This is a genomic window from Sphingomonas sp. SP5 (genome assembly GCF_058313455.1).
This window is the reverse complement of the sequence record NZ_JBZFLF010000003.1, coordinates 161,205-216,630: the sequence shown is the minus strand read 5'-3', so window position 1 is coordinate 216,630 and position 55,426 is coordinate 161,205. Positions and strand designations below refer to the sequence as shown.

Annotated in this window: 56 protein-coding genes and 3 tRNA genes (2 of these 59 only partly in view); 27 read left to right on the top strand and 32 right to left on the bottom strand. The window is 66.1% G+C overall.

All coding sequences use genetic code 11. From position 1 onward, the window contains the following. Nucleotides 1-1,032, top strand: partial view of a TSUP family transporter gene (locus AC4GY7_RS08645; protein WP_491112994.1) — the 3' portion only. 33 nt of this gene lie to the left of the window's left edge; the window shows 1,032 of its 1,065 coding nt (coding positions 34-1,065); its start codon lies off the left edge, out of view; it ends in the stop codon at nt 1,030-1,032. A gap of 8 nt (nt 1,033-1,040) precedes the next feature. Here AC4GY7_RS08645 and AC4GY7_RS08640 read toward each other — a convergent pair whose 3' ends face one another. The 5 genes from AC4GY7_RS08640 to AC4GY7_RS08620 are packed head-to-tail and all read right to left on the bottom strand — an operon-like array spanning nt 1,041 to nt 9,182. Next, a complete protein-coding gene (locus AC4GY7_RS08640) occupies nt 1,041-2,303 on the bottom strand; it encodes a TolC family protein (protein ID WP_491112993.1) in 1,263 nt (420 codons plus the stop codon). Then, entirely contained in the window at nt 2,296-4,719 is a 2,424-nt protein-coding gene (locus tag AC4GY7_RS08635; protein ID WP_491112992.1) for an ABC transporter permease, read from the bottom strand. The genes AC4GY7_RS08640 and AC4GY7_RS08635 overlap by 8 nt, the downstream gene beginning before the upstream one ends. 36 nt (nt 4,720-4,755) lie before the next feature. Then, entirely contained in the window at nt 4,756-7,176 is a 2,421-nt protein-coding gene (locus tag AC4GY7_RS08630; RefSeq protein ID WP_491112991.1) for an ABC transporter permease, read from the bottom strand. Between the two features lie 9 nt (nt 7,177-7,185). Continuing rightward, nucleotides 7,186-7,881, bottom strand: a complete 696-nt coding sequence (locus AC4GY7_RS08625; protein WP_491112989.1) for an ABC transporter ATP-binding protein — start codon at nt 7,879-7,881, stop codon at nt 7,186-7,188. Between the two features lie 14 nt (nt 7,882-7,895). Further along, nucleotides 7,896-9,182, bottom strand: coding sequence for an efflux RND transporter periplasmic adaptor subunit (locus tag AC4GY7_RS08620; protein ID WP_491112988.1), 1,287 nt, complete (start codon nt 9,180-9,182; stop codon nt 7,896-7,898). 42 nt (nt 9,183-9,224) lie between these two features. Here AC4GY7_RS08620 and AC4GY7_RS08615 point away from each other — a divergent pair, with 42 nt between their 5' ends. The 5 genes from AC4GY7_RS08615 (at nt 9,225) to AC4GY7_RS08595 (ending at nt 14,210) form a co-directional block, all read left to right on the top strand. Next, on the top strand, nt 9,225-10,532 hold the full coding sequence (locus AC4GY7_RS08615; RefSeq protein WP_491112987.1) for a sigma-54-dependent transcriptional regulator: 1,308 nt from the start codon (nt 9,225-9,227) through the stop codon (nt 10,530-10,532). Beyond that, a complete protein-coding gene (locus tag AC4GY7_RS08610; protein ID WP_491112986.1) occupies nt 10,522-11,718 on the top strand; it encodes a sensor histidine kinase in 1,197 nt (398 codons plus the stop codon). Before AC4GY7_RS08615 ends, AC4GY7_RS08610 begins: the two co-directional genes overlap by 11 nt. Nucleotides 11,719-11,934: 216 nt before the next feature. Then, entirely contained in the window at nt 11,935-13,653 is a 1,719-nt protein-coding gene (gene rpsA / locus AC4GY7_RS08605; protein ID WP_443583823.1) for a 30S ribosomal protein S1, read from the top strand. A gap of 131 nt (nt 13,654-13,784) precedes the next feature. Beyond that, complete coding sequence (locus tag AC4GY7_RS08600; protein WP_443583824.1) at nt 13,785-14,066, top strand: integration host factor subunit beta; 282 nt, start codon at nt 13,785-13,787, stop codon at nt 14,064-14,066. A 60-nt stretch (nt 14,067-14,126) separates the two neighbouring features. After that, nucleotides 14,127-14,210: transfer RNA gene (locus AC4GY7_RS08595), tRNA-Leu, on the top strand. 62 nt (nt 14,211-14,272) lie between these two features. Here AC4GY7_RS08595 and AC4GY7_RS08590 read toward each other — a convergent pair. Next, nucleotides 14,273-15,442, bottom strand: a complete 1,170-nt coding sequence (locus AC4GY7_RS08590) for a tyrosine-type recombinase/integrase (RefSeq protein ID WP_491112985.1) — start codon at nt 15,440-15,442, stop codon at nt 14,273-14,275. Nucleotides 15,443-15,989: 547 nt separating this feature from the next. Here AC4GY7_RS08590 and AC4GY7_RS08585 point away from each other — a divergent pair. After that, a complete protein-coding gene (locus tag AC4GY7_RS08585) occupies nt 15,990-16,136 on the top strand; it encodes a helix-turn-helix transcriptional regulator (protein WP_491113712.1) in 147 nt (48 codons plus the stop codon). Between the two features lie 279 nt (nt 16,137-16,415). Continuing rightward, a complete protein-coding gene (locus AC4GY7_RS08580; protein WP_491112983.1) occupies nt 16,416-17,870 on the top strand; it encodes a hypothetical protein in 1,455 nt (484 codons plus the stop codon). Nucleotides 17,871-18,282: 412 nt separating this feature from the next. Here AC4GY7_RS08580 and AC4GY7_RS08575 read toward each other — a convergent pair. Beyond that, nucleotides 18,283-18,357 (bottom strand) — tRNA-Pro (locus tag AC4GY7_RS08575). A 106-nt stretch (nt 18,358-18,463) separates the two neighbouring features. Here AC4GY7_RS08575 and AC4GY7_RS08570 point away from each other — a divergent pair. After that, complete coding sequence (locus tag AC4GY7_RS08570) at nt 18,464-18,679, top strand: hypothetical protein (protein ID WP_491112982.1); 216 nt, start codon at nt 18,464-18,466, stop codon at nt 18,677-18,679. Nucleotides 18,680-19,648: 969 nt separating this feature from the next. Beyond that, nucleotides 19,649-20,221 (top strand): hypothetical protein, encoded by a 573-nt coding sequence (locus AC4GY7_RS08565; protein WP_491112981.1) that lies wholly within the window; start codon nt 19,649-19,651, stop codon nt 20,219-20,221. A 56-nt stretch (nt 20,222-20,277) separates the two neighbouring features. Here the strand turns inward: AC4GY7_RS08565 and AC4GY7_RS08560 are convergent, their stop codons facing one another. Further along, nucleotides 20,278-20,856: a recombinase family protein gene (locus AC4GY7_RS08560; protein ID WP_491112980.1), complete on the bottom strand. Its 579-nt coding sequence runs from the start codon at nt 20,854-20,856 to the stop codon at nt 20,278-20,280. A 230-nt stretch (nt 20,857-21,086) separates the two neighbouring features. Here AC4GY7_RS08560 and AC4GY7_RS08555 point away from each other — a divergent pair, with 230 nt between their 5' ends. The 5 genes from AC4GY7_RS08555 to AC4GY7_RS08535 all read left to right on the top strand — a co-directional run bounded on the left by AC4GY7_RS08555 (nt 21,087) and on the right by AC4GY7_RS08535 (nt 27,043). Then, the gene (locus AC4GY7_RS08555) at nt 21,087-22,652 is read left to right on the top strand and encodes a DUF3696 domain-containing protein (RefSeq protein WP_491112979.1); all 1,566 of its coding nucleotides are present in this window, start codon (nt 21,087-21,089) and stop codon (nt 22,650-22,652) included. Nucleotides 22,653-22,875: 223 nt separating this feature from the next. Continuing rightward, nucleotides 22,876-23,784, top strand: coding sequence for a hypothetical protein (locus tag AC4GY7_RS08550; protein WP_491112978.1), 909 nt, complete (start codon nt 22,876-22,878; stop codon nt 23,782-23,784). 1,250 nt (nt 23,785-25,034) lie between these two features. Then, nucleotides 25,035-25,116: transfer RNA gene (locus tag AC4GY7_RS08545), tRNA-Leu, on the top strand. A 59-nt stretch (nt 25,117-25,175) separates the two neighbouring features. Then, nucleotides 25,176-26,597 carry an ABC transporter substrate-binding protein gene (locus AC4GY7_RS08540; protein WP_491112977.1) on the top strand — a complete coding sequence of 474 codons (1,422 nt, stop codon included), beginning with the start codon at nt 25,176-25,178 and terminating at the stop codon, nt 26,595-26,597. Between the two features lie 41 nt (nt 26,598-26,638). Continuing rightward, nucleotides 26,639-27,043: a DUF4112 domain-containing protein gene (locus AC4GY7_RS08535; protein WP_491113710.1), complete on the top strand. Its 405-nt coding sequence runs from the start codon at nt 26,639-26,641 to the stop codon at nt 27,041-27,043. A 6-nt stretch (nt 27,044-27,049) separates the two neighbouring features. Here the strand turns inward: AC4GY7_RS08535 and AC4GY7_RS08530 are convergent, their stop codons facing one another. From AC4GY7_RS08530 to nadC, 3 genes are read right to left on the bottom strand one after another with little or no spacing between them, the layout of a single operon-like run. Further along, nucleotides 27,050-27,769, bottom strand: a complete 720-nt coding sequence (locus tag AC4GY7_RS08530; protein WP_491112976.1) for a ribonuclease T2 family protein — start codon at nt 27,767-27,769, stop codon at nt 27,050-27,052. Next, complete coding sequence (locus AC4GY7_RS08525) at nt 27,766-28,212, bottom strand: hypothetical protein (protein WP_443583827.1); 447 nt, start codon at nt 28,210-28,212, stop codon at nt 27,766-27,768. Before AC4GY7_RS08525 ends, AC4GY7_RS08530 begins: the two co-directional genes overlap by 4 nt. 52 nt (nt 28,213-28,264) lie before the next feature. Then, entirely contained in the window at nt 28,265-29,113 is an 849-nt protein-coding gene (gene nadC, locus AC4GY7_RS08520) for a carboxylating nicotinate-nucleotide diphosphorylase (RefSeq protein WP_491112975.1), read from the bottom strand. 77 nt (nt 29,114-29,190) lie between these two features. Between nadC and AC4GY7_RS08515 the strand changes: the two genes are divergently transcribed. After that, entirely contained in the window at nt 29,191-29,340 is a 150-nt protein-coding gene (locus AC4GY7_RS08515) for a hypothetical protein (protein WP_443583829.1), read from the top strand. A gap of 18 nt (nt 29,341-29,358) precedes the next feature. On the opposite strand, the gene nadA is transcribed toward AC4GY7_RS08515, so the two are convergent. The 8 genes from nadA to AC4GY7_RS08475 form a co-directional block, all read right to left on the bottom strand. Then, nucleotides 29,359-30,366: a quinolinate synthase NadA gene (gene nadA / locus AC4GY7_RS08510; protein WP_491112974.1), complete on the bottom strand. Its 1,008-nt coding sequence runs from the start codon at nt 30,364-30,366 to the stop codon at nt 29,359-29,361. Between the two features lie 31 nt (nt 30,367-30,397). After that, complete coding sequence (locus AC4GY7_RS08505; protein WP_491112973.1) at nt 30,398-31,147, bottom strand: DUF4230 domain-containing protein; 750 nt, start codon at nt 31,145-31,147, stop codon at nt 30,398-30,400. Next, a complete protein-coding gene (locus tag AC4GY7_RS08500) occupies nt 31,129-31,986 on the bottom strand; it encodes an MBL fold metallo-hydrolase (protein ID WP_491112972.1) in 858 nt (285 codons plus the stop codon). The genes AC4GY7_RS08505 and AC4GY7_RS08500 overlap by 19 nt, the downstream gene beginning before the upstream one ends. A gap of 84 nt (nt 31,987-32,070) precedes the next feature. Next, nucleotides 32,071-33,663 carry a M56 family metallopeptidase gene (locus AC4GY7_RS08495; protein ID WP_491112971.1) on the bottom strand — a complete coding sequence of 531 codons (1,593 nt, stop codon included), beginning with the start codon at nt 33,661-33,663 and terminating at the stop codon, nt 32,071-32,073. Next, complete coding sequence (locus AC4GY7_RS08490) at nt 33,660-34,028, bottom strand: BlaI/MecI/CopY family transcriptional regulator (RefSeq protein WP_443583834.1); 369 nt, start codon at nt 34,026-34,028, stop codon at nt 33,660-33,662. The genes AC4GY7_RS08495 and AC4GY7_RS08490 overlap by 4 nt, the downstream gene beginning before the upstream one ends. 321 nt (nt 34,029-34,349) lie before the next feature. Continuing rightward, the gene (gene grxD / locus AC4GY7_RS08485) at nt 34,350-34,676 is read right to left on the bottom strand and encodes a Grx4 family monothiol glutaredoxin (protein WP_443583836.1); all 327 of its coding nucleotides are present in this window, start codon (nt 34,674-34,676) and stop codon (nt 34,350-34,352) included. A gap of 11 nt (nt 34,677-34,687) precedes the next feature. Further along, nucleotides 34,688-34,918 carry a BolA/IbaG family iron-sulfur metabolism protein gene (locus AC4GY7_RS08480; RefSeq protein ID WP_443583837.1) on the bottom strand — a complete coding sequence of 77 codons (231 nt, stop codon included), beginning with the start codon at nt 34,916-34,918 and terminating at the stop codon, nt 34,688-34,690. 4 nt (nt 34,919-34,922) lie between these two features. Then, nucleotides 34,923-35,252 carry a DUF1476 domain-containing protein gene (locus tag AC4GY7_RS08475; RefSeq protein WP_491112970.1) on the bottom strand — a complete coding sequence of 110 codons (330 nt, stop codon included), beginning with the start codon at nt 35,250-35,252 and terminating at the stop codon, nt 34,923-34,925. Nucleotides 35,253-35,375: 123 nt separating this feature from the next. Here AC4GY7_RS08475 and AC4GY7_RS08470 point away from each other — a divergent pair, with 123 nt between their 5' ends. Further along, nucleotides 35,376-35,576: a hypothetical protein gene (locus tag AC4GY7_RS08470; RefSeq protein WP_491112969.1), complete on the top strand. Its 201-nt coding sequence runs from the start codon at nt 35,376-35,378 to the stop codon at nt 35,574-35,576. Here the strand turns inward: AC4GY7_RS08470 and AC4GY7_RS08465 are convergent. From AC4GY7_RS08465 to AC4GY7_RS08415, 11 genes are all read right to left on the bottom strand, one after another. Further along, nucleotides 35,563-36,567, bottom strand: a complete 1,005-nt coding sequence (locus AC4GY7_RS08465) for an NADPH:quinone oxidoreductase family protein (RefSeq protein WP_491112968.1) — start codon at nt 36,565-36,567, stop codon at nt 35,563-35,565. The genes AC4GY7_RS08470 and AC4GY7_RS08465 overlap by 14 nt on opposite strands. Continuing rightward, on the bottom strand, nt 36,530-37,159 hold the full coding sequence (leuD, locus tag AC4GY7_RS08460) for a 3-isopropylmalate dehydratase small subunit (protein WP_443583840.1): 630 nt from the start codon (nt 37,157-37,159) through the stop codon (nt 36,530-36,532). The genes AC4GY7_RS08465 and leuD overlap by 38 nt, the downstream gene beginning before the upstream one ends. A gap of 111 nt (nt 37,160-37,270) precedes the next feature. Further along, nucleotides 37,271-38,710 carry a 3-isopropylmalate dehydratase large subunit gene (leuC, locus tag AC4GY7_RS08455; protein ID WP_491112967.1) on the bottom strand — a complete coding sequence of 480 codons (1,440 nt, stop codon included), beginning with the start codon at nt 38,708-38,710 and terminating at the stop codon, nt 37,271-37,273. An 81-nt stretch (nt 38,711-38,791) separates the two neighbouring features. After that, the gene (locus AC4GY7_RS08450; RefSeq protein ID WP_491112966.1) at nt 38,792-39,433 is read right to left on the bottom strand and encodes a CoA transferase subunit B; all 642 of its coding nucleotides are present in this window, start codon (nt 39,431-39,433) and stop codon (nt 38,792-38,794) included. A 1-nt stretch (nt 39,434) separates the two neighbouring features. Continuing rightward, on the bottom strand, nt 39,435-39,755 hold the full coding sequence (locus tag AC4GY7_RS08445; RefSeq protein WP_491112965.1) for a DUF5076 domain-containing protein: 321 nt from the start codon (nt 39,753-39,755) through the stop codon (nt 39,435-39,437). Next, nucleotides 39,752-40,723, bottom strand: coding sequence for an HAD family acid phosphatase (locus AC4GY7_RS08440; RefSeq protein ID WP_491112964.1), 972 nt, complete (start codon nt 40,721-40,723; stop codon nt 39,752-39,754). The genes AC4GY7_RS08445 and AC4GY7_RS08440 overlap by 4 nt, the downstream gene beginning before the upstream one ends. Continuing rightward, complete coding sequence (locus tag AC4GY7_RS08435) at nt 40,720-41,427, bottom strand: CoA transferase subunit A (RefSeq protein ID WP_491112963.1); 708 nt, start codon at nt 41,425-41,427, stop codon at nt 40,720-40,722. Before AC4GY7_RS08435 ends, AC4GY7_RS08440 begins: the two co-directional genes overlap by 4 nt. A 135-nt stretch (nt 41,428-41,562) precedes the next feature. After that, entirely contained in the window at nt 41,563-44,220 is a 2,658-nt protein-coding gene (gene ppdK / locus AC4GY7_RS08430) for a pyruvate, phosphate dikinase (RefSeq protein WP_491112962.1), read from the bottom strand. A gap of 103 nt (nt 44,221-44,323) precedes the next feature. After that, complete coding sequence (gene glyS / locus AC4GY7_RS08425) at nt 44,324-46,687, bottom strand: glycine--tRNA ligase subunit beta (RefSeq protein ID WP_491112961.1); 2,364 nt, start codon at nt 46,685-46,687, stop codon at nt 44,324-44,326. Nucleotides 46,688-46,694: 7 nt separating this feature from the next. After that, entirely contained in the window at nt 46,695-47,087 is a 393-nt protein-coding gene (locus AC4GY7_RS08420; RefSeq protein WP_491113708.1) for an endonuclease domain-containing protein, read from the bottom strand. 77 nt (nt 47,088-47,164) lie between these two features. Beyond that, a complete protein-coding gene (locus tag AC4GY7_RS08415) occupies nt 47,165-48,034 on the bottom strand; it encodes a glycine--tRNA ligase subunit alpha (protein WP_443583848.1) in 870 nt (289 codons plus the stop codon). A 94-nt stretch (nt 48,035-48,128) separates the two neighbouring features. Here AC4GY7_RS08415 and AC4GY7_RS08410 point away from each other — a divergent pair, with 94 nt between their 5' ends. From AC4GY7_RS08410 to AC4GY7_RS08370, 9 genes are all read left to right on the top strand, one after another. After that, nucleotides 48,129-49,052: a TraB/GumN family protein gene (locus tag AC4GY7_RS08410; RefSeq protein WP_491112960.1), complete on the top strand. Its 924-nt coding sequence runs from the start codon at nt 48,129-48,131 to the stop codon at nt 49,050-49,052. 253 nt (nt 49,053-49,305) lie between these two features. Then, nucleotides 49,306-49,953 carry a 50S ribosomal protein L25/general stress protein Ctc gene (locus AC4GY7_RS08405; protein WP_491112959.1) on the top strand — a complete coding sequence of 216 codons (648 nt, stop codon included), beginning with the start codon at nt 49,306-49,308 and terminating at the stop codon, nt 49,951-49,953. A 198-nt stretch (nt 49,954-50,151) separates the two neighbouring features. Further along, a complete protein-coding gene (gene pth, locus AC4GY7_RS08400; RefSeq protein WP_443583851.1) occupies nt 50,152-50,721 on the top strand; it encodes an aminoacyl-tRNA hydrolase in 570 nt (189 codons plus the stop codon). Further along, the gene (locus AC4GY7_RS08395) at nt 50,718-51,320 is read left to right on the top strand and encodes a TIGR02466 family protein (RefSeq protein WP_491112958.1); all 603 of its coding nucleotides are present in this window, start codon (nt 50,718-50,720) and stop codon (nt 51,318-51,320) included. The genes pth and AC4GY7_RS08395 overlap by 4 nt, the downstream gene beginning before the upstream one ends. Nucleotides 51,321-51,382: 62 nt before the next feature. After that, on the top strand, nt 51,383-51,697 hold the full coding sequence (locus tag AC4GY7_RS08390) for a 5'-nucleotidase (RefSeq protein ID WP_443583853.1): 315 nt from the start codon (nt 51,383-51,385) through the stop codon (nt 51,695-51,697). Nucleotides 51,698-52,126: 429 nt separating this feature from the next. Further along, nucleotides 52,127-52,279, top strand: a complete 153-nt coding sequence (locus AC4GY7_RS08385) for a hypothetical protein (protein WP_491112957.1) — start codon at nt 52,127-52,129, stop codon at nt 52,277-52,279. A gap of 84 nt (nt 52,280-52,363) precedes the next feature. After that, complete coding sequence (locus AC4GY7_RS08380; protein ID WP_443583855.1) at nt 52,364-52,669, top strand: glycine zipper 2TM domain-containing protein; 306 nt, start codon at nt 52,364-52,366, stop codon at nt 52,667-52,669. Nucleotides 52,670-52,761: 92 nt separating this feature from the next. Next, entirely contained in the window at nt 52,762-53,187 is a 426-nt protein-coding gene (locus AC4GY7_RS08375) for an OsmC family protein (RefSeq protein WP_443583856.1), read from the top strand. Nucleotides 53,188-53,291: 104 nt separating this feature from the next. Beyond that, complete coding sequence (locus tag AC4GY7_RS08370; RefSeq protein WP_491112956.1) at nt 53,292-53,882, top strand: glycine zipper 2TM domain-containing protein; 591 nt, start codon at nt 53,292-53,294, stop codon at nt 53,880-53,882. Between the two features lie 46 nt (nt 53,883-53,928). On the opposite strand, the gene AC4GY7_RS08365 is transcribed toward AC4GY7_RS08370, so the two are convergent. Continuing rightward, nucleotides 53,929-54,162: a hypothetical protein gene (locus AC4GY7_RS08365; RefSeq protein ID WP_491112955.1), complete on the bottom strand. Its 234-nt coding sequence runs from the start codon at nt 54,160-54,162 to the stop codon at nt 53,929-53,931. 122 nt (nt 54,163-54,284) lie between these two features. Between AC4GY7_RS08365 and AC4GY7_RS08360 the strand changes: the two genes are divergently transcribed. Continuing rightward, on the top strand, nt 54,285-55,004 hold the full coding sequence (locus tag AC4GY7_RS08360; RefSeq protein WP_491112954.1) for a hypothetical protein: 720 nt from the start codon (nt 54,285-54,287) through the stop codon (nt 55,002-55,004). 6 nt (nt 55,005-55,010) lie between these two features. Here AC4GY7_RS08360 and AC4GY7_RS08355 read toward each other — a convergent pair whose 3' ends face one another. Further along, nucleotides 55,011-55,426: the 3' portion of a patatin-like phospholipase family protein gene (locus tag AC4GY7_RS08355; RefSeq protein WP_491112953.1), read on the bottom strand. The gene runs 583 nt beyond the window's last position; 416 of the gene's 999 nt are visible here — the last part of the coding sequence; its start codon lies off the right edge, out of view; its stop codon occupies nt 55,011-55,013.

Below are 55,426 nucleotides of genomic sequence, written 5' to 3'. Positions count from 1 at the left end.
CTCGCCTTCATCGTCAGCGCCGTGGCGGGTGGCGGCGCCGGGCTGGTGCTGGTGCCGCTGTTGCGCCTGATCCTGCCCGTCGCCTCGATCCCCGGCGCGCTGTCGATCGGCACCGCGGCGAGTTCGCTCTCACGCATCTGGCTGTTCCGCCCGCACATCCGCTGGGATGTCGTGCGGCGCTTCGTCCCTGCCGCGCTGCCGGCCGCGGCGCTCGGCGCGTGGCTGCTGACGCAGTTCGAGGCGGTGTACGTCGAATTCCTGCTCGGCTGCTTCCTGCTGCTCAACCTGCCCGCGCTGTTCCGGCGCAAGCCGGCACCGGATACGGAGGCGCCGCTGCCGCTCGCGCGCCTGCCGCTGCTCGGCGCCGCCGCCGGCCTGCTGTCGGGGTTCACCGGCGCGGTCGGTGTCGTCTTCAACCGTGCCTATTACCGGATGGGGCTGAGCAAGGACGAGATCGTCGCCACCCGCGCCACCAACGAGGTGTTGCTGCACCTGTTGAAGATCGCGCTCTACGCTGCCTTCGGCCTGTTGCCGCGTTCGGCGCTGATCGCCGGCGGGCTGGTCGCCGCCGCCGCCGTGCTTGCCTCGCTTGCGTCGCGGCGTGTCCTGTCGCTGGTGCGCGAGAGCCTGTTCCGCCGCGCGGGACTGGTGGCGATGGTGGCGTCGGGCATGGCGATGTTCAGCCTGTCGGGCAGCCAGATCATGGCGATCCATCGCGCCTGGATCACCTATGTCGCACCCGGCGACGAGAGGGAAATACAACTCTACTGGGGCGGCACCCGCCGCGCTGCGATCGAGCGGGAGGATGACGGGCGCCTCGTCGTCGAACGGGTGCTGGCGCCGGCGCAGCTTCCCCCCGCCGTCCGTGCGGCGCTGCCGACGATCGCTGCCGGAGGCGCGATCGTGATGATCGAGGAAGTGCGCGGCAACGGCCTGTATTACGAGGTTTACCGTCGCCACGACGGGGTGGTCGGCAAGCTGGAAATCTCCCCCCAGGGCACGCCACGCAACCGTGCGCTGCCGGGCCACTGATCCGCCCGTCACCGAAAGGCATCGGGCTGCATCCGGCCGACCGCGCGCAGCAAGGCGGCCTGCGCCGTCAGCATGTCGGCCTGCGCCCGCGCGACGTCGAGCTGCGCGGCGCGGAAGCTCTGGTCGGCGACGAGGATGTCGATCGTCGAGCGCAGGCCAAAGCCATATTCCGCCCGCACGCCCTTCAGCGCGAGGTCGGCGGCGGCCAACCCTTCAGTACCGGCACGCAGCCGCGCCTGCGCGGCGGTGAGGTCCGCCCATGCCGCATCGGTGCCGCGCACCGCCTCGCGCGCCGCGGCATCGGCCTGGTACCGACCGGCACGCCACGTCGCCTCCGCCTGGCGGACGCGCGAGCCGACGAGGCCGCCGGTCAGCAGCGGGATGCGCACGGTCGCGCCGACGCTGGCCGCGCTGTCGAAGCCGCGCCAGTCGCCGCCGGCGCTTCGCCATCCGCGGCCATAGCCGCCCGCCAGATCGAGGCCCGGCATCCGCTCGGCGCGCGCCTGATCGATCCTGGCGGCGGACGCATCGACGATGCGTCGTTGGGCGAGCAGCAGCGGATTGGCGCATTCCGCCGCGGTTCGCGCATCGGCGAGCGTAAGGGGTAGCAGCGGCGATGGTGCGATGTCGGCCGACAAGGCGCCGGCATCGCGGCCGACCACCGCGCGATAGGCCGCCTGCGTCGCGGTGAGCGCGCTTTCCGCGTCGGCAAGATTGGCGACGACGCTGGCCCGCTGCGCCTGGAGCTGCGCGACGTCGGTGCGCGTCGCCTGGCCGAGCCCGAAGCGCGACTGCGCCTCCGCCACCTGCCGGTCGAGCCGCTCGATCCCGACGCGCGCCACCTCCACCGCCTGCTGATTGTAGAGGAGGGCGGCGTAAGCGACCACCACGCGCTGGAGCACCGCGGCCTCCGCATCGCGCACGATCTCCGCGCCCGATGCGACATCGGCGTCGGCCGCCCGCACCGACGATGCGACCCGCCCGCCGGTCCAGATCGGCAGCGTCGCCACCACGCCGGTGCTGCCCGACCGGCCGTAACCGAGTTCGTCGTAGCCGGCATTGCCGCTCGCCGCGGCAGTCAGTCGCCCGGCCGAGCGCGCCTGTCGCGGCGTTTCGGCCAACGCCTCCTGCCGGGCGCGGGCGGCGGCGAGTTCGGGATTGCCGGCCCAGGCGGCGGCGATCGCCTCCGGCAGCGTCTCGGCATAGCCGGGCGCCGCGACGACAAGCGCCGCCGCGACCAGCAGCGTCGCGCAGATACGCCGCTCAATCATGGCGCAGCGCCCAGGCGGGGGTGGCGCGGCTGGCGCGGAGCGACTGGCCGAGCACCGTCAGCACCGCGATCGCGGTGGCCAGCAGGCTGGCGGCAAGGAAGTAGAGCGGCGACAGCGCCACCGCATCCGCAAACCCGGCGAGCCAGCTACGCAACGCGATAAACGCGATCGGCCAGGCGATGAGGTTGGCGAGCAGCACCGGACGCAGGAACTGGCCGACCAGCAGCCGGACGATATCGGCGGACGACGCGCCCAGCGTCTTGCGGATGCCGATCTCCTTCACCCGCCGCGCCGTGTTGAACGAGGCGAGCCCCCACAAGCCGACACAGCCGATCAGCACGGCCAGCACGGCGCCGGTGCCGAACAGGCGCGTCGCCCGGTCGTCGGCCTTGTAGAATTCGGCAAGCCGCTGATCGGCGGTCTTCGCTTGGAACGGCACCTGCGGGACCATCCGCTGCCACACGCCGCGCACCGCCGCCGTGACGGCTTGCGGATCGCCGCGGAAGCGCAGGGTGGCCATCGCCGTGTCCAGCGTCTCCGGCCGGCTCTGGTACATGTAATAGGTCGGCGCATTGGAATCGCGCGGCGAGGCGAAGCGCAGGTCGTCGATGACGCCGATGACGGTGCGGGGGCGGTTGCCGCCGACCGTCTTGCCGATCGCCTCCTCCGGCGAGCCCAGGCGAAGCGAGGACAGCGCGCGGCGGTTGACGACGATGTTGATGCCCTTCGCCGGATCCCGCGTCTGGGTGTCGTCGGCGCCATGCGCGCTGTCGAACAGCCGGCCCGCGATCAGCCGCGCGCGATAGGTATCGAAGAAGCGGGGTCCGACGACCTCCCAGCGCAGCGACGGGCCGCTGCCCGGCACGCCCGGCAACGGCACGTTATTGGCATTGTCCTCGCCACTGCCGCCCGCCACGCCGTTCGACAGCGTCACGTCGACGACCTGCGGCAGCGCGGCGATGGCGTTGACGACCGAGCGTTTCTGCGCCGGGGGCACCCGGCCGTCGGCGATGGAACCGAGGATCAGCAGCCCGTCGCGCTGGAAGCCGAGATCGGTCTGCCGGACGTGCCGCGTCTGCGCGACCAGTACGATCGTGCCGATGGTGAAGGCGATGGCCAGGCCGAACTGCAGGACGACGAGCGCTTCGCGCGTGCGGGCGCCCGATCGCCCCCCGCCCGGCGTGCGCGCCGATGCGAGCACGGCGGCGGCGGGGAAGCGCGACAGCAGCACCGCCGGATAGGATCCCGCGACGATGCCGACCAGCAGCACCAGCAGCGCGAGCGCCGGCACGACCACCGCATAGGGCAGCGTCAACGACAGGCCACCCGCCGCATTGACCAGCGGCAGCCCCAGTTCGGCGAGGATCAGCCCGACCAGCGCGGCGGCGGTGACGGTCAGCATCGCTTCGCCGAGGAACTGGCGCACCAGTGAAAGCCGGTCGGCGCCCAGCACCTTGCGCATCGCGACCTCGCGGGCACGCAGACCCGCCCGCGCCGTGGCGAGGTTCACATAGTTCACGATCGCGATCAGCAGCGTCAGCACGCCGACCAAGCCGAGCGTCACCACCGTCGTCTTACGGCTGCCGCTCTCCTGCCCCTGCGGTTCGAGGTGGAGGCGGGCGACGGGGAGCAGGCGCAACTGCTGCACCGCCCACGGCCGCTCGCCCGGTGCGGCGAGTTCGCCGCCGTGCCGGTTGACGAATGCCTGCATCTTTTCGCCGAAGGCACGTGCCGCCGCGGGCGTTTCGAAGCGCAGGAAGGTCTGGAGCGAGGTGCTGCCCCAGTGGAACCAGTTCGTCGAAGGCGGGGTGCGCGGCAGCGGGATCAGGATGGAGAAATCGAGTTCGCTGTCCTTGGGCAGATCGCGAAACACGCCGGCGACGCGGTAGCTGCCCGGCGCATCCATCGCCACCGTCAGCGGCTGACCGATCGGGTTGGCAGTGCCGAAATATTTGGCTGCAACACTTTGGCTGATGAGCACGCCCCCCGGCCGGGCGAGGCCGCTCGGCCCGTCGCCACGCACCATCGGCAGATCGAAGACCTGGAAGAAGGCGGGGTCGACCTGCACCACCCCCTCCTGCGTGGCGCGGCCGTCCTGCAGCACGCTGCCGTTGCCGCCGCGGATCCGCGTACCGACCAAACCGGGGAAGTCGGCCTGCATCTGATCGAGCAGACCGCCCATCGTATAGGGATAGGCGCCGTTCGCCGGGCTTTCCGGCATGCTCCACACCGTCTGCACGGCATAGATGCGGTCGTGGCGGGGCAGCCACGTGTCGTACCCCGTCTCGAAGCGCACGTAGAGGCCGAGTACGAGACAGACGGCGATGCCGACCGCCAGCCCGCCGATGTTGAGCGCCGCATAGAGTTTATGGCGGGTGAGCGAGCGATATAGCGAAAGCAGCGCGAAGCGGTTCATGGGACGATCCCGTTCAGGAGGAGGCGGGCGGGGCGGTCAGTCATGGCGCAGCGCCCAGGCAGGCGCCGCACGGCTGGCGCGGAGCGCCTGGGCAAGGACGGTCAGCAGGGCGATGGCGAGCGCGAGCAGGCTGGCGGCCAGAAAATAGAGCGGCGACAGCGCGATCCGGTCGCCGAACCCGGCCAGCCATGTCCGCATCGCTACCCAGGCGAGCGGCCAGGCGAACAGGTTGGCGATCAGCACCGGGCGCAGGAACTGGCCGACCAGCAGCCTCACGATATCGGCGGACGAGGCGCCCAGCGTCTTGCGGATGCCGATCTCCTTCACCCGCCGCTGGCTGTTGAACGCGGCCAGTCCCCACAATCCGACGCAGCCGATCAGCACGGCCAGTCCCGCCCCGATCGCGAACAGGCGCGTGGCGCGATCGTCATCCTCGTAGAAATGGGCCAATCGCCGGTCGGCGGTGTCCGCGATGAACGGCACATCGGGCGCCAGCCGCCGCCACGTATCGCGCACCCGGTCGAGCATCACGCGCGGATCGCCGGTGAAGCGGATCGCGGCCACGGGCGCGGGCGGCATGTCGCGGTAATATTGGTAATAGGTCGCCCGTTGCGGCGTGCGCGGCGATGCGAAGCGCACCGGGTCGATCACCCCGATGATGGTGCTCGGCATGACACCGCCGACCGTCCTGCCGATCGCATCGGCCGGCGAGCGGAAACCGAACGCCCGCACGGCGGTGCGGTCGATGACGATGTTGCGGCCCTGCTTCCACCGGGTCCAGTCGCTCGCATCGTCGGCGCCGTGCCTGTCGTCGAACAGGCGGCCGGCGAGCAGACGCGGGCCGTATGCGGCGAAGAAATCCGGTCCCACGGTAACGGCCATGATCGTCAGCCCCGGCCCGCCGGGCCGCTCGATCAAATCGATGTTGCCGATGCCGTCACCACCGGGGCTGACGCTGCCCGCCCCCGCCGCGACGACGCCAGGCAGGCGACGGAACGCGGCGATGATCGGTCGCGACTGCGGCGGAAAGATCCGCCTGTCGGCCAGCGATGGCACCACGATCAGCCCGTCGCGGCGGAAGCCCAGATCGGATCGGCGGACGTGAAAGGCCTGCGCCGCGAGGACGATCGTGCCGATGATGAAGGCGACCGCAAGGGCGAACTGCACCACGACCAGCGCCTCGCGCGCCCGCGTGCCCGTCCGGCCGCCGCCGGGTGCCCGTGCCGAGGCGAGTACGGCGGCGGCCGGATAGCGGGACAACAGCAGGGCGGGATAGGCGCCTGCCATCACGCCGATCACCAGGGTCACCGCCACCAGCACCGGAACGACGAGTCCGTAGGGCAGCGCAAGCGACAAGCCCGCCGCCGCGTTGACGAGCGGCAGGCCGAGTTCGGCCAGGATCAGCCCGACCAGCGCGGCGATCGCCACGGTCAGGATCGCTTCGCCCAGGAACTGCCGGATCAGCATCGCCCGATCCGCGCCCAGAACCTTGCGGATCGCCACTTCGCGTGCCCGCAGCCCGGCACGCGCAGTAGCAAGGTTCACGTAGTTCACCGCAGCGATCAACAGGGTCAGCACGCCGACGATGCCCAGCGCCGCGATCATCAGCGGACGGCCGCTGTTCTCGCCGCCGAAGGGTTGCAGGTGAACGCGGGTGACCGGCAGCAACGACAGCGAGATGACCTTGTCCGGCGCCGGCCCCAGATCCTGTCCCGCGTGTCGCCGGATGAACGCCGGCATCTGCGCGGTGAAGCGCGCCGCGGCGGCGGGCGTGGGGAAGCGCAGCACCGTGGTGACCGCGGCGGTGCCCCATCTGTACCACGCCCATTCGGCGGGCGGCGGCGTGCGCGGGATCGGGATCAGGATGGTGGCGGACAGGTCGGTATCGGCCGGCAGGTCCTCGAACACGCCAGCGACCCGATACGGGCGCGGATCATCGACCGCGATCGTCAGCGTCCGGCCGATCGGGTCCGCCGCGCCGAAGAGCGTGCGCGCCGCCGACCGGCTGACGAGCGCCGCCGCGGGATCGGCGAGTGCGGCCGCCCCGTCGCCACGCACCATCGGCAAGGCGAAGACCGAGAAGAACGACGGATCGACCTGCGCCACATCCATCCGCAGCGCCTCGCCGGCGCGCAGCACGCTGCCGCCGTCCTTGCCGCCGCGGATGCGCGTCCCGACCAGGCCGGGGAAGTCCCCGCGCATCTGCTCCAGCATGCCGGCCATCGTCTGCGGATAGGCGCCGTTGAACGGGCTGCCGGGGAGGTGCAATTCGCTTTGGACGAGGTACAGCTCGCGATGGTGAGGGAGCCAGCGTTCGAATCCCAGCTCGAATCGCACGTAGAGGCCCAGCACCAGGCACACCGCAATGCCTACGGCCAGCCCGCCGATGTTGAGCGCGGCATAGCCCTTGTGCCGGGTCAGCGCGCGATGCAGCGTCGTCGGGACATGGCCGTTCATCGCGCCGCCTCAGATCGCGCGCATCGCGGAGGCGACGATGCGGCCGTCGAGCATGTCGATCCGCCGCTTCGCCATGTCGGCATGGCTCGGCGAGTGGGTGACCATCACGATCGTCGCCCCTTCCGCATTGAGGCTGGCGAGGATGTTCATCACCTGCTCGCCGTTAGCGGTGTCGAGGTTGCCGGTCGGCTCGTCGGCGAGGATCAGCTGCGGATCGCCGACGATCGCGCGGGCGATGGCGGCGCGCTGTTGCTGGCCGCCGGACAGCTGGTGCGGGAAGTGGCGGGCGCGGTGGGCGATCGCGACCTTGTCCATCGCCGCCGCCACCCGCGCCCGGCGACCGGCCTGCCCCGCCCCTGTCGCCGTGTCCTTGCGATAGGCGAGGCCGAGCGCGACATTCTCCTCGATCGTCAGCTCGTCGATCAGGTTGAAGCTCTGGAAGACGAAGCCGAGCGTCGCGCCACGGAATTTCGCCAGCTCCTTCTCGCTCAAGGCGGCAAGGTCGCGCTCGCCGAACAGATATCGGCCCGCGGTCGGCCGGTCGACGGTGCCCAGCGTGTTGAGCAGCGTCGACTTGCCGCAGCCCGACGGCCCCATGATGGCGAGGAATTCGCCGTCGGCGACCTCCAGGTCGATGTCGCGCAGCGCGGTGGTTTCGACCTCGTCGGACACATAGCGGCGCTGGATGTTTTCGAGACGGATCATGTCGGCTCTCCCGGCTAGCGGATGTTGAGGATGTCGCCCTTCACGGACGCGGTGTTGCTGGTGACGATGCGGACGCCGGGCTTCAGGCCGGACAGGATCTCGACCTGCTCGGGATTGCGGCGGCCGGTCTTCACCGCCCGGCGCCGGGCATGCGCGCCGTCGGCGTCGAGCACGAAGGCCGAGGTGCCGCCCCCCGACTCAAGCCAGCCGCCGACCGGCGCGACCAGCGCGACCGCGGCGCTGCCGAGCGTGATCCGGATATCGAGCGTCTGGCCGCGGTTGAGCCCCCGGGGTCCGGCGCCGTCGAAGGTCAGTTCGACGCGGAAGCGCCCGTCCTTCACCGCCGGCAGCACCTTGGATACGGTGAGCGCCGCGCCGTCCAGCGTGCGGGCGCGCTGCCCCACGGCGACGCGGCCGAGGTAATATTCGTCGACGTCGGCCTCCAGCTTCCACGATCCTTCGCTGTCGACCTGCCCCGCCGGGTCGCCGGGCTTCAGCGTCTGCCCCGGTTGCAGCGTGAAGTTGGTGAGGCGCCCGGCCGCCGGCGCGCGGATCGTCAGCGCCTCCAGCCCGCCGCGTACCGCCGCGAGGTTGCCGGACAGGCGCTGCTGCGTGTCGGCGAGGCGGGCGCTTTGCGTGGCAGTGATCCGCGCCTCCGCCGCGCGGCCGGTGCGCAGCTGTGCCAGCCGCTTTTCCTGATAGGCGGCCTCTTCCTGGAAGCTGCGCACGCCGGCATCCGACAGGAAGCCCTGATCGTGCAACTGCTGGCGGACGGCGAGATCGCGCCGCGCCTTGATGAGGTCGTATTCCGCCTGCGCGACCTGGGCGGCGCGATCGAGGCTGTTGCGCTCGATCCCCAGCCCTTCGCCCGCGACGCTGCCGAGCTGCCCGGCGATCTGCGCCTCGCGGGTGAGCACGTCCAGGCGCAGTTCCGGGTTGGCGAGCGTGGCGAGCGGCTGCCCCGCGGTGACGGTTGCGCCGTCCTGCACCAGCAGCCGCTCGACCTGGCCGCCGGACAGCACGCCGACCAAGGTGGTCACCCGCGGCGCCACCGTCGCGCGCACCGGCAGATAATCGTCGAACCGGGCGCGCGTCACCTCCCCCGTCTCGATGTCGGCGGCGGCGATGTCGGTGGATCCGCTCGCCGGCAGCACCCGCCACACCGCCAGCGCGATCAGCAGAACGGCGACGCCGATCAGGGCCGGGCGCCCCCGCCACCACGGCCGGCGAGGGCGCGCGACGCGCCGGTCCATCGCCGCTCCGGGAGAGGTGCTTGCGCCGTGATCGGGTTCGGTCATCATGGGCGCAGTGTCGCTCACCACCCACGAAAAGCCTAAAGTGCTATGGATAAACGGTTTTTGCAGAAGGCGGACGATCCTGTCCGTCCACGGTCGGACGGACCGTCCACGAATGGACGGCCGGCGGGGTCGTCAAGCGCGCTGTCGATCCTGCTGATCGACGACAATCCGCATGTCGCCGAATCGCTCGGGCTGGCGGTACGGCTCGCCGGTCACGCGCTGGAACGCGCCGCCGATCCGGAGGAGGCGTTGTCGCGGCTTGCGGTCGGGCGGTACGATGCGATCCTGCTCGACATGAACTATGCCGCGGGGCGGACCGGCGGCGAAGAAGGCATGGCGCTGCTCGGCCGCATCCTCGCCGACGATCCGGGCGCCAGGGTGGTGGTCATCACCGCGCACAGCGGCATCCGCATCGCGGTGGAGGCGATGCGCGCCGGCGCGCGCGATTTCGTGATGAAGCCGTGGCGCAACGCCGATCTGCTCGCCCGGCTGGAACGCGCGGCGGCTCCGGCGACGGCCGCATCGATGCCGTCGCCGGTCGATCCTCGGCCGCAGGTGGATGCGCTGCGGCTGATCGGCGACAGCGACGGGATCGTCCGCGCCCGCGACCTGATCCGCCGCGTCGGGCCGACGCTGGCCGGCGTGCTCGTCACCGGCGCATCGGGCACCGGCCGCACGCTGGTCGCGGCCGCGATCCACGCCGCCTCGCCTCATGCGGCGCAGCCGATGATCCGCGTCGACCTGCGCGATGCCCCGGCGTGGCAGCGCCTGGACGATGCATCCGGCACGCTGCTGCTGCGCCATCTCTCCGCCCTCGACGCGGTGGAGCAAGCGCGCCTGCTCGACCGTCTACCCGACGCGGCGCGGATCATCGCCATCGCCGATGACGCAGCGGCGATCCACCCGGCGCTAGCCCGACGCGTCGCCGCCGTGGAGATCGCCCTGCCCCCGCTCGCCGCCCGCGGGGACGATGCGCTGCTGCTCGCCCGCCATTTCGTCCGGATTGCGGCGGAGCGGCACGGGCGCCCGGTGCCGCAGCTGACCCCGGCGGCCGAGGCCGCCGTGCTGCGTGCGCCATGGCCGGACGAAGTGCGCGGGCTGGCGGCCGCGGTGGAGCGCGCCGTCCTGCTCGGCGACGGCGGGGTGATCGATACCGCCCTGCTGCTGCCGCCGGCGCCCGCCCCGGCCGTCCCCGCCGCTACCGCCCCGTCGCGCTTCGACCTGGAGGAGAATGAGCGCGCGGTCATCGCCGCGGCGCTGCGCCAACACCATCACAACGTCACCCACGCGGCGAACGCGCTGGGCCTCAGCCGCGGGGCCTTATACCGCCGCATGGAGCGCTATGGCTTCTGATCGGCCGCTCGCGTGGCGCGCGGCCGGCAGCGTGCTGGCGACCGAAGGCCTGCTTGCCGCCAGCGGCGCGGCATGCGTGCTCGCCTGGCAGATGCACTGGTGGGCGACGCTGTTCGGCGCATCGCTGTGCCTGTCCGGGATCGCCGGCTCGCACGGCTGGCAGGCGCTGCATCGCCGCGCCCGCGCCAAGGACGCGACCGCCGGCCGCGCCGATGCCGAACCTGCACCCTTGCGCCCCCTGCTCGATCAGGTGCCGCTGCCGCTGGTCCGCGTCGATGCGGCCGGCGCGCATGCGATCAACCGCGCGGCACGGATCGTGTTCGACACGGACGACCGCATCCTGCCCGCCGTGCCGGCGCTGCTCGACCGGAGCGCCGACCGGCTAAGCCACGAGGGGCGGCACTGGCGGATCGACGCGGTCGAGATCGGCGCCGGCGAACGCCAGCTCGTCCTGATCGACGTCGAGGCGGAGGCGCAGGCCGCCGACATGCGCGCGGGCAACGAGATGATCGACATCCTCGGCCACGAACTGCTCAATGGCCTGTCGCCCGTCGTCTCGCTGGCCGACAGCGCAGTCACCGCCGCCGCCCGCGGCGATGCCATGCTGCCCGATATCCTCGCCACGCTGGCGCGGCGCGTCGAGGGACTGGAAGGCTTCACCCGCGCCTATCGCCTGCTGTCACGCCTGCCCGACCCGCTGCCGGCACCGGTGGCGCTGGGCGATCTGGCGGAGGATCTGCGCCGGCTGTTCGCCAGCCGCTTCGGGACGTCGGTCGCGCTGGCGCTCGATCTGCCCGCCGATGCCATCGCGCATGTCGACCGCGACCAGCTGACGCAGGCGATCTGGGCGCTGCTGCAGAATGGCGCGGAGGCGGCGCTCGCCGCGCCGGGACCGCCGCGGATCACGCTGGCCTTTGCGATCGGCACCGGGCGCCTGACGGTATCCGTCGCGGACAGCGGCGCAGGCATCGCCCCCGCCGACCGTTCGCGCATCTTCCGCCCGTTCTTCACCACCAAGCCGTCGGGATCGGGGATCGGCCTCAGCCTGGCGCAGCGCATCGCCCGTGCGCATGGCGGCGACCTTTGGCTGCTGCCGGTCGCCACCACCACCTTCGAACTGCGCACCTGCGCGGGCGGCGGCGGAGCAAAGCCTTGCGACCTTGCCAAAACGGCCGGTTTCGCCTAAGGGCCGCCGGTCCGACGAGCAGGAGCTCGCGGAGGACGGCGCAGATCGGCCCAGCCGCTCAGCGCCCTTTTCGCATCCGCGCATCGTATCTCCTCCGCCCGATCCTGCCCGCTGGATGCCGCGACCGGCATGGGGCCGCCGTGGCGTTTTCAGCCAAGACCAGCGGAGCCAACCGCTTGGCCGGAAACAGATAAAACTCGAGGACACTCTAACCCTATGGCTACCCAAGCCCTTCCCAGCCGCGACGATTTCGCGGCGATGCTCGATGACATGTTCGGCGGTGCCGACAGCTTCGAGGGCCGCGTGGTGCACGGCACCGTCACCGCGATCGAGAACGACCTCGCCGTCATCGACGTCGGCCTGAAGTCCGAAGGCCGCGTGCCGCTGCGCGAATTCGCCGCACCGGGCCAGAAGGCCGACCTGAAGGTCGGTGACGAAGTCGAAGTGTACGTCGACCGCGTCGAGAACATGCATGGCGAAGCGATGCTCAGCCGCGACCGCGCCCGCCGCGAAGCCGCCTGGGACAAGCTGGAGCTGGAATTCAGCAAGACCGCCCGCGTCGAGGGCGTGATCTTCGGCCGCGTCAAGGGCGGCTTCACCGTCGACCTGTCGGGCGCCGTGGCGTTCCTGCCGGGTTCGCAGGTCGATATCCGTCCGGTGCGCGACGTCACGCCACTGATGGACATCCCGCAGCCGTTCCAGATCCTGAAGATGGACCGCAAGCGCGGCAACATCGTCGTGTCGCGTCGCGCCGTGCTGGAGGAAACCCGCGCCGAGCAGCGTTCGGGCCTGATCCAGAGCCTGGCCGAGGGCCAGATCATCGATGGCGTCGTCAAGAACATCACCGATTACGGTGCGTTCGTCGACCTGGGCGGCATCGACGGCCTGCTGCACGTCACCGACCTCAGCTACAAGCGCGTCAACCACCCGTCGGAAATGATCGCGATCGGCGACACCGTGAAGGTGCAGATCATCCGCATCAACAAGGACACGCAGCGCATCAGCCTCGGCATGAAGCAGCTCGAGTCCGATCCGTGGGATGGCGCATCGGCCAAGTATCCGGTCGGCGCGAAGCTGTCGGGCCGCGTCACGAACATCACCGAATATGGTGCGTTCGTCGAACTGGAAGCGGGCATCGAAGGCCTGGTCCACGTCAGTGAAATGTCCTGGACCAAGAAGAACGTCCATCCGGGCAAGATCGTCTCGACCTCGCAGGAAGTCGATGTGGTGGTGCTCGAGGTCGACGAGGACAAGCGTCGCATCAGCCTCGGCCTCAAGCAGGCGCAGAACAATCCGTGGGAAGCGTTCGCCGCCGCCCATCCGATCGGTTCGACCGTCGAGGGCGAAGTCAAGAACGCGACCGAGTTCGGCCTGTTCATCGGCCTGGACAACGACGTCGACGGCATGGTCCACATGTCGGACATCGCCTGGGGCGTGTCGGGTGAGGATGCCCTCAACCTGCACCGCAAGGGCGAGACCGTGCAGGCGGTCGTGCTCGACATCGACGCCGAGAAGGAGCGCATCAGCCTCGGCATGAAGCAGCTCGAGCGTGGCGGCCCGTCGGTCGGCGGCGCGAGCGCATCGGGCGATCGCCTGAACAAGAACGCGATCGTCACCGTGACCGTGCTCGAAGTCCGCGATGCGGGCCTCGAAGTGCAGCAGGGCGACGATGGCGCGACCGGCTTCATCAAGCGCACCGATCTTGGCCGCGACCGCGACGAGCAGCGTCCGGAGCGTTTCCAGGTCGGCCAGAAGTTCGACGCGATGGTCACCGGTTTCGACCGGTCCAAGAAGCCGACCTTCTCGGTCAAGGCGATGCAAATCGCCGAAGAGAAGCAGGCGGTGGCCCAGTACGGTTCGTCCGACTCGGGCGCGACGCTCGGCAACATCCTGGGCGAGGCGCTGAAGGCCCGCTCGGACGCCGAAAAGAAGTAAAGGAGAACGGGCCGGAGCATTGCTGCTCCGGCCCTTCTTTTTTTGTCAAGTACGTACGATCCGGCTCTATACGCGTCCTGAATTGATCTTTATCAAGCGCCCCACGAACGAGCGCGGGTAGGGACCTTGCGATGATCCGATCTGAATTAGTGCAGAAGCTTTGTAATCATAACCCGAGCCTCGCGACGCATGATGTCGAGGCGATCGTGACGACGTTCTTCGACGAGATTACCCGGCGACTGGCATCCAATGGCCGTGTCGAACTGCGCGGCTTCGGCGCCTTTTCTACCCGCGAGCGCGACGCCCGCACCGGCCGCAACCCGCGCACCGGCGAAATCGTCGCCGTGAACGCCAAGCGCGTTCCGTATTTCAAGCCCGGCAAGGAAATGCGCGCACGGCTCAACGTCGCCTGACCATTGCCGTCGATGGCGGCTTGACGCCCGCCCCTCGCTGCGCTTGTCGTGCGCGCGTGTGCGGACGTGGCGAAACCGGTAGACGCAGCCGACTTAAAATCGGCTTCCCCTGGAGTGCGGGTTCGAGTCCCGCCGTCCGCACCACGGTTAAGCTGCTGAAAATGCTTGTTTCTTCAAATATGGGAGGGGAGCGCTTCTGTCCCCCCTCACGCGGCGTGTAGTTTCGGTGCAATCACATCGGCGAATGAGTTGTCGATCACCGCAATCGCTTTGTCGATGTGATCCCCGTGGATGTGGACATAACGCAGCACCATGGCGAGCGTCTTGTGACCGCTGATTCGCTGGATCGTTGGCAAGTCGACTCCTGCCCGGACCAACCGAGTGATAGCGGTATGACGCATCACATGCGGCGTGACCTCGCTTGGGTTTAGCCCAGCGCGCATCACTGCACGTAGGAACGGTTTGGCCATGCTGATCCGATGGGGATGCTTCCCCGCCTTGTTCCGCGACGGGAAGAGCCACGTTGCGCCATCGCCGTGCATCTCCCGCTGGTCGCGAATCAGCGAAGCCAACGCGGGGGTAATCGGCTGCTCACGCTCACCAGCCTTCGCCTGCGGAATAAAAATTCGCCGCGAATCGAGGTCCACGTCTTGGAACCGCGTTCGTACAATCTCGCCATGCCGCATGGCCGTGTTGAGCCCGAATGCGACAAAGAGCCAAGTCCGGGGGTCTTGATCCGCAACCGCTGCTTCCATCAATTTGACCACTGCCTGCTCGGATAACACGACGATCCGTTTCCGTGGTTCGGGCCCCTTCTCTAGGTCCGGAATATCGTCCGCTTTGATCCATCCCCATTTCGCGAAGCGCCGGAATATGTGGGACAGGGTCGCCAATTCCCGATTGACGGTTGCCTGTTTGAGCCCGGTTTCTAACCGCCGCCGTACATAATCTTGCACATGGCTTGCAGTGATCCTGTCGGCGCGCATTGGCCCAAAGAAGGGCATCAGAAGCTGCTCGACGTGCTGCCGCTTGGCTTTAATGTTTCGGCCACCGTGCAGGCTAAGCCGAGCGATGTACTCAGGTGCTAATTCCGCAAACGTAGGGTGGCTTTTGCGCCCCTTGGGCAGGTCCAACCGCCCTTCCCTCGCTTTCGTGCGTAGGACTTCTATAGCCCGCTCTGCCTGCTCGCGCGTGACCCCTTCACTAGATCGTCCAACGGCCCGGTGAATGCGCTGCCCATCGACCATCACGTTGACGCTGTAGGCAGTGTCTCCGTTGGCAAGACGCTTCGCGGTTATGCCGTGTTCGAAGAGGGTCTGCCCGACTTCAAGCGCCTTGATGGCGGGCCTTGTAAGCTTAGAAAATCGAATCGTCATGCAACTTCGATAAACTCAGTCTTACGTCAGAGTCAAACCCAGCTGACTTTAAGGCATATAAAGTAATCGTAAAGAAGATAATCTAGACATATTGACTAGGTTAAATGCCTTAAGTTTGATTTCTCTTGCGAGATATATCGAAGGGCATTACGTGGCCGCCATCTTGATGTGGGGATACCCAATGCCGTCCAGAAGTAATGTAAGGATTACCGTGCACCCCGACGGGCGAGTGTCGCGTAGCGATGCCGCTGCGTACCTAGGCCTGTCAGCAAAGACGCTCTCCGAGCGACAGCGGAAGGGGCTTCCGCCCAACAGCGTAAAAGTCGGTGGACGCAGGTTTTACTTTTTGCAGGAATTGGATCGATTCATCGGGAGCGGAGCGTGATAGCATGGATCAAAGCTAGCATAAAATTTCTACATCTATTTTTATCCAATGTGACGATGATTCCTATTGTCTAACAGCGGCTTACATCATGCAGTTTGACGACATTTTAGACTTATACGTTCCTTGGAGGATGAGGCTTAGTTGTATAAATGACTTTTTTTTATTCTGACTTACCACAACTCTATTTATGCCGCCATGGATCGTGGGGATTTCCCGCGCCCTATCCAGATTGGCCGTAGGGCAGTTGGCTGGAAATCTGTTGACGTATGCAAATGGCTTGCCGAACGCCCAGCGTCTTTCGGATGGTAGTTCTTTTATGTTAACGTAGCGCCTTTATTCGTTTCACTTTCGTAAACATACTTAAACAAGTAGAGTCATGTCATCCCATCGCCATGCCTTTTCTGCTTTAAGATGCTTACGTAAACAAAGATATACACCCTGCGTCTTTATTCCAGCAGGAAAACTGCCAATAATAACTTGAGAGACCCCATCGAGGGGGAGCCCCCACCTATGCCATTATAGTATCGATTTGAGAATGGCGTATTCACTGCCCTTCTCAAAGCGACGCGACTTGCCTTGGATGATGCAATGAAAAGCGAAGCGCACAAGAACCTCAAACTGCGGGTGGACGCCCTGCTGAAATCGCATAGCGTGATTTCGTCGAACGCCGGTGGTCATACTGATGGCAGGACTGGTAATGAAAAGCCGAAGCTTGATCTAATGATTGACCAAACCGGTATTTTCATGATGTTAATGCATGAGCCTCATTCTGATGAAGCGAAAGCATTTGTGGATAAGCTTATTGCTGGCATGGAGCAGTCACGGCGTGGGGCGAAGGGTCCGGCGCGAAAGGCAGTCAGCCTTATCGCCGCCGACCTGATGCGGGCTGCCAGCGAAGGCCCGCATGTCTATCTCTATAGGCCCGTTGGGGCGACGACCTTTGCGGACTGCCTCGTTGGCCGTGGCCCTTTCGTAAAGGCGCACAAGGCCCTTGCGGAGCAGGGTATGCTGTCCGTCGAGCCAGGGGCCATCGATTTCGGTCCATGGTTCAAAGGCCGGGCCACCCGCTTTCACCCGACGCCATCACTGATTAATCTGGCGAGGACCTACGGGATCAACGCCGCCGATTATGGGCGACACTTCCGCCCCGTATCTGCAAGGCCCGAGGTCCGCCATCCTATCAAACTCCGTGCATCGTCCGAACGGGAGTACGAATTTTTCGGACGTAAGATTTCCGGCAAGCCTATGAAGGTCGATTATGCCGATCCTACAGTGATCGAACTTGCTCGTCAGGTAGAGGAAATCAATACGGCTATCGGTAATACCTCGATCGGTGCGCCACACATCGGCTTCCAGCGCATCTTCAATCAGGGTGACCTTGCGGGGGTTCACTACAACAGGGGTGGACGGCTGTACTCCATCGGCGGCGGCTATCAGCAGCTTAGCGGCGATGAACGTTCACGGATGACCATCGACGGCAAACCCGTCGTAGAGTGGGATATCTCGTCTAGCCACCTGACGATCGCCATGATGATGCTGGGGTTGCCTATGGCTGCTACTGGCGACCTGTACGCCGTAGAGGGCATCCCGCGCCCTATCGTAAAGCTTTTCGTCAACGCCTCGTTGGGCAAAGGTGAACCCCTCACCAAATGGCCAAGCGATATCATCAAAGAATATGCACGCGAGGCAACTCCTCAAAAGCCAAATAAACTAAAAGATTTCCTCATCGCTGGTGGCTACCAATATACAGGTAAGCTGGGCAAGGATTGGCCCGTCAAAGCGCTCACAAAGGACGCGTTACCGAAATTTCCCGTGCTCAACCTGCTTGAGAAATTTGATATCAACTGGGGTGTTTTACAATACGAAGAAAGCCAGGCCGTAATCAACGCTGTTCATGATCTATGCACTAACCATGGCGTTATCGCCTTGCCTGTGCATGACTCGATCATCTGCAAAGTGAGCGACGCGTCAGTCACACATGACGCCCTATGCCGTCACTTCGAACGTCGATTTGGCAATAAGCCAAAGTTAGAGAAGAAGTAGCTGCATCTGCATTTCCAATTGCCTCCAAACGCCCCTACTAGGCCCCGTACAGCAGCAAAAAGCTTTTTGGCTAGGCAAGTAGCCTGCACGCCCCCGAAGTGCTGTACGGGGCTTATATGGGCCTTAAGCGCTATCAGCTTCCCTGTGCTGACGGCGGCGCATTGAAGCCGCCTACTTACGTCGTGATGAGGGCAATCATCCTGTTGCGCACGTTCGGATGCGGGATACAACTACCGGCGTGGCTAAGTCGCGCTCCCGCTTCAATCATCCATCTGCTTGGTTTACCGTTGGACGAGGTAAACCCTATTTCCCGGCGACGTGGGAAGGATGGGCGATTTTCCTGACTCTGCTCGGTTTTCCGTTCCTTGCAATGCTCTTTGTAATTGGCGGCTAACGCCCAATAGCTGCCATTCGCAGCGGGTGGGACTTGAACCACACATACTCCCAACCCCTAGGCTGGCGCACTCTCCGGTTGTGCTACCGCTGCTTGGATCACGTAGCGGACCCCACGTCCGCTTTCGCCTAACAGCGGACATTGGCGTATCAATAGCCGGCCGGTTGACGGCTGCTGTGCTATGCGATTTGCTGTGCCGATGGCTGAAACCTACAACCGCTTCGGCGAATTGATCGATCCTGCTGAGGCCTACCAGCAGTTTATGCTCCGCCTATACGACACCCTCGCAGAAGCTGGCGACGAAGGCTACTCCGCAGAAGCGTGTCGCAAACTGGATGAGGCCCGCCTATTGTTCATGAAGGAATTTGAGGAGAGGCATCCGGGTTATGGCAAAGGCCGAGCCGTTTGGCGCTAGTCAACCTATGTCCGCTCTCCCCCAGAAGCGGACATTCCTGCTAGAGTATGGCCACCGCTGGACACGTTCGTAGTACCCGCGAGCCATTATCCCACTGCGGCTTATAAACCGCCTGTCCGTGTTGAAGCTGCCAGCATGATAGGTCGCCCTTGTCGCCCGTAAGGATGGCAAGGGTTCGCCCATAATGATCCTGCCCGATACGGTTGATGCGGAGCGCGCCGACCAATGCATCAGAAAGCGACCTCGTAGACGCATAGGGATCGCCCGGCGCGCAAGCACGTCCTGTATGGCAATGACCTGGCAGTTCGGGCGCGTCGATGCCGAGCAATCTTATCCGCTCGCCGTTACATCGGATCGTGTCACCGTCCGTGACGATGCAACCGCTTACGGTATCAGTGTAGCCGAGTTGAAGGAACGATAGGGTTGATGGAGGCATGATGCCAACGACACCGCCTACCATCGCCGAAGCCCCAAGGATCGCCGCAGGCATAGCTACTCGCTTGAACTGCGCCCGCCGCCGCTTCTCACGATAGTGCTTGCCCCTCTGGATGGGAACGGCGCGAAGCGATTTCCTGGACGACATACTGCGGGTGTAAGCCCAATCCGTGAAACACGGCTTAGCTGGTGGCAGAGGCACCTTGCTGTCGTGATATGTGTGAGGTCCGACCTCGATCTGGCTTCTACCTGCACGGATCGGATCGGGTCGACCTAATTTCTCCTTGGACTTCGTCTCTATCGTAAAGGCGATTGCTCGCAGCAACGGGTTGCGGCATCACCGCTCTGCGCCTCCGCAAAATCGGGGGCGTTGGGGCGTAGGAACCTCTCTGCCGCAAGGTCCGGTCGAATCATTCGGCCGGGTGGCATGCGCTATGTCCAACCGGCAACGGTAAAGGCGTATGCGCCTTGCCCTTGCGCTTGGTTCCTAACACCCGGCTCACCGCCGGGATGCCCCAAATCGAGAGGGGCAATATGGATCAAACGGAAGAAGAGCGGCTAGCGGCAAAGAACGCGCCTAATGATTGGCGTTTGCCGCCCAAGGGCCAGCGCGTCGGCGATAAAACTGGACCGGGCTGGTTAGAGCGTGTCTTTGGCATCACCACATTAGCAGGTCGGCTCGGGTGCTTTGGATCAGCAGCCGTTATTGCCGCCATCCCCATCATCGGCGTCAGCTATTGCTCCTATGAGGTCAAAGAGAACGCCAGGATCGCAGCAGAGGAGCAAGCAAAGAAAGATGCAATCGCCGCCGCAGCGGATGAGGCCAGCTACAAAGAATCCGTCAAAACAGGTGCGGTATGTATGGATGGCCCTAACGGGTTGAACACCGCATTACAGCTAAACGTGCAGCGTCAACTTAAAGACCCCGATAGCTTCCAACACATTGGCACCGTTATCACGCCTGCTAAAGCGGGCGGATATGACGCTCTGATGCGCTTTAGATCACGCAACTCCTTCGGTGGATACGCGATTGGAACAGCAATCGCCCAACTTTACGTTGCAGAACGGGGCATATGCGAAGTTCGCAGCTTCCGGGTCGATGGCTAGCTGACGGCACAAAGGCGATTTAAAGCCTTGGCTCCCTTGTTTCAACATTCTGCACATCAAGCAGTAGCGCAGTAGCGCTTGATGGTAGCAAGCGACAAACCGAACCGTGCCGCCGTTTGGGCGATGCTGGCAGCATTAGCCTTACGCCATGCCTGAACCTCGACGCGATCCGCTGCCATCGGCCTGCCAAGGCTTGCCTTCCCCCTATGGGTCTTGCCCGTAGCGGCTAGGGAAGCCTTGGCGGCGGCGCGTCCGGCATCGCACCTTTCCTTAATTCGCTGACGTTCCATTTCGGCAACCTGCGCCAGCACGGCAACGATCAGTTCGCCAACGCCCCTGGCAATCGGTCCAAGACCACGAACGTCCACAGTAACGCCCTTGTCGATCAGCCGACGGATCGTGCTTTGGATATCGAGAGCGTCCCTTCCGAGCCGGTCGATAGCGTAGATGTAGAGGGTGTCGCCTTCACGGACATACCTAAGCAGTTCAGCGAAGCCCCTGCGGTCAGCAGCTTGTACGGCACCGCTTACGCCTTCGTCGGCAAATTCGCGATCAAACTGCCCGCCTAAAGCCTGCCGCTGCGTTTCGATTGACTGCGACGTGTCAGATACGCGGTAATATGCAATGCGGGCCAAGCTAGCCTCCCGAGTCGTTCAGAAGATAGGCTGTTTATATGCGCTAGGTGCATATATGAGGAGTCCTATCTTTAAAGCCTATGGACGGAAGGCATCGGCAATAGGCTCAAAGGGTACACCTTTGATGCCCTCCACCGTATGGCGGCTGGACGCGAACGCATCTACCGGCCTACATGGCAACCGGATCAGAAAGGCGACGCGCGACAGCGCCTACAGAAGCAGGAAACGCGATGCTGAAAGCAATCGAGGTTGAGAACTACCGAAGCTTTTCCAAGCCTGCAAAATTAGAGTTGCGACCCATTACCATTTTAATGGGACGAAACAGCGCTGGAAAGAGTTCCTTGACGCGCTTGTTCCCCCTATTTCGGCAAAGCTTGGCGCGTGACACGTCTGCGCCGGTGTTGTGGACCTCAACAACAATCGACTTTGGTAGGATCGGTGACGTTCTCAATAGGAGCAGCGGTTCCGACGTGCTTCGTATAAGCTTTGATTTAGACACAACAAAATTCAACGAAGGAGCATCTCGCCGTCGGCGGTCAGCAAGCATAGCTAACTCGCTGGAGGGGCGGCGTGTCCGTTTTAATGCGCTCTTGTCGCCAACGCCGGACGGAAAAACGGACTATCGTTCGTTTTCCATCGAAATTGACGCCGACACCGTTAGCGTTCAACTGAAAGATGGCAATTTCTCTCGCCTTTACGTCAATGATCAGCGCATCGAAACCAGCCGATTCACTAAAGGCGTAGAGGCGTTTACAAGCCGGCTCTTTCCTTACATATACTTTAGGAATAGCGGCGAAGCAGGTCTCGACCTGTCTCCCGACACGACCCAGCGGATTGCCGATTTGGTTCAGTATTTTACTGATACGCCCTTAAATCTTGCTCCTGACGCGCCACGAACCAAGCCATCGCTTTTTATACGGTCACCTGAAAACAACCGTCCAACTGACCGCTTAATCTCCCGCGAAGATCTAAATCTATATTTGGCAGCCCTGCCCGGTGTAAAGCAGACTTCACTCAACAATCGCAGCAAAATCGACGAACTATTTACGATGATTTTGCTGTCGCATTTTGGACAGCTGCTGGCTTTTATCCAAGAGTCCGTAGGCCCGGTTTTCGAGTCATCTTCTTATCTCGGCCCAATCCGCTCAAGCGGAAGTCGGTTCTATCGGGAACAAGAATTGTCCGTTGACAGAATTGATGAAAAGGGCGAAAACTTTGCAACATATATCGGGTCGCTGAACACCCTTGAGCTTGGCTCCTTCAACGAATTACTAATAAGCCTATTTAACGTTAAAATACGATCACATTCCACGGTAGGCCACATTAGCTTGGAAATAGCAGTTGCAGACAGCGACTCCTATGACAACTTAGCTGACGTTGGCTTCGGTTTTTCGCAGCTTCTTCCGCTCGTAGCACAGATCCATAGTCAGTCTAAGAGGGCTTACATCCCGTTTGATGAACGCGGCAATCAGCAAATAATTGCAATTGAACAGCCGGAACTTCATCTCCACCCAGCGTTCCAAGCCCGGCTTGCCGATTTGTTTGTAAATGCTGTTAAGGCAGGCAATCCCAACTCACGCCTGCCATATTTTGTACTGGAAACCCACAGCGAGACAATGATTGCTCGCTTAGGCGAGTTGGTAGTCGAAGGCCTTATCGATCCAAGTGCCATCGTAATTCACTTTCTAGAAAAAGATGACGACAATGGCGCCTCAAGTATTAGAGTCGGCGAGTTTGATGCCGATGGAATAATTCAGAATTGGCCACTTGGCTTCTTCTCAGCACGGTCGATATAATATGTTTGTAACTCTTGGAGAATCATTATCCCCACAAGCAGCAGCAAACGACAACTCGGTAATAGACTTCCTTGAACATCTACTGTCTGGCCACCGCTGCGGCAATATAGTTCTTGTTCCAACCAGGCGCGACATACATGCATTTGGACAGTTCGATCTAAGTCGCTCGGCGAAGGCAACACTGGTATATATATCAAACAAGCTTCAAGATTATATAACGGCAATGCGTTTAGCCGCAAGAACAATTGAAGCACATCATCCAGACTTTCTCGCAAACTATGTTATGGGCGATGATCGCATAGTCAAAGTTAGCATGAACATGCTGCATTGGAACCGCTTGCATACCCGGACTTTCTTTCTAGCTGAAAATACTACGGATGTGCGATTCATTCAAATACTATGTGACGTATATCTTTCGGGGTTCTCCTATCCTGCCTCGCTCATTAACTATAGGATGGCAATGGGTGGCGGCAACACCCTTGCAGCTGCTCTTGTTGCGGAAGAACCTTCGCCTTTGAAAGGCTTAGTTCTTGTAGACAAAGATGCGGCAGATGACGCGCCGCCTTTTCCTGCGGGCAGTACTGGCCTTTTAGCATTGAACACTGCTTCGAATCTCAATCTTTGCAACGGGACATTAGGCTGGTCAGATTGCAACCCCATGTTCGTTTTTCTTTCGACCCATGGGAGGATGTTGGAGAATTACGTCGGGCCGAATCTGTTGAATGTTTACTTTGAAGCCAACGGACGCCGTGAAGAGCGGCGCGCAATCGTAAATGCGTTTCCTACGTTTCCACGTCTGACCGCCACGGAAATGCATATCTGGCAGATGCTTAACCTGAAAGTTGGCACAGGAGATGGCGATACCCGCGAAATCCTCCGGATATTCAGGACAAACTTCGGGGCGGTCGACGCCAGCATCTTACCACGACTGCGTTTTCTAAATGCCGCCATCGTGCCTGGCGACGCAATAGAATGGGTTATCGAACACGCTTTAGCGTCGCGCTACTCTGCTACGCTTAAACATGCGATCAAGCGCGACATGGCGTATGAAGACTACAGGAGAGCAATCGGTAAGTTAGCTGATCACTTGAAGGACGTTGCGGCCGGTGACAAGGCCGCTGCTAGACTTTGAAACGCATTTTGGTTTTGAAGAGATCGCAGCGTCTTTATGTAAGAACTCACGACAGAATGCCAAATCTAACTCTGGTGTAATTGCTCCCAGAATTTGGGAGTGGTCCGCGGCAAAAAGGGCACCGTCGCCCTCCTCCATTGATCCGGTAAGACCTTATTTCCAGGCCCTTTTCGGACACCTCGGGTATAATGGCACATCGGACTAAAATCGCATTGTCGGCGTTGATCATCGCCACGCGGAGGCCGCAAGCCGCTGGTCGAAAATGCGGTTAAATTGGGACAGCCGTAGCGGAGCGGGGCGTTTGTACATCTGCCCTGCCCGCTGTGCTGATTTAGCAGCTTTTTACTGCTAAATTGAAGGCTATCGCCCCTCTAGAAACCTTTGGTGGTCGATGGCTCTTAGCTTCTTATCGATCGCTGAAACCGCCTCCGGTACAATCGCTCCGTTTTTACGACAATGCCTCGGCATAGGTCGAAGAAGTATTAGCGGACAGCTTGTCACTGGACAGGCTGCAATCTGCTCTAGAAATGTTCCAGGGGCGGTCTTATCGAAGCTGCATGTCCGGCAGTATTCTTTAATGGCATTTGATCTCGAAGTCATAACTTTTCGTTGTTGGTCCCATAATATTCCTTTCACATAAAAAGGTTTTCATTTTTCTTATCGATAAATTTTAATCGACGCGAGTGTATTGCCACGGCTTTCTTAATATTGCAAGGCTGCTTTCGTTGGTGGCGGATGGTTGACACAATCGTGGCACAGCGGGCTAGTTGCACGGGGCTGCCGATCGTCCTAATCGCTCCACTAGGAGTGCGCGACCGTCGTCTTTCTGCGGTTTTCTAGTTCGGCACGATGGATTGGCTTCGTTGTCACTATGTTGACATGGCAGCGGTCGCATGGAAGCGGGCGGCTGCTACAAAGCAGTAGTGCAATGGTAACTAGCAACTTTCGCTACGTGTTTGATTTTTCGTAATGCGGGGGTCACAGGTTCGAGTCCTGTACTCGATCTTATACGGCCGTCGCTGTCGGGCTCTGATGGCGCTCCTGATCAGATATACATCCACCCGGGCAGTTCGCCGCTGTTAGTCTAATGGCCCGACGAAGCCGCGCCTGCCATGCCCCCCCCCCCAACGCCGGTGCTTCCGGTGTAGAACGCGTGTAATCTTGTCGGGAATTCCTCGGTAAACGGGGGTAAGTCGCGGTCATCGCGCCTTGGAAAACTGGAGCCTAAGTGCATGTATTCTGGTCATAAAGGGTACGTGCTGGGTGGTTACAGAGGTCGACTTAAAATCGGCTTCCCCTGGAGTGCGGGTTCGAGTCCCGCCGTCCGCACCACCACGCTCTCGCTGTCCCGTGCCTTCGGGTCGCCCGTCACGCGCGCCCTGGGGCTTCCGTTGCTGATCGCGGCCGCGGGTTCCGGATGTAGTCAGCGTCCCGATTCGGGACCGGTGATCGCCAGCGCGATCGGCGGGCCGCCGCGGCTGGTCGATCCGGCGCGCGGGCGGCCGGATACGCCCGCCCGGCTGCTGCTCGACGCGACGGCCGAGGGGCTGGTCCGCTTCGATGCGACCGGCCAGATCGAACCGGGCCTTGCCGAACGCTGGATCGTGATCGACCAGGGGATGAGCTACATCTTCCGCCTGCGCGAAGCGCAGTGGAGCGACGGCAGTCCCGTGCTGGCGGAACAGGTGGTCGCGCATCTGCGCCGGGAACTGGCGCCGGGATCGCGCAATCCGCTCAGTCCCTTCCTCACCGCGGTCGACGAGATCGTGACGATGACGCCGCAGGTCATCGAGGTGCGCCTGCGCCGCCCGCGGCCGGACCTGCTGAAGCTCTTCGCCCAGCCCGAACTGGCGTTGTGGCGCAGCGACAAGGTGGGTGGCGCAGGCCCGATGCGGATCGTGCGGGCGGCGCGCAGTCCGTTGCTGCGCCCGGCCTTCGACCCCGACCGCGCCGATCCCGAGGATCAGCGCCGCACCCGGCCGGAACAGGACGTGCGGCTGATCGGCGAACGCGCGGCGCGGGCGATCGTCCGCTTCGCCGCGCGCGATTCGGACTATGTCACGGGCGGCACCTTCGTCGATTGGCCGCTGGTCGGACTGGTGGCGGTGGCGCCTGCCAACATCCGCCTCGACCCCGCCGCCGGCCTGTTCGGCCTGGCAATCCTGAACCGCGACGGCTTTCTGGCGGATGCGCGCAACCGGGCGGCGATCAGCGGCGCCATGGATCGCGCGGCGATCACCGGAGCGGTGATGCAGGGTTGGGAACCGGCGGAGCGCATCCTGCCGGACACGCTCGACTCGGCAGCCCCCCCTGCCCTGCCCGGCTGGTCGCTGCTCACGCCCGATCAACGCCAGGAACAGGCGCGCGCTGCCGTCACCGCCTGGGGATCGCCAGTGCATCTGCGCATCGCGTTGCCGCCCGGTCCCGGTGCCACCCTGCTCTATGCGCAGGTTGCCGCCTCGCTGCTCGGCGTCGGCATCACCAGCGAGCGTGTCGCCATCGGCGGCGCGGCCGACCTGCAACTCGTCGATCGCGTCGCGCCCTATGACAGCGCGCGCTGGTATCTCGCGAATGCCTGTGCCGTTTGCGGCGAAGAGGCGCAGCGCGCGCTGATCGCCGCGCGCGACGCACCGACGCTACAGGAACGATCGCGCTTGATCGCCGCGGCGGATGCGGCACTGGCCAGCGACACCGCCTTCATCCCGATCGCCCGCCCGTTGCGCTGGTCGCTGGTGGCGATGCGCCTGCGCCAGTGGCGGCCGAACAGCCGCGCCTGGCACCCGTTGAACCGCCTGCGCGACGATCCCAATTAAGGGGCATGAACACCCGCCCCGGCACCACCCGCCCCCGTCCGATGGATATCCGCCCGATGCTGGATTCGCTGCCCGTCGGGCGCGATCCGGCATCGGTGCGCGTACGGCTGGAGGCGATGGAACGGGTGATGGAGGGGCTGTTCACCATCCCCGGCATTAACCGCCGCGTCGGCATGGACGTCCTGCTCGATCTCGTGCCCGTGGTCGGCACCACGATCGCCGCGCTGATCGGATCGTGGCTGGTGTGGGAGGCGCGCAACCTTGGCATGTCGAAGCTGCAGATGGCGCGAATGTTCGGCAATGTCGGGATCGACTGGGCGCTGGGCCTGATCCCCTTCGTCGGCGCCGTGCCCGATTTCTTCTTCCGCTCCAACACCCGCAACCTGCGGATCATCCGCCGGCACCTCGACCGGCATCATCCGGCGACCGCGACGATCGCCGGATGAGCGCGCTCAGCGCCGCCCCCGCCAGATCTTGACGGCTGCATCGGAGCTAAGCCCACCCTGATGCGCCGGGCAGCGCGCATAGTGGAAGCCGGTGTCGAGGCAGATCCAGATCTCGTCCAGCCACCCCTGCCGGTTGGCGGTGATGCGCATCATGTCGGCGGTCAGGCCGGGATTGGCGAGCGCCACCGCCTGCGCCAGCCCACCGGCGGTCAGCGGGCGGCGCGACAGCGCGTCCATATCCGGATAGCGTAGCTTGGCGTAAAGGCCGGTCGATCGTTCGAAATAACGCTCCGGCCGCATGCCGGGCATGCAGGTGCCATGCTTCGCCCATTCGTGCTGGAGCAGTTGTGCCGACGGGGTCGCGCAGATATTGCGCCGGATCACCTGTCGCGACAGCAATGGGGTGCTGCGGCAATATTGCGGCCAGTCCTTGCCAACGCCATCCGGCCATAGCCCATGCAGCGTGAAGCCGAACCGATTGCCGCTGCCGCACTGGAAGCGGGCGGACACATCGCGGGCATGGTCGCGGCAATATTGCGGCGCCCAGGTGATGGCTAGCGTGTAGCCGCCGATCGGCAGCACCCGGCGCGGCTGCCTGGCGTCGGGCAGGTCGGGCCGCGGGCGATCGATCGCCGCCGGCGCCGGCACCGCGCAGCGATAGGCCTGCGCCTGCGCCGCCGCGGGAACGGCGAGCATCGTCGCAGCGAAGGTCAGCCGGCCGATCATACGCGCGGCGCGTCCAGATCGTCGTCGTCCAGCCCCTCGCCCAGCCACAGCTTGGCATCGGGCTTGAAAAGCATGACGGCAGCGGCGATGTAGAGGATGTTGGCGATCAGCCCCAAGAGGACCTGCAACGGGCTGGCCGTGCGGCCGGACGCGAGCAGGAACAGCGACGACAGGATGGCAAAGGCGCCAAACGCGGCGAACACCACCTGCACCCATTTGGCGACGACGCTCGGCCGCCGGGCGATGAAGAACCACAGCAGCACCGCGATGGCGAGCCCGACCAGCTGCATGACCGGCAGCAGCCAGGTCGCGTTGGCGAGCACGGGATTGGCCGCCAGCGTCGCCTGCGAAACGCGCCAGTTGAGCAGGCCGTTGATGAGCGACAGGATGACGGAGGCCCAGTAGAATTGTTCGAACCGGACGATCGATGGCGGCTTGCTCATGGCGTGTTCCCCCCTTGCGGATACGGGGCGCAGCCTAGCCGCGGCACGGCGATCACGCCAAGGCGAAATCGAGCCCGATGTCCGCCGCCGGTGCCGATTGGGTGAGACGGCCGACCGAGATATAGGTGACGCCGCTCTCGGCGATGGCGCGGATCGTGTCGAGACGCACGCCGCCCGATGCCTCCGTCGGCACGCGTCCGTCGACGATGCCCACCGCCTCGCGCAGCATGGCGGGCGGCATGTTGTCGAGCAGCAGGTGCGTCGCCCCCGCGGCGAGCGCGGGCGCGATCTGGTCGATGCGGTCGACCTCCACGATGATCCGCGCGATGCCGGCCGCGACAGCACGATCGACCGCCGCCGCGACGCCGCCGGCCACCGCGACGTGATTGTCCTTGATCATCGCCGCATCCCACAGGCCCATGCGGTGGTTCTGCGCACCGCCCGTGCGGGTGGCATATTTCTCCAACCGCCTCAGGCCCGGGATGGTCTTGCGGGTGTCCAGCAGGATCGCACCGGTGCCGGCGATTGCATCGACATGGGCGCGGGTCAGCGTCGCGATGCCGGACAGGTGCTGCACCGTGTTGAGTGCCGACCGTTCCGCGGTGAGCATGGCCCGTGCGAACCCATCGATGCGCATCAGTGGCGTGCCGGCAGACACCTTTTCGCCATCGGCCACCAGAGCGGTGCAACGTACCTCCGGGTCGAGCGTGCGGAAGAACGCTTCGGCGAGGGGCAGGCCTGCGACGGCGATCGCCTCGCGCGTGTCCATGACGCCGGCAAAGCGCGCCTCGGCCGGGATCACCGCGGCGGAGGTGATGTCGCCGGCCTGCCCGCAATCCTCGGCAAGCGTGGCCGCCACGAAAGCGTCAGGATCGAAGCCATCCAGAGTGAATCGGGTCATGGAAACTTTCTCGAGCGAAGCAGGGAACCAAATGGAGACTTGTGCATTCGCGGTCGGGGCTCTGGGGGATCATTGACATGGAAACGCACGCGGCAACGGCCGAACTGCATCGCATGCTGACGGCGGCGCTGGAATTGGCCGACCGGCTGGACATGCCGATGATCGCCATCCATGTCGACGAGGCACGCGACCGGTTGCGCTGCATGCAGGCCGCACCCGCGCTCTGAGCGCCTCGCGCCGATCCCTCAGTCGCCCGTCACCGGTACCGCGCCACGCGGGCCGAGATCGCCCTGCCCGACCGTGCCGGACGCCATCGCGAGCATCGCATCCAGGCTGGACTTCGCCTTCACGCGCAGGCTTTCCTCGATCTCGATCCGCGGCGTCAGGTCGCGCAACGCGACGTAGAGCTTCTCCATCGTGTTAAGCGCCATGTACGGGCAGATGTTGCAGTTGCAATTGCCGTCCGCGCCCGGCGCGCCGATGAAGCGCTTGGCGGGCATCGCCTTTTCCATCTGATGGATGATGTGCGGCTCGGTCGCGACGATCAGCGTGTCCCCGGTCATCGCCTGCGCATATTCCAGGATGCCGCGGGTCGAGCCGACGTAATCGGCATGATCCAGGATCACCGCCGGGCATTCGGGATGGGCGGCGACCGGCGCGCCGGGATGCTGCGCCTTCAGCTTCATCAGCTCGGTTTCGCTGAACGCCTCGTGCACGATGCACACGCCCGGCCATAGCAGCAGCTCGCGTCCCGTCTTGCGTTGCAGGTAACCGCCGAGGTTGCGGTCCGGACCGAAGATGATCTTCTGATCGCGCGGCAGCTGCGCCAGGATCGTCTCGGCCGACGACGAGGTGACGATGATATCGCTCAGCGCCTTCACCTCGGTCGAACAGTTGATGTAAGTGAGCGCGATGTGATCCGGATGCGCGGCGCGGAACGCGGCGAACTGTTCGGGTGGGCAGCTGTCCTCCAGGCTGCACCCGGCGTCGATGTCGGGCAGCACCACCGTCTTGTCGGGGCTGAGGATCTTCGCCGTTTCCGCCATGAAGCGCACGCCGCAAAAGGCGATGACGTCCGCATCGGTCGCCTGCGCCTTGCGGCTGAGGTCCAGGCTGTCGCCGACGAAATCGGCCAGGTCCTGAAGCTCGGGCTTCTGGTAATAATGCGCCAGGATCACGGCATTGCGCTCCTTGCGGAGCCGCTCGATCTCGGCGCGCAGGTCTAGCCCGGCAAAGCTGTTGGTCAGTTCCATGACATCCCCGTAGGCGATCCGGCCGCCGCCCTCAACGCCGGTTTCCAAGCACCTCTTCGAGCGAGCGGCTGGTGTCCCAGCGCTCGGTGACCGCGGTTGGATCGTCGGCGAAGGTCACCTTGACCGTCGCGTCGATCCCGGCGGCCCGCAGCGGCATGGCGAAGCTGCTCTCCACCGCGCGCCGCGTCGCATCCTTGGCGAGCTTCATCGGCGTCGCATCGCGGGCCTGCCGCACCAGTTCCGCCTGCCCGGCGCGGCGGTTGGCAGAATCGAGCCGTGTCTCGGCATCGGTCAGGCGCGACAGGATGCCGCCGGTGCCATATTCGCGGATCTGCGTCAGGTCGACCTGCGGCCCGTCCAGCTCGATCGGCGGCAGGCGTACGGACAGCGTATCGGTGTCCGGGTCCCAGGCGACATCCTTCTGCGTCAGCTTGCCCAGATCGACCTCGTAGCGGACGAGGCCCGGCATGATGAGCGTCTTCTCGGTCGACAGGCCCAGTTGTGACTGGCGCGAGGTGCTGACCGCGACGAAACGCGCGGCGAAGGCGGACAAGCGGTTCTGTTCGCGCAGGCCCTGCAGGCTGGCGCTGGCGACGGTGGTGGGGTCGGGCGCCAGTCGCCGCTCGACATAACGCTGAACGCCCCACAGGCCGACCAGCACGGCAAGGCCGACGAGGATGATGACGCCCGCCACCTTGCCGAGGAACGAGCCGGTGGAGGATCGCTGCGGGGGTAAGGGCGCGGGCGCCGCCGCCGGATCGTTTACGCCGCGATCCGCCATGCTTCGCCCTCCTCGTCCACCAGTCCGCGCCCGCGCAGATCGTACAGATGCGCCAGCACCGAACGCTCCGCTGCCGGGATCAGCCGCGGATCGAGCCCGACATACATGCGCTCCGTCATCGTCGAAAGGCCGCGCGGCGCCTCGCGCAGCAAGCGCAGAATCTGGCCTTCGCGCTGCTTGCGATGGCCCAGCATGCCGCGCACCAGCCGTTGCGGCGCATTCACCGCCTCGCCATGGCCTGGGTAGTAGATGCGGTCTTCCCGGGCGAGCAGCTTGTCGAGGCTGGCCATGTAAGCGCCCATGTCGCCGTCGGGCGGCGAGATCACGCTGGTCGCCCATCCCATGACGTGATCGCCGGAAAACAACGCATTGCTCTCCGGCAGGGCGAAGGCGAGGTGATGGGAGGTGTGGCCCGGCGTCGCGATCGCCTCCAGCGTCCAGCCGTCGCCGCTCACCCGGTCGCCCTCGCGGAAGATGCGGTCGGGGGCGTAATCGGCGTCGAAGGCGGCATCCAGCCGTGGGCTGTCGCTCGCCTTGTGGACGGGCGCGGCGCCGACGATCGGCGCACCGGTCGCCGCCGCGAGCGGGCGGCTCGCCGGGCTGTGATCGCGATGATGATGGGTAATGACGATGGCCCGCACCGGGCGATCCCCGATCACGGCCAGGAGCGCCGCGACATGCGCCGGATCGTCCGGGCCGGGATCGATGATCGCGACATCGCGCTGCCCGACGATATGCGTCTGCGTGCCGCTGCCGGTGTAGGGCGAGGGATTGGGGGCGAGCACGCGGGTGACAAGCGGCTCGAGTTCAATCGGAATACCGGTCGGATACTCAGGCATCGGCAAGGGATGTGGCCCGGTCCGCGCTGCGACGCAAGGGGTGGCCATCCTTCGCGTGTCGGCGAAGGATGGCCGGGAGGGGCATCAATCCTTGTCGGTTTCGGCGGCTTCGGCGCGCAGTTCGGCCATCGCCGCGTCCATTTCGGCCAGCGCCTTGGTGCGATCCGCGTCCGCCATCGCGCGATTGGCGGCGATATCGGCGCGCGACGCGGCGACGCTGGCGAGCGCGGTCGCCATGGCATTGCGGCGGATCGCCTCGGCGTTGATGCGCATGGCGCTCGCATTGACGCGCATGGCGCTCGCATTGACGCGCATGGCATCGGCGTGCGCGGCCGCCGCCGCTCCCGACGAGGCCATCGCCTCGATGCGGTTGGTGCAGATCACCATCATGCGCTTGCCGCCTGCCTCGCTGTTCACCACCAGTTCGCGTGCCGCACCGTCCCGGCCGTCGACGCAGCGGCGTTCGCGGACCTCGGGCGCCATCTTGAGCGAGCGATCGACCATCGCCTGGATCGCCGCATCGTCGAAACGACCATCCGTCGACGAGGTATAGGTGCTGACCTTGCCATCCTTGTCGACGCGCTTGACGACGACATGGCGCACCTTGCCCTCGGCGGCAGGCACCGGCGGTGCGGGGGGAGCGGCTGGCAGCGCGGGGTCTGCCGGCATCGCCGGGGCGGGCGGCGCGGGCGGCGCCGGCGGCGCGTCCTGCAGGTCGGCACCGATCGTCCGGCCGACCTTGCCGGAGATCGCGGCGGCGGCACTGGTGCCGGACGCGGTCATGCCCAACCCGGCAAGGACCAGCGTGGAGACGAGCGCACCACCCGCGGCGAGGCGGCGGCGCGAGCGCGGCGAAGTGGACAGCATCCGGATTCTCCCTTTCAGATCGTCGATGGTGTGAAGGTGACACGCTGCCGAGACGGCGCCGCCATGCGCAGCCTTGACGATGGCGCAGGCATAAGCGTGGCGGTCGATCGTCGATCGGCCGGCGAGCACGCGGGCGTCGTTGGCAAGTTCCTGGTCGGCGCGGAACGCGCGGAAAGCGCGCCAGGCGACCGGGTTGAACCAGTGGATGGCGAGCACGGCGAGCGCGATCCAATTGGCGATCAGGTCGCCGCGCTGGTGGTGGCCGATCTCATGCTCCAGCGCCAGTTCGCGCTCGTCGGCATCGTAGCGATCGGCGAAGTCGGTCGGAAAGGCGACGTAGCGGCGCAGCACCCCGAAGGCGAGCGGGCCGGGCGCCGCAGGGCTGGCGATGACGCGCACCCCCCTCACCTCCTCGACCGTGGCGGCCGAGCCGAGGAGCCGGCGGCAGAAGCGGGTGTGGCTGGTCAGATGCCAGAGGAGGAAGGCGAGCGCCCCCGCCGCCCACAGCGCCCCGAGGACCATCGCGATGCCCGGCCAGATCGACGCCGGCGCCTCAGCCGCCGATCCCGCCTGCACGCCGCCATCGACGACGAAGATCGTGATCGTCTCGCCCGCGCGCGAGATCGGCGTCACCGCCGCCTGCCGCCAGGCGTCGGGCAGCGGCGGCAGCACGAGCCGCATGACGGGCAAGGCCCACAGGGCATAAGCGACCTGCGGCCCGAACTGGTTGCGCACCGGCCGGCGGAGCAGCATCACCAGCGCCATCAGAACGGTGGAGGCGATCAGCGCCTCGATCAGCCAGCCGGTCATTGCTTGAGGTCCTTCAGCAGCGCCTCGATCTCGGCAATGTCCTGCGCGGTCAGCGCGTCTCGCTCGGCGAGATGCGCGACGAGCGGCGTCAGCTTGCCGCCGAACAGACGATCGATCAGCCGCTTCGATTCGCCCGATACGTAATCGTCACGGGCGACCAGCGGACGATAGAGATAGCGGCGGCCATCCTCCTGATGCGCGATCGCCGCCTTGGCGAGCAGGCGACCGAGCAGCGTCTTGACCGTGTTGGCACTCCAGCCGCGCGCCGGATCGACCCGTTCGGCAACGTCCTGCGCGGTGAGCGGCGCCTCGTCCCACAGCACCTCCATCACGGCATGTTCGGCATCGCTGATTCGTTCGGCCATGGCACGCTCCCTCTTCAACTACGCTTGTAATCGCATCGATTACGTTCGTAGTCAAGCAACGGGATCGGACTGGGCACGGATGTGTCGGACCGCTTTACAGATCACCCGACCCCAGCAGTTGCGTTAACCATCGCGGCGGCCGGTTTCGCCGGATTGCGCTAATTGGCACGCCATCTGCTTTATCGTCAGGCAGCCGAGCGTTCGACGCCTCAGCAGGGTGGATCCGCCTCGCGGATCCACCCGCACCCGGCAATCCGCGCATGAAAAAGGCCGCGGACACCTTTCGGCATCCGCGACCCATCATGGCTTGATCGAGCGGGATCAGCCCGCGGCGGCGTCGCCCTTGATCAGCGTGGCGAGTTCACCGCTCTCGTACATCTCCATCATGATGTCGGACCCGCCGACGAATTCGCCGTTGACGTACAGCTGCGGAATGGTCGGCCAGTCGGAATAGGCCTTGATCCCCTGGCGGATGCCCTGGTCCTGCAACACGTCGACGCTCTCGTATTTGGCATCGAGGTGGTCGAGGATCGCGATGGCGCGGCTGGAGAAGCCGCACTGCGGGAACAGCGGGCTGCCCTTCATGAACAGCACTACGGGATTGGCCTTTACGACGGCGTCGATGCGGGCGTGGGTATCATCGGTCATGGTCATCATCCTCAGGCGGCTGCGGTCTTCAATTGCAGCGCATGGAGTTCGCCGCCCATGCGGTGGCCAAGTGCGGCATAGACGGCCTGATGCTGCTTGCGCAGCGGCAGGCCGGCGAAGCTCGCGGACGTCACGCGGGCGGCATAATGGTCCCCGTCGCCGGCGAGATCGGTGATCTCGACCTCGGCGTCCGGGATGGCGGCGCGGATCAGCGCGGCGATATCGTCGGCGGCCATCGGCATGCGCTTACTCCGGCTGGCTTTCGATCAGCTGGCGGCGCGCCTCGATCGACTGTTCGGCGAGCGCGCGGCGGACTGCGGCATCGTCCGTCTCCACCCCGGCGGCAGTCAGGTCGCCGAGCAGCTTGCGGATCACGTCCTCGTCACCCGCTTCCTCGAAATCGGCCTGGACGACCGCCTTGGCATAGGCGTCGGTTTCCTCGGGCGTCAGCCGCATCTGTGCCGCAGCCCATTGACCGAGCAGGCGATTGCGCCGCGCGGTGATGCGAAAGGCCATCTCTTCGGAGCGCGCGAAATGCGCTTCTTCGGCCCGTCGCCTGTCATCGAACATCGTCATGGCCCGTTCCCCGCAATTCCATCATCGACACATAGGCGGCGCCACCCGGCCGCGCAACGTGCCGCCGGACACCTGCCGCGTCGGGACCGGATTTCGAAAAAGCGGAATGTCCATAGTCGTCGCATGGAACTCCTGACCTTTTCGCATCATATAAACAGCAGGTTGCCCATGACGAGCAACCGGATGGAGAAGGATGATGTCGAACGGACCCGCCCCATGGCCACGCCCGAGCGCGCACCGCCGCTGGCCGGGGTGCTGATCGGTACCGCGATTTCGCTGGTGCTATGGGCGATGATCGCCGGGACGGTGCTTATCCTGCGCTGACCTCCACCACCAACTTGCCGATGGCGGCGCGGGCCGCCATCGTGGCGATCGCATCGCCGCCCCGTTCGAACGGAAAGCGTCGGGTGACCTTGGGCGCAATGGCGCCCTCCCGCCACAGGCGGAACAGCTCCTCGACATGCGCGGCATTGGCCTGCGGGTCACGGGCGGCGAAGGCTCCCCAGAACACGCCACACACATCACAGCTCTTCAACAAAGTGAGGTTGAGCGGCAGCTTCGGGATGCCTGCCGGGAAGCCGACGACCAGATAGCGCCCCTCCCAACCGATCGCGCGCAAGGCGGGCTCGGCATAATCGCCACCCACCGGATCGTAGATCACGTCGAAGCCGGATCGGCCACCTGCGGCCTTGAACTGCTCGGCCAGCGCCTTCGACTGGTCCTTGTCGAACGGCGCGCGGCCATAGATCAGCGTCTCGTCGGCACCGGCCGCCCTGGCGGCCGCAGCCTTCTCTTCGGAGGACACGGCCGCGACGACGCGCGCGCCATAGGCCTTGCCCAGCTCGATCGCCGCCAGCCCCACCCCGCCGGCCGCGCCGAGCACCAGTAGCGACTGCCCGGCCCGCAACCGCCCACGGTCGAGCAACGCGTGGATCGTGGTGCCATAGGTGAGGATCAGCGCCGCCCCTTCGGCGAAATCGCGCTCCTCGGGCAGGCGATAGAGGCGCTGCGGTTCGGTGACGATGCGGGTGGCAAGGCCGCCGTGGCCGATCACCCCCATCACCCGGTCGCCGACCTGCCAGTCGCTGACGTCCTCGCCCACGGCCTCGATCGTGCCGGCGATCTCGCCGCCCGGTGCGAAGGGGCGCTGCGGCTTGAACTGGTATTTGTCCTCGATGATGAGGACGTCGGGATAGTTGATCGCGCAGGCCTTCACCGCCACCAGCACCTGCCCCCGGGCCGGCACCGGATCGGGCAGCTCGGTCAATTTCAGAGTTTCAGGTCCGCCCGACGCCGTTGACAGCAATGCCCGCATAACCGCTCCTGCTCCCGATCCAGGGGCGGTGTTCGTTCACCGCACCTTCGAATTTCGAAATCGCGGTATCTCTTGCCAGTGTCAGCCCGATCTCGTCCAGCCCTTCCATCAGGCAGCGGCGGCGAAACGGATCGAGATGGAAGGCGAAGCGGTCCTGATACGGGGTGGTCACCGTCATCGTCTCCAGATCGACAGTGACCGGCTGGTCGCGCGCCACCTCGACCAGCCGGTCGACGGCGTCCTGCGGCAGCACGACGGGGACGATGCCGTTCTTGAAGGCATTGCCCGAAAAGATGTCGGAGAAGCTCGGTGCGATGACCGCGCGCACGCCCATGTCGGCGAGCGCCCAGGCGGCATGCTCGCGGCTCGACCCGCAGCCGAAATTGTCGCCCGCGATCAGGATCGGCGCCCCGGCGTAACGCGGATCGTCGAAGACGTTGCCCGGCTGCGCCCGCACCGTCTCGAACGCGCCGCGACCCAGGCCGGCACGGGTGATCGTCTTCAGCCAATGCGCCGGAATGATGATGTCGGTGTCGATGTTCTTGGCACCCCAGGGATAGGCGGTGCCGCTGACGCGGGTGACAGGCTGCATCGGCGGATCAGTGTTGCGTTTTGACCGACGTGAGCGGCGCGCGCGCACCCGCCACATAGGCGGCGATGCCGCTCATCATCGCGCCTGCGACCAGCAATACCAGCACCTTCTTCACAGCCGTCCTCCCATCAGATCACGCACGTCGGCGAGCCGCCCGGTCACCGCCGCTGCCGCCGCCATCGCCGGGGACAACAAATGGGTGCGGGCTCCAGGTCCTTGACGACCAACGAAATTCCGGTTCGATGTCGAGGCACAGCGCTCGCCTGCCGGCACCTTGTCGGGGTTCATCGCCAGGCACATCGAACAGCCCGGCTCACGCCATTCGAAGCCGGCGGACACGAACACGCGGTCGAGCCCCTCGGCCTCCGCCTGCCGCTTCACCAGCCCCGATCCGGGCACCACCATCGCCCGCACCCCGTCCGCGACGCGGCGCCCGTCGGCGACGGCGGCGGCGGCGCGCAGATCCTCGATGCGGCTGTTGGTGCAGCTGCCGATGAAGACGTGCTGGATCGCCACGTCCTGCATCGCCGTGCCGGGGGTGAGGCCCATATAGTCCAGGCTGCGGCGGGCGGCGTCGCGCTTGGCGGGATCGGCGAAACTCTCCGGCTCCGGCACCACGCCGGTGATCGGCACCACATCCTCGGGACTGGTCCCCCAGGTCAGCGCCGGTGCGATTCCCGTCGCATCGAGCCGCACAACGGTGTCGTAGGTCGCGCCGGGATCGGTGGCGAGGCTGCGCCACCAGGCGACGGCCTTGTCCCAGGCCTCACCCGACGGGGCCATCGGTCGCCCCTTGATATAGGCGAAGGTGGTGTCGTCGGGCGCGACCAGACCGGCCCGTGCACCACCCTCGATCGACATGTTTGCGAGCGTCATCCGCCCTTCCACCGACATGGCGCGCACCACCTCGCCGGTATATTCGATCACATGGCCGGTCCCGCCCGCTGCGCCGATCCGGCCCATGATCGCCAGGATCACGTCCTTGGGGCTGACGCCATAACCGAGCGTGCCGTCGACGCGGACCTCCATCGTCTTCGACGGGCTGAGCAGCAGCGTCTGCGTGGCGAGCACATGCTCCACCTCGCTGGTGCCGATGCCGAAGGCCAGCGCCCCCAGCGCGCCGTGCGTCGAGGTGTGGCTGTCACCGCAGACCAGGGTCGTGCCGGGCAGGGTGAAGCCCAGTTCGGGGCCGACGACATGGACGATCCCCTGCTCCGCGGCGGTCGCATCGATATAGTCGACGCCGAACTCGGCGGTGTTGCGCCGCAGGGCGTCGAGCTGCTGCGCACTTTCCGGATCAGCGATCGGGATCGGGCGGCCGGCGGCGTCGAGGCGGGGCGTGGTCGGCAGGTTATGATCCGGCACCGCCAGCGTCAGCTCCGGGCGGCGGACCCGGCGGCCGGCGGCGCGCAGTCCCTCGAACGCCTGCGGGCTCGTCACCTCATGGACGAGGTGACGGTCGATGTAGATGAGGCAGGTGCCGTCGTCACGCGTCTCGACGATGTGCGCGGCCCAGATTTTTTCGTACAGCGTCTGCGGTCGGGTTGCCATGATGGGTGCGCGTTAACCGAAAGCTGCACGAACGCCAAGGTTGACGATCGTTAAATTACCCTCGGACCTCGCAACGGCCATTTATTCCGCTGGCAGATACCGCGCGCTCGTCTTGGCCGCGACCTCGTCCGCGGTCACGCCGGGGGCCAGTTCGATCAGCTGGAACGGCGTCGCATGATCGGGGCGGCGGAAGACGGCAAGGTCTGTGACGATCATGTCGACCACGTTCTTGCCGGTCAGCGGCAGCGAACAGGCCGGGATGAACTTCGGGCTGCCGTCCTTGGCGGTGTGGTCCATCACGACGATGATCTGCTTGACGCCGGCGACGAGGTCCATCGCCCCGCCCATGCCCTTGATCATCTTGCCGGGGATCATCCAGTTGGCGATGTCGCCGCCCTCGCTCACCTCCATCGCGCCGAGCACGGTGAGGTCGATATGACCGCCGCGGATCATCGCGAAGCTCTGCTCGCTGCCGAAATAGGCACTCTGCGGCAGCTCGCTGATCGTCTGCTTGCCCGCATTGATGAGGTCGGGATCGACTTCGTCCTCATAAGGGAAAGGCCCGATCCCCAGCATGCCGTTTTCGGATTGCAACGTCACCGTCATGCCGGCGGGGATGTTGTTGGCGACCAGCGTCGGGATGCCGATGCCGAGGTTGACATAATAGCCGTCACGCAGCTCCTGCGCGGCGCGTGCGGCCATCTGGTTGCGATCCCACGGCATATCAGTTCACATCCCTTTTGGCGGTCATCGAGATCGGGTTGGTCGTCGGAGCGGCCCGTTCCGCATCCAGCCCTTCCCAGATGCGCGCCAGTGCCTCCGCCTCGTCGATGTTGACGGCGCGCGCATAGGCCCTGGCGGCGTGGCGGACGCAATCGACCATGGCGAGGCCGAAAGCGAACGGGTCGGGGCCGATCGGCACCGGATTGACGAAGCAGGTGACCGGGCCATCGGCCTTGGCCCAGACGCGCAGGAACTCCGCGCTGCCGCCGATCAGCTCGGCATAGCGGTCGAGGTTCATCGGTATCGGTTTGCCGTCGCTCATTGCGCGCCCCCTGCCTGTCCGCCCTGATCGGTCCAGCGCTTGTCCGCCGGGAACACCTCGTCGAAGCCGCCCTTCAGCGCCGGGCCGTAGACGGGATTGGGCAGCACGAACCAGCCGTTGCCCCACAGGCCTGCGATCGCGCCGGCGTCGGTCGTGCGGCGGCGATCGGCAGCGGAGGGGATGGCGTTGAACAGGTCGCTGAAATCGCCGAGCTGGTCGCCGGCCATGGCGACCACGCAATAGCGCCGGGCGATGGCGGTCCGCCGGCCATCCTTGCCGCTGGCGCCATCGCGCAGGAACAGGTCTGTCCCCAGCGTGAAATCGCCCAGCCCCGCCGCCTTCAGCCCGGCGATCGTTCCCGCCGCCGTGGCCGTGCCGCGATTGCTGTTGACGATGACGGTGATGTTGGCCGCACGGAGCGCCGCAAACGCCGCGACGGCACCCGGCACGGGGGCGATCGCCTTCGCTCCGGTCCGCTCCCAACGCTCCCATTGCGCGGGATCGAAGGGCGCCGCCGGGTCGCGTGCCGCCAGCGCCTCGACGCCCAGGTTCAGCACAACCGTCTCGTCCGCGTCGAACACCGCCGCGCGCGGCTTGCCCGCGCACGATTCCCATTGCGGCGCGGCGAGCGTGGCGTTCGGCGTCAGCACCACGCTGTCGCCCGCGGCACGGCGGTAGGTCGCGTAACTGACCAACGCGCGGAACGCCTGGAGGCTGAGCGCCGCCGCTTCGCCCGAACCGTAGAGATATTGGAACTGCGGCGGCACCGCCGCGCCCGGTGCCGGCAAAGCGGCGCTGCCGGGCGCGGGCAAGGCCTTCAGCCCGGTGATCTGCACCACCCGGCCATCGGCGGTATAGCTCCGGCCCGGTGCCGGCAGCGCCCCGACGCGTTCGCCGCGACCGGCACGACCGCTGCAACCGGTCAGCAGCGCCGCGCCCGCCAATACCAGCGCCGCACGCCGCATCACGCCGCTGCCCGCTCGCGCACCGTGCGGAACTCGATCTTCTTGTCGTAGGGCGCGCCGACGATCATCCGCTTCACGTAGATGCCGGGCAGGTGGATGTGATCGGGATCGAGGCTGCCGACCGGCACCACCTCTTCCACCTCGGCGACGCAGATGCGCCCTGCGGTCGCCATCGGCTGGTTGAAGTTGCGCGCGGTCTTGCGGAAGATCAGGTTGCCGCTCTCGTCCGCCTTCCACCCCTTGATGATCGAGAGGTCGGCGCGGATGCCGCGTTCGAGGATGTATTCCTCGCCGTCGAAGTTCTTCACCTCCTTGCCCTCCGCCACCAGCGTGCCGACGCCGGTCCTGGTGTAGAAGCCCGGGATGCCCGCGCCGCCGGCCCGGCAGCGTTCGGCGAGCGTGCCTTGCGGGCAGAATTCCACCTCCAGCTCGCCGGACAGATACTGGCGCTCGAACTCCTTGTTCTCGCCGACGTAGCTGGAGATCATCTTCCTGACCTGACGGGTACGCAGCAGCTTGCCGAGCCCTTCGCCGTCGATGCCGGCATTGTTGCTGGCGATGGTCAGGTCCTTGACGCCGGACGCCTGGATGGCGTCGATCAGCCGTTCGGGAATGCCGCACAGGCCGAAACCGCCGGCGCAGATCGTCATGCCGTCGTGGAGCAGGCCGTCGAGCGCCGCTGCCGCATCGGGATAGAGCTTCTTCATCGCCCGTCACTCTCCTGTCGTTGCCGGCGGCGATAGCGGGGGCGACGCCGCCGGGTCAAGCGAACCTGAATGGGTATTCAACTCTGCCGCTCCGCCGCCATCCCCGCGCGACGGCAGGGACGGCGGAAAGAGGCGTTACTTCAACGCCGCCTGCGCCGCCGCCAGCCGTGCGATCGGCACGCGGTAGGGCGAGGCGGAGACGTAATCGAGCCCGACCCTGGCGCAGAAGGCGATGCTGGCCGGGTCGCCGCCATGTTCGCCGCAGATGCCGAGCTTGATGCCGGGGCGGGTCTTGCGGCCGCGCTCCGCCGCCAGTTCGACCAGCTCGCCGACGCCGTCGACGTCCAGGCTGACGAACGGGTCCTTGGCGTAGATGCCCTGTTCGACATAGGCGCCGAGGAAGCGCGCGGCATCGTCGCGGCTGACGCCCAGCGTCGTCTGGGTCAGGTCGTTGGTGCCGAAGGAGAAGAACTCGCCCGTTTCGGCGATCTCGCCCGCCTTCAGCGCGGCGCGGGGCAGCTCGATCATCGTGCCGACGAGATAGTCGACCGTTTGCCCGCGCTCGGCGAAGACGGCGCGCGCCGCCGTGTCGACCACGGCCTTCATCAGGTCGAGTTCGCGCTTGGTGGCGACGAGCGGGATCATCACCTCCGGGATCGGCGCCGCGCCGGACTTCTCCGCCACGTCCAGTGCCGCCTCGAAGATCGCGCGCGCCTGCGTCTCGTAGATCTCGGGGTAGGTCACGCCCAGGCGACAGCCGCGATGGCCGAGCATGGGGTTGAATTCATGCAGTTCGGCAGCGCGGCGCTTGAGCACCTCGACATCGACGTCGGCCGCCGCGGCGACCTCGGCGAATTCGTTCTCCTCGTGCGGCAGGAATTCGTGCAGCGGCGGGTCGAGCAAGCGCACGGTCACCGGCAGGCCGGCCATCACCTCGAAGATCGCGGTGAAGTCGCTGCGCTGCGCAGGGAGCAGCTTGGCGAGCGCGGCGCGGCGGCCTGCCTCGTCGCTCGCCAGGATCATCTGGCGCACCGCGGTGATGCGGTCGGCATCGAAGAACATATGCTCGGTGCGGCACAGTCCGACGCCCTCCGCGCCGAAATCGCGCGCGGTGCGGCAGTCGAGCGGGGTTTCGGCATTGGCGCGCACCTTCAGGCGGCGCACGCCGTCGGCCCATTCCATCAGCGTGCCGAAGTCGCCCGCCAGTTCCGGCTGCACCGTCGCCACCGACCCCGCCATCACCTCGCCGCTGGCGCCGTCGATGGTGATGATGTCGCCCTCGCGGATTTCGCGGCCGGCAACCTTCATCACCTTGTCCTTCGCCGCGATCGACAGCGATCCGGCGCCCGAGACGCAGGGGCGCCCCATGCCGCGCGCGACGACGGCGGCGTGGCTGGTCATGCCGCCGCGCGCGGTCAGGATGCCCTCCGCCGCGTGCATGCCGTGGATATCCTCGGGGCTGGTCTCGACGCGGACGAGGATCACCTTGTCGCCGGCCGCCTTGCGCTTCTCCGCGGTGTCGGCATCGAACACCACCGCGCCCGAGGCGGCACCGGGGCTGGCCGGCAGCCCCTTGGCGATCACGTCGCGCGGCGCGTCCGGATCGAGCGTCGGGTGGAGCAGCTGGTCGAGCGCCATCGGATCGACGCGCAGGATCGCCTCCTCGCGGGTAATGAGCCCTTCGCTCGCCATGTCGACCGCGATCTTGAGCGCCGCCTTGGCGGTGCGCTTGCCCGAGCGGGTCTGCAGCATCCAGAGCTTGGCCTGTTCGACCGTGAACTCGATGTCCTGCATGTCGCGATAGTGGTTTTCCAGCCGGTCGAACACCGCGGCGAGTTCGGCGAACACCTCCGGCATCGCCTCTTCCATCGAGGCGGGCTTGGCGCCGGCTTCCTCGCGCGCCGCTTTGGTCAGATATTGCGGCGTACGGATGCCGGCGACCACGTCTTCCCCTTGAGCATTGATGAGGAATTCGCCGTAATAGGCATCGGCGCCGGTCGAGGGATCGCGGGTGAAGGCGACGCCGGTGGCCGAGGTGTCGCCCATGTTGCCGAACACCATCGCCTGGACGTTGACCGCCGTGCCCCAGTCGGCGGGAATGTCGTTCAACCGGCGATAGACCTTGGCGCGTTCCGACTGCCACGATCCGAACACCGCGCCGACCGCACCCCACAGCTGATCGTGGACGTCCTGCGGGAAGGGCTTGCCCCATTCCTGCTCGACCAGCCCCTTGTATTCGGCGACCAGCGCCTTGAGGTCGCTCGCGGTCAGTTCCGTATCGAGCGTGTAGCCATTGTCCTCCTTGGCGATCTCCAGCGCCTCCTCGAAGGCGCCGTGATCGAGTTCGAGCACCACGTCGGCGTACATCTGGATGAAGCGGCGGTAGCTGTCCCAGGCGAAGCGCTCGTCGCCCGAGCAGGCGGCCAGCCCCTCCACCGTGGTGTCGTTGAGGCCGAGGTTGAGGACGGTGTCCATCATCCCCGGCATCGAGACGCGCGCGCCGGAGCGGACCGAGACGAGCAGCGGATTGGCGGCGTCGCCGAACGCCTTGTCGGTGATCCCCTCGATATGCGCGATCCCGTGCGCCACTTCGTCGCGCAGGCTCTGCGGGAACTGTTCGCCGTCCTCGTAATAACGCGTGCACATCGCGGTGCTGATCGTGAAGCCGGGGGGCACCGGCAGGCCGATCGACGCCATTTCGGCAAGGTTCGCGCCCTTGCCGCCGAGCAGATTCTTGTCGCCCTTCCCCCCGTCCGAAACGCCGCCACCGAAACGGTACACGTATTGGGTCATCGCTGGTCCTTAGCTACGGTTCGAATGCTCGGCCCCGGGGAGGAAGGAAGCATACCCGACGTTCGGAAGTTGTCGAAGTTGACGCTATGTGGGAGGTGTCTTCCTACCCCTCGATCTTCGAAAAATCGGCGACGCCGTGCACGGCGGCGCGGACGCGGGCAAGCAGCGCGAGACGCGCGGCGCGCTTCGCCGGATCGGCATCGTTGACGGTCACGCTGTCAAAGAACGCATCGATGGGCGCGCGCAGCGACGCCAATGCCACCATCGCGCCTTCGAAATCCTCCGCCGCGACCGCGCTGGCGGCGGCGGGTTCGGCCGAATCGAGCGCGGCGATGAGATCGCCTTCCGCTTTTTCGGGCGTGTAGGACAGCGGATTCGCTCTCCCGGCGGAAGGGTCAGGATCACCAGCCGTCCCGCGCTCGCCCTCACCCCGCGGCGCTGGCGCGCCTTGCCCCTCTCCCGACGGGAGAGGGGAGAAGCCCTCCTTCTTGAGGATGTTGGCGGCGCGCTTGTAGCCGGCGAGCAGGTTCGCGCCGTCGTCGCTGCCGACGAACGCCTGCAACGCCGCGACGCGGGCGAGCAGGCGGACCAGATCGTCCTCGCCGCCCAGCGCGAACACCGCGTCGATCAGGTCGTGGCGCACGCCGGCCTCGCGCTGCTGCACCTTCAGCCGGTCGGCGAAGAAGCCGAGCAGCTGCACCGGCGTTTCGCGAATGCGCTCGCGGCCCTGCTGGAGGAAGTGGAAGACCTTTTCGGTTTCCGGCTTCAGCACGATCTCGAAATCGCCGAGCGCTTCGGTCATCAGCGCCATGCGCCGGTCGAATTCGTCCTGCGGCAGATTGCGGTCGGGCGCGATCTGCGTGACCTTTTCGAGGTAGAGCGCGAAATTGGGATCGGCCTGCGCGGTGCGGCCGAGCACGCTTTGCACGACGTTGGTGACCGCCACGCCGAACGGCGCGAGCATGCCGAGCCGCAACTGCGACCGCTCGATCAGCAGGATCACACCGAGGGCGGCGCGGCGCAAGGCGAAGGGATCCTTGGATCCGGTCGGCAATTCGCCGATCGCGAAGAAGGAGGCGAGCGTATCGAGCTTGTCCGCCAGGCTGACCGCCACCGTCACCGGCGCGGTCGGCACGTCGTCGCCCTGCCCGACCGGCTTGTAATGATCGCGGATCGCGTCGGCGACCGCCTGCGGCTCGCCCTGCGCGGCGGCGTAATAGCCGCCCATCAGGCCCTGGAGTTCGGGAAATTCGCCGACCATGCCGGTGACGAGGTCCGCCTTGGCAAGACGCGCGGCGCGCTCCGCCATGGCGGCGAGGCTCATCGGCTCCTCCCCGGCACGGGGAGGGATTACGCCCTCTTCCACCAGCCAACGGGCGAGTTTGGCGATGCGGTCGACCTTGTCCGCCACGGTGCCGAGCTTTTCGTGGAAGACGATGTTGGACAGTTTCGCCACCTGCTCTTCGAGCGGCGTCTTCAGGTCCGTGTCGTAGAAGAAGCGCGCGTCGGACAGGCGGGCGGCCAGCACCTTGCGATTGCCCTCGACGATCTTGGTGCCGCCGTCGGTCGCCTCGATATTCGCGGTGCAGACGAAGGCGTCGGCGAGGGACCCGTCGGCCGCGCGGCACACGAAATACTTCTGGTTCACGCGCGCGGTGAGCTGGATCACCTCGGGCGGTACGGTGAGGAAGTCGGCGTCGAAGCGGCCGAGCATCGGCACCGGCCATTCGGTGAGGCCGGCATTCTCCGCCACCAGCCCTTCGTCCCCGACCAGGGTGAAGCCCGCCGCCGCGGCGAGCGCGGCGGCGCGGGTGCGGATCAGCGCGCGGCGTTCGTCCTGGTCGACGATGACGTGGCAGGCGCGCAGCTTCTCGACGTAATCCGCCGCCGAGCCGATGGTGATCTGGCCGGGATGGTGGAAGCGATGGCCGTAGGTCGCGACGCCCGAGCGGATGCCGGCGATCTCGATATCCACCGGCGTGTCGCCGAACAGCGCGACGATGCCGTGCAGCGGCCGCACCCAGCGCAGCGATTCGGTCGAGGCGGAGGCGGCGCCCCAGCGCATCGACTTGGGCCAGGGGAAGGCGCGGACGATCGCCGGGATCGCCTCGGCGAGCACCGCCGGGGTGGCACGGCCGGGCTTTTCGGTCACCGCATAGAAGACGCCGTCCCGCTCGGTCAGCTGTTCGCGCGCGAGGCCGGTCTTGCGCAGGAATCCTTCGAGCGCCTGCGGGGGCGCGCCCGTCTTGGGCCCTTTCAGCTCTTCGGACACCGCCTGCGTCTCCGCAGGCAGCCCGCGCGCGATCAGCGCGAGGCGGCGCGGGGTGGCGTAGGTGACCATCCCGGTCGCGGCGAGCCCCGCCCGGGCGAGTTCGGCGGCGAACAGGCGGGCGAGGTCGTCCCGCGCCTTGTCCTGCATGCGCGCGGGGATTTCTTCGGAGCGGAGTTCGAGGAGGAAGTCGGTCATGGTCTTCTCATTCCTCCCCGGCACGGGGAGGGGGACCACCAGCCGCAGGCTGGTGGTGGAGGGGGCTCGCCGCGAGGGCCGCGATAGCGTCCGCCGCGGCATCGGCGTCGCGCAGGATGTCGGACGCCGGTATATGCACGAGCCGATAGCCGTTAGCTGTGAGGAAGGCGTCGCGATCCAAATCGCGTGCCGGATGCGCACCGCGATCGTGCGCTTCACCGTCCACTTCGACAATCGTGCGGCTGGCGCTGCAATAGAAATCGGCGACATAGGGTCCGACGGGGTGCTGCCGGCGGAACTTCACGCCCGACTGCTGCGCCCGAAGGCGTTGCCATAACAGCACTTCGGGCAAACTCATGTCACGCCGCAACTTGCGGGCAAGCGACGTCTCGGGGCGCAGGACTCGCGGCGCGCCCCCTCCACCATCGCGCTGCGCGCGACGGTCCCCCTCCCCGTGCCGGGGAGGATTTACGGGAGTCACGCCGCCCATCCGTTCTTGTCCATCCAGGCGCCGCAGGCGCCTTTGGCGAGATCGCGGACGCGGCCGATATAGGCCTGGCGCTCGGCGACCGAGATGACGCCGCGCGCCTGGAGCAGGTTGAAGGTGTGGCTGGCCTTGATCGCCTGTTCGTAGGCGGGGATCGGCAGGCCGGCGGCCAGGCTGTTCTCGCACTCCGCCGCCGCCTTGCGAAAGGCGTCGAACAGCGTCGCGGTGTCGGCGACCTCGAAATTCCACTTCGACATCTGGCGTTCGTTTTCGAGGAACACGTCGCCATAGCTGACGCCGGCATCGTTGAAGCGCAGGTCGTAGACGTTGTCGACGTCCTGGATATACATGGCGAGGCGTTCGAGGCCGTAGGTCAGCTCGCCCGCGACCGGCTTCATGTCGAACCCGCCCATCTGCTGGAAATAGGTGAACTGCGTCACCTCCATGCCGTCGCACCACACTTCCCAGCCGAGGCCCCAGGCGCCCAGCGTCGGCGATTCCCAATCGTCCTCGACGAAGCGGATGTCGTGGGTGGTCATGTCGACGCCAATCGCGGCGAGCGACCCCAGGTACAGGTCCTGGAGGTCGGGCGGGCTCGGCTTCAGGATCACCTGATACTGGTAGTAATGTTGCAGCCGGTTGGGGTTTTCGCCGTAGCGACCGTCGGTCGGGCGGCGGCAGGGCTGGACGAAGGCGGCGTTCCACGCCTGCGGCCCGAGCGCGCGCAGCGTCGTCGCCGGATGGAAGGTCCCCGCCCCCATTTCCATGTCGTAGGGCTGGAGGATCACGCAACCCTTGTCGCTCCAGTAATCGTGGAGCGTCAGGATCATCTTTTGGAAGGAGAGCGGAGTGGCGGCCATTGCCCGCGGCTTTGGCGGATGAGGCGGCGTCTAGCAAGTGGTGCGCTGCGGCATTAGGTATCGTCCCGACCGCCCGAATGGATACCGTCTCTACATGATACGAAAGCTTGGTGCCGCGCTGTCCGCGGTCGCGATCGCCCTTGCCCTGCCCGCCTGCGCGCAACAGCCCGCCAAGGCCCCCGCCGCCAAACCGTCGCGCGCCGCCAACGATGCCGATCCGGCACTGTGGGTGGTGAAGGACAAGGACACGACGATCTATCTGTTCGGCACGATCCATGTGCTGAAGCCCGGCCTCACCTGGTTCGACGAGGCGGTGAAGACCGCGTTCGACCGGTCGAAAGAGGTGAAGCTGGAGATCGTGATGCCGGACCCGGCCGCGATGCAGGGGCTGGTCAAGGCGACCGGTGTCGCCGCGCCGGGCACGCCGCCGCTGACCGAACGCCTGCCCGCGGACAAGCGCGCCGCCTTCACCAAGGCGGTGACCGACCTCGGCCTGCCGGCCGACGCGCTCGACCGGTACAAGCCCTGGCTCGCCGCGACGCAGCTGTCGGTCGCGCCGCTGTCGAAGCTGGGCTACGACAGCGCCAATGGGCCGGAAGAGGTCATCACCGATGCCGCCAAGCGCGCGGGCAAGCCGGTGTCCGGGCTGGAGACGCCCGAGCAGCAGCTGGGTTTCTTCGGCAGCCTGTCCGATTCGGCGCAGCTCCAGTTCCTGGTCAGCACGGTGGACGAGCTGCCGAAGCTGGAAACGCAGATGGCCGCGATGGTCGATGAATGGGCGCGCGGCGATCCCGATGCCCTGGCGCGCGAGATGAACGACGAGCTAAAGAGTTCGCCGGAGGTCGCCAAGGTGCTGCTGACCGACCGCAACGCGCGCTGGGCGCAGTGGATCAAGGGGCGGATGGCGCGGCCGGGCACGGTGTTCATCGCGGTCGGCGCCGGGCATCTGGCGGGGCCGGATTCGGTGCAGGCGCAGCTTGCCAGGCTGGGGGTGAGGGCGCGGCGGGTGCGGTACTGATGCGCTTCAAATCCTCCCCGGTACGGGGAGGTGGCGCCGCGCAGCGGTGACGGAGGGGCAGCCAAGCAGCACCTCCGCCTGGGGCTGCCCCTCCACCATCCGGCTGCGCCGAACGGTCCCCCTCCCCGTGCCGGGGAGGAGTTGATTTGCCTTTTCCCCCTATCCCAGCTATGCGCGCCCGCTTCCGGCCATGGTCATCCCTGGAGGCGTGGCGCGGGAGCATACATTAGCACGTTTCGAAAAGGTTTTCTGCATGAGCGACACCATTACGCTCGCAGCCGAGACGCGCGACCGGGTTGGCAAGGGAGCCTCCCGGGCGCTGCGTCGTGACGGCCGCGTCCCCGCCGTGATCTACGGCCAGAACAAGGAACCGACCTCGATCCATCTCGAGGAAAAGGCGCTGGTGAAGGCGCTGTCGACCGGTCACTTCATGAATTCGGTCATCATGCTGGGCGGCGAGCGCACCCTGCCCAAGGACGTGGCGTTCCACCCGGTCACCGACCGTCCGGTGCACGTCGATTTCCTGCGCATCGGTGAGCACACCACGGTCACCGTCGCGGTGCCGGTCGTGTTCGCGGACGAGGACGATTGCCGCGGCATCAAGAAGGGCGGCGTGCTCAACATCACCCGCCACGAGATCGAGCTGGTCGTCGACGCGGCGGACATCCCGTCGGAGATCACCATCTCGCTGAAGGGCCGCGAGATCGGCGATTCGATCCACATCAGCGACGTGACGCTGCCCAACGGCGCGACGCCGGCGATCGAGGACCGCGACTTCGCGATCGCGACGATCGTGCCGCCGACGGTGCCGACCGCGCAGGACGAGGCGGCCGACGCCGAGATCGCCGAGACGCAGGCAGCCGAAGCCGCCGCCGAGAGCGAGGACGGCGCGGAGGGCTGATCCCCTTCACGGACGTCTGGACAAGGGGCAGGGTGGCGTGAGGCTCCCCTGCCCTTTTTCGTTTGGGCCGCCCCGCCCTCGTCATCCCGGCGCACGTCGGGATCCACGGATGCGGGCGGCGGATGGGACTCGATCCGCCAGCCGATCGTGTCCATGGGTCCCGGCGTGCGCCGGGATGACGAGGAAGGGACACGCGCCATGCAGATCTGGGCCGGGCTCGGCAATCCGGGGCCGCAATATGCGATGCACCGGCACAATGTCGGCTTCATGGCGGTGGACCTGATCGCCGACCTGCACGGCTTCTCGCCGGTCAGGAAGCAGTTCCAGGGATGGACGCAGGAGGGGCGGATCGGCACCGAGAAGGTGCTGCTGCTGAAGCCCGCCACCTTCATGAACGACAGCGGCCGCGCGATCGGCGAGGCGCTGCGCTTCTACAAGCTGGGGGTCGAGGCGCTCACCGTCTTCCACGACGAACTCGACCTCGCAGCCTTCAAGGTGAAGGTGAAGCGCGGCGGCGGCACCGCCGGGCATAACGGCCTGCGCTCGACCGACCAGCATCTGGGGCCGGATTTCCGCCGCGTCAGGATCGGCATCGGCCATCCGGGGCACAAGGATCGCGTCACCGGCTACGTGCTCGGCAATTATGCCAAGGCGGAGCTCGACCCGCTCGCCGACATGCTCGGCGCGATCGGCGCGGAGGCGCCGTGGCTGGCGGCGGGCGACGACGTGCGCTTCATGAACGACGTTGCGATGAGGCTGGCACAATGAGCATCCGTACGCTGTTCGCGACCCGCTTCTACGAGGACGACCTCGGCGATGCGACGCTGCTGGAGGAACTGGAGGAGGCGTGCCGCGATCTCGCGCGCGAGGATCGCGCCGGCGTCGCCTGGTCGAAGGCGCATGGCTATCGCGGCTATACCTCCTACGCCTCCTTGAACGACCTGCCGGCGCGCGACCCGCGCTTCGCCGACCTCGTCCGGCTGCTGAACAAGCATGTCGCGCGCTTTGCCGAGGCCTGCGCGTTCGACCTCGGCGGGCGGCGGCTGAAACTCGACAGCCTGTGGGTCAACGTCCTCAAGCCCGGCGGTGCGCATTCGGGCCATATCCATCCGCACAGCGCGGTGAGCGGCACGATCTACGTCGCGACGCCGCCGGGCGCGGGCGCGCTGAAGCTGGAGGATCCGCGGCTGCCGCTAATGATGGCGGCACCGACCCGCCTGCCCCACGCCGACGAGAGCCATGCGACATTCGTCTATGCCGAGCCGAAGCCCGGCAGCGTCTTCCTGTGGGAAAGCTGGCTGCGGCACGAGGTCGTGCCCAATGCGGCCAAGGGCGAGCGGATCAGCATCAGCTTCAACTATCGCTGACCCGCCGCACTGCCGCCGTAATCGCGCGTCACGCTCGGGGCACGGCGGCGGAGGACGACGCGATGCGGTTGGCGATGATGGTGGCGCTTCAAGTCGCGGGACCGCCGGTGCCGGCCGAACTGCGTACCGCGCCCAAGGTGGCGCCGCCATCGGCGCCATGCGGCGAGCCCGACGAAGCCGGCGATATCGTGGTATGCGCGCGGGACCGGAACGCCGACCGATTGAAACCCGTCGATGCGCAACGTTACGCCGAAAAGCCGATCCGGGCGACGACCAGGGTCGGCAGGATCGGCCTGTCCGCCGAAGCCGAACAGGGCACCCTGCCCAATGGCCAGAGTGCGCCAAGGGCGATGCTGCGGTTGAAGATGCCGTTCTGACCGGTAGTCGCACATCCGATCCGTTCGCCCTGAGCCCTTCGCAGGGCGCTGTGCGGCGCGTGTGCGGCCCGTAGAAACCCGCCCTTCGACAGGCTCAGGGCTAACGGATATGGGATGAGCCAGAACATCGGATGTCTAACCTCACCGTTTGCCCTGAGCCTGTCGAAGGGCGCCGTGCCGCAAGCGTGCCGCCCGCAGAGACCCGCCCTTCGACAGGCTCAGGGCTAACGGAAACGGGGTAAGCCGGACGGTCGAATGTCGAACCTCATCCGTTCGCCCTGAGCCTGTCGAAGGGCGCTGTGCCGCAAGCGTGTCGCCCGTAGAGGCCCGGCGCTTCGATGGGCGCGGGGCTGAGCGAGACAGGTGAACTCATCATGCGCCACGCGCCTCGCAAGCCGGCGTTCACCTGCCGCGGCTAAGGGTAGCGCCATGCGTATCACCCCTCGTCAGATCGGCCTGGCCGCCGTCGTCCTGCTCGCCCCCGGCGGCTTCATCCTCGGTGCGACGCTGGTCGCCGATCACTATCGCCGGCGCCGGGCGCAACCTGCGGAAACCGGGCGGGAACCTCCAGTCGTTTCCTGAACGGAACGTTGTTTGACGTTCATGCAACCGGCCGTACTGACCAACGTTAGTCCGACACGAATTTTCAAAGGACGGGAGACTGTTATGCGTAAGTTGATGCTCGCGATGGGTTGTGCGGCGATGGTGGTGCCGGCGACGATGGTGGTGCCGGTGTCGCAGGCCGGCGCACAGCGCTACAAGTATCGCGAATGGCGCGACAACCGCGGCCGCCTGCGCTGCCGCAAGCCCGATGGCACGACCGGCGCCGTTGTCGGCGCAGTCGGCGGTGCGCTGCTCGGCCGTACGATCGACACCCGCGGCGACCGGACGCTCGGCACGCTGGGCGGCGCGGTGGCCGGCGGCCTGCTCGGTCGCGAGGTGGAGCGCAGCGGCAAGCGTCGCTGCCGCTGATCGCAGCCCGATTTTCGACCGGACGGGGCGTCGCGAGGCAACTCGCGGCGCCCTGTCGCGTATAAGGGCCGCAACGGACAGGAGATACGATTATGGTGACCCGCAGCGCTTCGGCGAGCTACGCCGGCCTGGGCAAGGACGGCAAGGGCAAGATCTCGACCCAGTCGGGCGTGCTACAGGACAGCAACTACGGTTTCGGCACCCGTTTCGAGGACGGCCCCGGCACCAATCCCGAGGAGCTGATCGCCGCCGCGCATGCCGGCTGCTTCACCATGGCATTGGCGTTCGCGCTCGCCGGCGCCGGCCACCAGCAGGGCGACCTGCAGACCAGCGCCAAGGTGACGCTGGACAAGGATGGCGACGGCTTCACCATCACGCGCTCCGCGCTCACCCTGACCGGTCATGTCGAGGGGCTGGACGAGGCGGAATTCAAGCGCATCGCCGACGAGGCGAAGGCCGGCTGCCCCGTATCCAAGGTGCTGAACTGCGACATCACGCTGGAGACGACGTTCGGCTGATCCCTCCCCTGTCGGTGCGATGAACCGGAGGTAGTTTCCGGTTCACGCAACCGGCAGGCGGCGATGCCGGTTGTACGCTCATCTGGATCAAGGGAGCATCGACCATGCGTATCGCCATCCTTTCCATCGCCCTGGCCGCGACCAGCCTCGCCGCGATGCCCGCGACGGCGCAGGACACCCGCCGCGAGGCGAACCGCGAATATCGCGACGACGTGCGCGAGGCGCGGCGCGACTATCGCGACGACCTGCGCGATGCCGATTCGCGGCGTGACGTGCGCGAGGCGCGGCGCGAATATCGTGACAACGTCCGCGATGCGCAGCGCGACCGGCGCGAGGACCTGCGCGATATCCGCCGCGACCGGCGCGACGATTGGCGGCAGTGGCGCAACTACGACTACAACCGCCTGCCGCGGGGCCAGCGTGGCTATTATGCGGAGAATTACTATCGCGACGGCCGCTACTACCAGCCCCGCCGGCTGGGGCGGAACGACCGCATCTATCGCGGCGGCAACGGGCGCTATTATTGCCGGCGCAGCGACGGCACGACCGGCCTGATCGTCGGGGGCCTGGCCGGCGGCGTGCTCGGCAACGTGATCGCCGGTGGCGGATCGCGCCTGCTCGGCTCGCTGATCGGTGCCGGCGGCGGCGCGCTGCTCGGCCAGTCGGTCGATCGCGGCCAGGTGGTCTGCCGCTGACCGCAAGGGATCGGGAGGCCCGGCGTCATCGCCGGGCCTTTTCGCATCAGATGATGCCGCCGCCGAGGCTGAGGCGGATTGCGAAGATCACGATCAGCACGAGATTGAGGTTGCGGCCGCCATTCGAGGACGACAGCGCGCCGACCGCGGCGCCGACGATGCCGATCGGGATCACCAGCCAGTTCATCCAGCCGAGCAGCGGCACGAATGCGACCAGGCCGAGCACCAGCGTGACGAGGCCGATCGCGATGGAAAAGATGTTCAGCATGACAGCGAACATGGCCCCTGCCCGGCGGTGCGGCAAGAGAGGCGTCTCCTTTTGGAACAGCCGGGGGACCACATGCCCCGGGTTAACCACGATGGCCGATGGCCGCTTAACGCCTGCTGCGGCATGGCGGTGGCGTGTCAGCGAATCGTGCCCTCCTTCTCCTGCCGCTCGCCCTGCTCGCCGCGTGCGACAAGCAGCCGGCGCCGCAGCAGGACCTCGACACCCTCGATAAGGAACTGACCGCGGACGCAGGCGGCAACCGGCGCGACCCTGCGCTCACCGCCGCGCTGCACGACCAGATCATGGTCGATCCGGCGCTGACCCAAAGCGCCAACACCAACGTCGTCCGGCCACCCAGCCGGCCCGATCCGCTTTCCGCTCCGCCCGAGCCGGTGGTGCCGCATCCCGATGGGGTGCAGGCCGCCGACCTCAAGGCCGTGCCGCCGGCGCGGGGCGATTGCCGGGAATGCCGCAAGGCGGCGGGTGCGCTGACGCTGGGCGAACTCGCCGCGCGCCAGACCGATGCGGGCGCCTGCGCCGCGCGCGTCACCTATGCCGCGGCCTGGGCCAACCGGCTGCCGGCCGACGTGCCGCTCTATCCCGACGCGCGCGTGCGGGAGGCGGCCGGCAACGAGGCCTGCGGGCTGCGCGTGGTGAGCTTCGCCAGCGCCGCGCCGGTCGGGCGTATCCTCGACTGGTACAATGCCCGCGTCACCCGCGCCGGCTATTCCGCCGAGCATCAGGCCGCCGGCGCGCAGCATGTGCTGGGCGGAACGCGGGGCGATGCGGCCTATGTCGTCTATGTCACGCCGGCGGCCGGCGGCGGCAGCGACGTCGACCTGCTCGTCCGTTGAGCCTGCTCACAGCATCGTCAGCGCGCCGGGGGTGATCGCGATGCCGGCTGCGATCCGCTCCGCCAGCGCATGGCCGTCGGCGATGCCGGCCCGCCAGCGGTGCGCGACCGATTCGGGCGAGAAGTCGAGCGCCTTGCCCGCCACCTCGGAGTGCTGGTCGGCATAAGCGAGGCAGGCGAGCGCCACCCCGCCGCCGGGCGGCGCGCCGACGCGATAGGCGTGCTGCCAGCGTGCGATCGTGCGCCGCGACTGGATGGCGAAGGACAGGTCCTGCGCCCGCGCCATCGTCTCGCCGAGCGTCGTCGGCAGCGGCGCGGCGAGTGGCAGCAGGTCGACGGCGATGCAGAGGGTCGGCGGAGCGTCCGCCTCGCCCAGCACGGGATCGAGCGGCAGGTTCGCCGACAGGCCGCCATCGGCGAGCA

Bases quoted from the DNA above. Each gene is read 5' to 3' on its own strand.
- AC4GY7_RS08385 (WP_491112957.1), top strand. From the start codon at position 52,127: ATGCGTATCACCCCTCGTCAGATCGGCCTGGCCGCCGTCGTCCTGCTC.
- glyS (WP_491112961.1), bottom strand. From the start codon at position 46,687: ATGACCGACTTCCTCCTCGAACTCCGCTCCGAAGAAATCCCCGCGCGC.
- AC4GY7_RS08480 (WP_443583837.1), bottom strand. From the start codon at position 34,918: ATGCCGATGGCCGCCGACGATATCGCCGCGCTGATCCGCGCCGCCATC.
- AC4GY7_RS08590 (WP_491112985.1), bottom strand. From the start codon at position 15,442: ATGACGATTCGATTTTCTAAGCTTACAAGGCCCGCCATCAAGGCGCTT.
- ppdK (WP_491112962.1), bottom strand. From the start codon at position 44,220: ATGACCCAATACGTGTACCGTTTCGGTGGCGGCGTTTCGGACGGGGGG.
- AC4GY7_RS08525 (WP_443583827.1), bottom strand. From the start codon at position 28,212: ATGAGCAAGCCGCCATCGATCGTCCGGTTCGAACAATTCTACTGGGCC.
- AC4GY7_RS08530 (WP_491112976.1), bottom strand. From the start codon at position 27,769: ATGATCGGCCGGCTGACCTTCGCTGCGACGATGCTCGCCGTTCCCGCG.
- AC4GY7_RS08405 (WP_491112959.1), top strand. From the start codon at position 49,306: ATGAGCGACACCATTACGCTCGCAGCCGAGACGCGCGACCGGGTTGGC.
- AC4GY7_RS08535 (WP_491113710.1), top strand. From the start codon at position 26,639: ATGGATATCCGCCCGATGCTGGATTCGCTGCCCGTCGGGCGCGATCCG.
- AC4GY7_RS08470 (WP_491112969.1), top strand. From the start codon at position 35,376: ATGGAACTCCTGACCTTTTCGCATCATATAAACAGCAGGTTGCCCATG.
- AC4GY7_RS08565 (WP_491112981.1), top strand. From the start codon at position 19,649: ATGGATCAAACGGAAGAAGAGCGGCTAGCGGCAAAGAACGCGCCTAAT.
- AC4GY7_RS08635 (WP_491112992.1), bottom strand. From the start codon at position 4,719: ATGAACCGCTTCGCGCTGCTTTCGCTATATCGCTCGCTCACCCGCCAT.
- AC4GY7_RS08610 (WP_491112986.1), top strand. From the start codon at position 10,522: ATGGCTTCTGATCGGCCGCTCGCGTGGCGCGCGGCCGGCAGCGTGCTG.
- grxD (WP_443583836.1), bottom strand. From the start codon at position 34,676: ATGACCGATGATACCCACGCCCGCATCGACGCCGTCGTAAAGGCCAAT.
- AC4GY7_RS08475 (WP_491112970.1), bottom strand. From the start codon at position 35,252: ATGACGATGTTCGATGACAGGCGACGGGCCGAAGAAGCGCATTTCGCG.
- AC4GY7_RS08435 (WP_491112963.1), bottom strand. From the start codon at position 41,427: ATGAAGAAGCTCTATCCCGATGCGGCAGCGGCGCTCGACGGCCTGCTC.
- AC4GY7_RS08500 (WP_491112972.1), bottom strand. From the start codon at position 31,986: ATGCCTGAGTATCCGACCGGTATTCCGATTGAACTCGAGCCGCTTGTC.
- AC4GY7_RS08445 (WP_491112965.1), bottom strand. From the start codon at position 39,755: ATGAGCGACGGCAAACCGATACCGATGAACCTCGACCGCTATGCCGAG.
- AC4GY7_RS08625 (WP_491112989.1), bottom strand. From the start codon at position 7,881: ATGATCCGTCTCGAAAACATCCAGCGCCGCTATGTGTCCGACGAGGTC.
- AC4GY7_RS08550 (WP_491112978.1), top strand. From the start codon at position 22,876: ATGCGTTTAGCCGCAAGAACAATTGAAGCACATCATCCAGACTTTCTC.
- AC4GY7_RS08465 (WP_491112968.1), bottom strand. From the start codon at position 36,567: ATGCGGGCATTGCTGTCAACGGCGTCGGGCGGACCTGAAACTCTGAAA.
- AC4GY7_RS08505 (WP_491112973.1), bottom strand. From the start codon at position 31,147: ATGGCGGATCGCGGCGTAAACGATCCGGCGGCGGCGCCCGCGCCCTTA.
- AC4GY7_RS08410 (WP_491112960.1), top strand. From the start codon at position 48,129: ATGATACGAAAGCTTGGTGCCGCGCTGTCCGCGGTCGCGATCGCCCTT.
- AC4GY7_RS08450 (WP_491112966.1), bottom strand. From the start codon at position 39,433: ATGCCGTGGGATCGCAACCAGATGGCCGCACGCGCCGCGCAGGAGCTG.
- AC4GY7_RS08370 (WP_491112956.1), top strand. From the start codon at position 53,292: ATGCGTATCGCCATCCTTTCCATCGCCCTGGCCGCGACCAGCCTCGCC.
- leuD (WP_443583840.1), bottom strand. From the start codon at position 37,159: ATGCAGCCTGTCACCCGCGTCAGCGGCACCGCCTATCCCTGGGGTGCC.
- AC4GY7_RS08415 (WP_443583848.1), bottom strand. From the start codon at position 48,034: ATGGCCGCCACTCCGCTCTCCTTCCAAAAGATGATCCTGACGCTCCAC.
- AC4GY7_RS08555 (WP_491112979.1), top strand. From the start codon at position 21,087: ATGCTGAAAGCAATCGAGGTTGAGAACTACCGAAGCTTTTCCAAGCCT.
- AC4GY7_RS08495 (WP_491112971.1), bottom strand. From the start codon at position 33,663: ATGACCGGCTGGCTGATCGAGGCGCTGATCGCCTCCACCGTTCTGATG.
- AC4GY7_RS08580 (WP_491112983.1), top strand. From the start codon at position 16,416: ATGAAAAGCGAAGCGCACAAGAACCTCAAACTGCGGGTGGACGCCCTG.
- rpsA (WP_443583823.1), top strand. From the start codon at position 11,935: ATGGCTACCCAAGCCCTTCCCAGCCGCGACGATTTCGCGGCGATGCTC.
- nadC (WP_491112975.1), bottom strand. From the start codon at position 29,113: ATGACCCGATTCACTCTGGATGGCTTCGATCCTGACGCTTTCGTGGCG.
- AC4GY7_RS08570 (WP_491112982.1), top strand. From the start codon at position 18,464: ATGGCTGAAACCTACAACCGCTTCGGCGAATTGATCGATCCTGCTGAG.
- AC4GY7_RS08615 (WP_491112987.1), top strand. From the start codon at position 9,225: ATGGATAAACGGTTTTTGCAGAAGGCGGACGATCCTGTCCGTCCACGG.
- AC4GY7_RS08640 (WP_491112993.1), bottom strand. From the start codon at position 2,303: ATGATTGAGCGGCGTATCTGCGCGACGCTGCTGGTCGCGGCGGCGCTT.
- AC4GY7_RS08375 (WP_443583856.1), top strand. From the start codon at position 52,762: ATGGTGACCCGCAGCGCTTCGGCGAGCTACGCCGGCCTGGGCAAGGAC.
- AC4GY7_RS08515 (WP_443583829.1), top strand. From the start codon at position 29,191: ATGGAAACGCACGCGGCAACGGCCGAACTGCATCGCATGCTGACGGCG.
- nadA (WP_491112974.1), bottom strand. From the start codon at position 30,366: ATGGAACTGACCAACAGCTTTGCCGGGCTAGACCTGCGCGCCGAGATC.
- AC4GY7_RS08395 (WP_491112958.1), top strand. From the start codon at position 50,718: ATGAGCATCCGTACGCTGTTCGCGACCCGCTTCTACGAGGACGACCTC.
- pth (WP_443583851.1), top strand. From the start codon at position 50,152: ATGCAGATCTGGGCCGGGCTCGGCAATCCGGGGCCGCAATATGCGATG.
- AC4GY7_RS08490 (WP_443583834.1), bottom strand. From the start codon at position 34,028: ATGGCCGAACGAATCAGCGATGCCGAACATGCCGTGATGGAGGTGCTG.
- AC4GY7_RS08630 (WP_491112991.1), bottom strand. From the start codon at position 7,176: ATGAACGGCCATGTCCCGACGACGCTGCATCGCGCGCTGACCCGGCAC.
- AC4GY7_RS08390 (WP_443583853.1), top strand. From the start codon at position 51,383: ATGCGGTTGGCGATGATGGTGGCGCTTCAAGTCGCGGGACCGCCGGTG.
- AC4GY7_RS08600 (WP_443583824.1), top strand. From the start codon at position 13,785: ATGATCCGATCTGAATTAGTGCAGAAGCTTTGTAATCATAACCCGAGC.
- leuC (WP_491112967.1), bottom strand. From the start codon at position 38,710: ATGGCAACCCGACCGCAGACGCTGTACGAAAAAATCTGGGCCGCGCAC.
- AC4GY7_RS08620 (WP_491112988.1), bottom strand. From the start codon at position 9,182: ATGATGACCGAACCCGATCACGGCGCAAGCACCTCTCCCGGAGCGGCG.
- AC4GY7_RS08380 (WP_443583855.1), top strand. From the start codon at position 52,364: ATGCGTAAGTTGATGCTCGCGATGGGTTGTGCGGCGATGGTGGTGCCG.
- AC4GY7_RS08365 (WP_491112955.1), bottom strand. From the start codon at position 54,162: ATGTTCGCTGTCATGCTGAACATCTTTTCCATCGCGATCGGCCTCGTC.